Below are 57,671 nucleotides of genomic sequence, written 5' to 3' on the forward strand. Positions count from 1 at the left end.
CCACGTGTTGGTGAACGTGATGATGCCGAGGGCGGCGATGGACGGTCCGGACAGCGGCAGCACGATGCGCGAGTAGATGCCGAATTCGCTCAGGCCGTCGAGTCGGGCGGCTTCGGAAAGCTCTTCGGGGATCGTGTCGTAGAACTGCTTCATCATGAACACGCCGAACGCGCCGAACGCCTGCAGCAGGATGATCGACCAGCGGGTGTCGACCAGACCCCACGAGGAGAGCATCTTGAACTGCGGGATCATGTAGGACTGCCACGGCACGGCCATGGTGGCGATGTAGATGAGGAACAGCGTGTTGCGACCGGCGAACTTGATGCGCGAGAAGCCGTAGGCGGCGAACGAGCCGGTGAACACCTGCAGGAAGGTCACGCAGATCGCGAAGAACACGGTGTTGCCGACCCACAGCAGCATGTCGGACTTGGTCCAAATGTTGATGTAGTTCTCGAAGTGCCACACGCTCGGCAGCCACTTGAACGGCACCATGAACACTTCGTTGTTCGGCTTGACCGAAGCGAGGAGCATCCAGACGAACGGCAGCAGCGTGAACGCGGCGACGGCGATCATGGCCACGTAGCCGATGACGGTGCCGACGACCTTGAGCGGGCTGACGGGCTTCTTGTTGAACGGGATGTCCGCGGAAGGAGACTTGGCTCCCGCGACCGGGGTGATGCTTGCGGCAGTCATCTTACTTCTCCTTCTTGTTGTTGTACCAGAACTGGATGAGGGTCACGACCATGCACAGTGCGAACAGCACGAGCGAGACGGTGCCCGAGTAGCCGAAGTCGGAACGGTCGAAGGCCACGCGGTAGACGTACTGCGCGAGCATGAGGGTCGCGGTGCCCGGGCCGCCGTCGGTCATGACGAGGGTCAGGTCGAGGATCTTGAAGGACTGGATGGTCAGCGTGACCATGACGAAGAACAGGGTCGGTCGCATGCACGGCACGGTGATCTTCCAGAACTGCTGCCAGCCGTTCGCGCCGTCGATGGACGCGGCCTCGTACAGTTCGCCCGGAATGGTCTGCAGGCCCGCAAGGATGAGGATCATGAAGTAGCCGACCTCACGCCAGGTGGCCACGATGATGACCGCGACCATGGCCCACTTGGTATCGCCCATCCAGCCGGGGGCCCAGCCGCCGGTGAAGACCTTGATGACCTGGTTGATCACGCCGGACTTGGCGTCGAACAGCATGTTCCACACCTGGGCGGCGGCGACGATCGAGGTGATGTACGGGAAGAAGGCGACGGTGCGGAAGAACGCGCGGCCCTTCAGGTTGGTGTTGAGCAGCACGGCCAACGCGAAGGCGATGGCGAGGGTGAGCGGGATGTGGACGATCGAATAGACGATGGTGTTGACGAACGCCGCGTGGAAGTTCGAGTCACGCGACAGTCGCGACCAGTTGGTCAGACCGTTGAACACCGGATCGCCGAAGGCGCTCCACTTGGAGAAGCCGATGTAGAACAGCTGGATGACCGGGATGAGAATAAGAACGAGGAAGCCGATGAAGTTCGGCGCGATGAACCCGATGCCGTTGATGAGATTGCGCCGGCCGATGGCCTTGTTGGCCTTGCTGTGGTCGGGCGGTGCGACATGTGACTGTGCAGCCGAGGTAGCCTGTGTCATCGCTGCAACACTCCTTTGTATATAGTGCGGTGAAAATGCGGATGGATTGATGACGGGAATCGATGTGGGCATGATGAACGGGAGCCCGGACTGTTTCCTGATAGGTACAGCCCCGACCCCCGTTCATCGGCATCCGGTCAGTGGCGACCGGTGGAGCCGGATCGTTCCTTACTCGACGACGCCCTGATCCTTGACGTCCTGAGTGGCCTTGGCCAGTGCGTCATCAACGCTGGAGGTCTTGGTCATAATCGAGGAGTTGGCGGTCTTGAGCACGTCCTGGATGGTGTCGGTACCCTTGCCGACCGGGTTCTCCGGGTTGGTCTTGTGGGTGGTCCAGGCCTTCTTGGACAGATCGTCGTTGGCCATGCCGTCAGTGCCGAAGTAGGTGTCGGCGACGGAGTCGGAGAAGTAGGCCGGGGTGGTGCCGATCTTGGCGAGCGCCTCGGAGCCCTTCTCACCGGAGGCCCACTTGACGAATTCCTTGGCGGCGGCCAGCTGCTGGCCGGAGATGTTGGAGGAGACGGCGAGGCCGGTCGGATCGGCGAAGGTCACCGGGGTGTCAGAGGTGGAGGCGTCCGGGTTCTGCGGGATCGGAGCCATGCCCCACGTGAACTGGTCGGCGTCGCCGGACTTCTGCTGGCTGACGAGCGTGGCGGCGAACCAGGTGCCCATCGGCAGCATGGCGGCCTTCTGGGTGCCGAACTGCGCTTGGTACTGGACCTTGGTGGAGTTCGAGGTGTTCCAGTCGATGGTCAGGCCCTCGTCCTGCCACTTGAGCGCACGCTCATAGTAGGGCTTGAGGTAGCTGTAGTCGCCCTTGAAGAAGTCGTCGTAGGCGCCGTCGGTCTGTGCCACCGCGAAGCCCTGGACCACGGACTGCCAGTTGTGCTGGTACATCGGGTAGACGGAGTTGGCGTCGTAACCGGCCGCGGGCAGCTTCTTCTTGAGTTCCTCGGCGGCCTTGGTGTAGTCGTCCCACGTCCAGGTGCCGTCAGGGGTGTCCACGCCGGCCTTCTCGAACATGTCCTTGTTGTAGAAGAGTACCCAGGAATCCTGGCGGTACGGCATCGCGTAGTACTTGCCATCCTCGAGCTTGTACTGGGAGACGTCGATGTTCTTGTCGCCGTCGTAGCCAGCCGCGATGTCCGAGAGATCCGCGAGACCGCCGGATTCCGCGGCGTACGTGTAGTACTTCTGCAGGTTCTTGATCGGGAAGACGTCGGGCTGGCTCTTGCCGGAGATGTCGGAGGTCAGCTGCTTGTCGTAGTCATCGGCGGAGTACTGCTTGATCTTGACGGTGATGTTCGGGTGATCCTTCATGAAGCCGTCGGCCAGGGTCTGGAACTCCGGGGTGGTGTCGAGCGACCAGCCGGCGAACGTGATCGTGGTCTTGGCGTTCTCGTCCAACGCCTCGGTCTTGCCGCCGCTGGCGTTGTTGCTCGAGCCGCAGCCGGCGAGCAGCATCACCGCTGCACCTGCGAACGCGGCCGTTTTGAAGAGCGGAGAGACTTTCCTCATGGTGTTTTTCCTTTCCTTCCATTCCGACATCATTGCCGAAACCCGCTTGGTGAGCGTTCGTTGTGGTCACCTCGTAGTGATCACTGCTGCACCTTGCGCTTGACTTTGATTATTCACTGATTGATCGTTCCTGATAGTCGTTTGCCAAAATTTTCCATGTTTGCGATCACCGACGATTGACACGATCAAATTATCCGTTATCGTTCACAACGTAGCGACGACCGCCTATGTACCGCTACAAATCAACCGATCGGCATCACATGAGCCATGATCATTTCGCATGCGCGCACGTCTCACGAACCAGCAGACGCGTCGGCAAGACGACCGGCCGCGAGATACCGACGCTGCGATGCCGCACCTGATCGATGAGCAGTCTGGCCGCCTGCTGCCCCATCTCACGCCACGGCGTCGCCACCGAAGTCAACGCCGGCGAGATCAGCGAGCCGAGTTCGATGCCGTCGAACCCGATCACCGACACCGACCCCGGCACGTTCACGCCGCGGTCACGCAGCTCGTTGACGAAACCGATCGCCATGAGATCGTTGTAGGCGAACACGGCCGTGGTCGGGTTCGCGAGAAACGCGTCGACCGCAAGCGCACCGCCCTTACCGGTCGGCGCGTTCCCGTCGATGCGCCGTAGTCGGATACGCGCCGCCGCGCATTTGGCGTACAGCGCCTGCCATCGGGTGCTTTCGCTCCAAGACGCCTCCGGGCCGGCCAGATACGTGATCTCGCGATGGCCAAGACCGGCCAAGAGATCGACCGCCTCGCCAATGCCCTTGGTGCAGTCCGCGATCACCGACTGAATACCGCGCACCGTGCGGTTGACCATCAATACGGGCTTGGTCTGCGCCACTTTGCGGATCGTCGCGTCCGAAACGCGAGAGGAGAGGAACACGAATCCGTCCGCATGCGGCAGGGTGAGGCTGGCAAGCTTGCGCTCCAATACATTGCCCTCCTCGGTGTCCACGATCATCAGCCCGTAGCCGTTGCGCAGACATTCGTGCTGGATGCTGTGCGCGAGGTCAGAAAACAGCGGGTTCCTCAGATCGGCCACGAACGCGGCGATCAGACCGCTCGGCTGGTCGCGCGAGAACGGTTCGACCGTCTCGTTGCGATATCCCAGTTCGTCGGCGATCAGCCGGATGCGCTTGGCCGTCTCGGCGTTCACCCTGCCGGGACGCGACAACGCGCGCGACACGGTGGATACGGACACGCCGGCCGCGAGCGCAACGTCGTTGATCGTCACCCGTCCTTGTGCCATGACGAATTCTCCTTGCTCCATTGCGATCATGCATATGCTCGATGTGCAATCAAGTCTAATGCAAAAAAGTGCAACAACGATCATGATCGAACATGATCGTGATATGGTATGCCGTAATTCATGATCGCGCGCCGACGAAGGTGTGCGACATGCGCGTCGAAAAGCACGTGCGGCGAATGCACGGGCACGATGCGGCAGCAGGAAAGCGAAGAGGCAATGACCGTTCTCACCGAAACAGCCACAGGCACGTCGGCGGCCGGCGCAACCGGCACCGACGAGAAGAAGTATTTGCCGGCCGAGCGGCAGGACATCATCCTCGGCATGCTCTCGCGCGGCATCGTCGTGCGTGTCGACGAACTCGCCAAAACACTGGACACGACGCCGATCACCGTACGCCGCGACCTCAACACACTCGCCAACGCTGGCCTGATCCGTCGCGTGCGGGGCGGCGCAACCGCGCTCGGCGACGATACGCAGATCGCCGACTTCTCCGGCGACGCCGCATCGGCCCCGCCATCGCCCGTCCGCCAGTCCGCAGCCTCCCGCGCAAATCGACCGTCCGCGGCGGTCGCGTCACTGTCATCACTGCCGTTGCAACCGTCCGCCTCGGCCATCCCACCGTTGTCGTCCCCGCAAGCCTCCCGGTTCGCCGACGCCCAATCGCACGGCATGACCCCCACGCTGTCGGGCACGATCGGCGTGATGTTCCCCGAACCAAGCTTCAACTGGCCGGTCACGTCGCAGGCCATCGACAAGGAGGCCGCCGCTCACGACCTCGGCGTCGAGACGCGATCGACCACATACGACAACGGCGACGAGATCGCCATCGTGGAGGATCTGCTGTCCGATTCGTCGGTGATCGGGCTGATTCTCGCGCCAAGCGTGCGCATGCAGGGATCGGATATCTGGCAGTGGCTCAAGGACGCTCCAGTGCCGGTCGTGCTGGCCGAACGCGAGCCGCCGTTCGGTGTGGACGGACTGGACATCGTAATGACCGACTACCGCACCGGCGTACGGCAGGTGATCGACCGGTTCGTCGCGCTCGGGCACCGCCGACTGGGACTCGCGCTCACGCATACGCCGGTGTCGGACTACATCGAAGACTGCTGGCGGTCGGTGACCAAGCGACTGGACACGGTGGACAGCGCGTTCGTGCGCACCAACGTCGCGCCGTACGATTCGGTCGGCGTCGAATCCGTGGCCAAGCAGGCGATCGACGAAGGCACCACGGCGATGCTCGTCCATTCCGACTGGCTGGCGATGTCGCTTGCGCAGACGCTGGAACGGCACGGCGTGGCGATGCCGGCCGACCTGTCGATGATCTCGGTGGACGGCTACATCACGCCGAACTCACGCCCGCTGACGGCGATGCGTTCGGTGCACCGCGAGCTGGGACGGGTTAGTGTCGACCTGCTCATTTCGCGGTACCTGCATCCCGAGCGGCCGGCGCGGCGCGTGATGGTCGCGCCCGAATTCGTCGAACGAGGCTCGCTCGCCCCTGCCAGATAGCCGCCGGGCCGAACCTTGCGAACAGGCTGATGTAGCCGGCAATTGGTAAGCTGGATTGCTAGTGAAATCCCCTGTCTCCTATGGTTCGGAAGGAGCTTGGCTTGTCGGCTGAACTCGAAGATATCCACGAAGAATGCGGCATTTTCGGCGTGTGGGGCCACCCTGACGCCGCCCGTCTCACCTATTTCGGACTCCACGCACTCCAGCATCGCGGCCAGGAGGGCGCCGGCATCGTCTCGAACGACAACGGCCATCTCATCGGCCACCGCGGGCTGGGCCTGCTGACCCAGGTGTTCGGCGACGAGCGCGAGATCGCCCGTCTCAAGGGCGACAAGGCCATCGGCCATGTGCGTTACGCCACCGCCGGCTCCGGCACCACCGACAACATCCAGCCGTTCATCTTCCGCTTCCACGATGGCGACATGGCCCTGTGCCACAACGGCAATCTCACCAACTGCCCGTCGCTGCGCCGCGGCCTCGAGGACGAAGGCGCGATCTTCCACTCGAACTCCGATACCGAAGTGCTCATGCACCTCATCCGCCGCTCCACCAAGCCGACCTTCATGGACAAGCTCAAGGAGGCGCTCAACACCGTGCATGGCGGCTTCGCGTACCTGCTCATGACCGAAAACGCGATGATCGGCGCGCTCGACCCGAACGGCTTCCGTCCGCTCTCGCTCGGCCGCATGAAGAACGGCGCGTATGTGCTCGCGTCCGAGACCTGCGCGCTCGACGTGGTCGGCGCTGAGCTCGTGCGCAACATCCGCCCCGGCGAGATCATCGTCGTCTCCGATCACGGCTACAAGATCGTCCAGTACACCGACAAGACGCAGCTGGCGATCTGCTCGATGGAGTTTATCTACTTCGCCCGCCCCGACTCCGACATCTACGGCGTGAACGTGCACTCCGCCCGCAAGCGCATGGGCGCGCGCCTGGCCGCCGAATCTCCGGTCGAGGCCGACATGGTCATCGGCGTGCCGAACTCATCGCTGTCAGCCGCGTCCGGCTACGCGGAGGCCGCGCACCTGCCGAACGAGATGGGCCTGATCAAGAACCAGTACGTCGCCCGCACGTTCATCCAGCCGACGCAGGAGCTGCGCGAGCAGGGCGTGCGCATGAAGCTGTCCGCCGTGCGCGGCGTGGTCAAGGGCAAGCGTGTGATCGTCATCGACGATTCGATCGTGCGCGGCACCACCTCGAAACGCATCGTGCAGCTGCTGAAGGAGGCCGGCGCGGCCGAGGTACACATGCGCATCAGCTCGCCGCCGCTCAAGTACCCGTGCTTCTACGGCATCGACATCTCGACGACCAAGGAGCTGATCGCCGCGAAGAAGTCCGTCGAGGAGATCCGCGACTACATCGGCGCCGACTCGCTCGCGTTCCTTTCGCTCGACGGCTTGGTCGAGTCGATCGGACTGGGCGCGGACGCCCCGTACGGCGGTCTGTGCGTCGCGTACTTCAACGGCGACTATCCGACCGCACTGGACGACTACGAGGACGATTTCCTCAAGTCGCTCACCCCCGAGGATCGTGTGCGTCTGCCCGAGTTCGCGCTCTACAAGAGCAAGTACGAGGGCAACGAGTACGCGGTGAAACCCGCGGAATAGTGTTCCTCCCCGATCGATCAACGTCATTTCGAGCGAAGCGCAGCGCAGCCGAGAAATCTTTCAGATGCCCGGCACATACAGATTTCTCCGCTCGGCTATCGCCTCGGTCGAAATGACACGGTGAATCATCACTGCAATCCGTCTTACAGACAACTTTCCCCGCAACGAACACCACAACATAACCGCACATTCAAGAAAGGAATGTCATGCCCAAAGCCTATGAGAACGCCGGAGTGAGCGTCGAAGCCGGCTACGAGGTCGTCAAGCGCATCAAGTCGCACGTCGCCCGCACCAACCGTCCGGGTGTGGTGGGCGGCATCGGCGGCTTCGGCGGCCTGTTCGATCTCGCCTCCCTCGGCTATCAGGAGCCGGTGCTGATTTCCGGCACCGACGGCGTGGGCACCAAGCTCGTCGTCGCCAAGCTGGCGAACAAGCACGACACCATCGGCATCGATTGCGTGGCCATGTGCGTCAACGACATCGCCGCGCAGGGCGCCGAGCCGCTGTTCTTCCTCGACTACATCGCGTGCGGCAAGAACGATCCGGCGCTGCTCGAGCAGGTCGTCGCGGGAGTCGCGGACGGCTGCGTGCAGGCCGGCGCTGGTCTGATCGGCGGCGAAACCGCCGAGATGCCGGGCATGTACGACGAGGACGAGTACGATCTGGCCGGCTTCGCGGTCGGCGTGGCCGAGAAGTCCGCCATCGTCGACGGCTCGACCATCACCGACGGCGACGTGCTCATCGGCCTGCCGTCCACCGGCGTACACTCCAACGGCTTCTCCCTCGTGCGCAAGGCCCTGTTCGAACAGGCCGGCTACACCGTCGACACCGAGCTGGACGAACTCGACGGCGCGAAGCTCGGCGACGTGCTGCTCACCCCGACCAAGATCTACGTGAAGGCCCTTGCTCCCCTGTTCAAGGCGGGCGTGGTCAAGGGCGTCGCGCACATCACCGGCGGCGGCTTCATCGAGAACGTGCCTCGCATGATCCCCGACGGCCTCGCGGCTGAGATCAACCTCGGCTCGTGGCCGGTGCTGCCGATCTTCGACGTGCTCGAGAAGGCCGGCGAGATCGACCACATGGAGATGTACAACATCTTCAACATGGGCATCGGCATGGTGCTGGCCGTTCCGGCCGAGCGCGCCGACGAGACGCTCGAACTGCTCAAGGCCAACGGCGAAGCCGGCTATGTGATCGGCAAGATCACGCCGGACACCGACGGCACGCAGATCGCACTCAAGTAACTTCCCGTTTTTCGTGGCTCCCCTCCGTGAGGGGAGCCACTTACTTGTCAGATACGAAAGGACTCATCAACAATGGGACAGAAGGTTCTGGTCATCGGCTCCGGCGCCCGTGAGCACGCGATCGCGCACGCCCTGCTGCGCGGCGGCAGCGTCGACGAGGTCACCGTCGCCCCGGGCAACCCGGGCATGGCGCTCGACGGCATCCGCGTCGTCTCGCTCGGCTCCTCCAACCACGCCGCGCTCATCGACTTCGTGAAGGACAACGGCTACGACTGGGTGTTCATCGGCCCGGAGGTTCCGCTGATCGAAGGCATCGTGGACGCGTTCGCCGCCGCCGGTATCAAGGCGTTTGGCCCGTCCAAGGCCGCCGCACAGATCGAAGGCTCGAAGGACTTCGCCAAGCAGCTCATGGTGCGTCACGGCATCCCCACCGCCAAGTACGAGACGTTCCACGAGCTCGAGCCGGCCGTCGCCTACGTGCACGAGCACGGCGCACCGATCGTCATCAAGGCCGACGGTCTGGCCGCCGGCAAGGGCGTGACCGTCGCGATGGACGAGGACACCGCCGTCAAGGCGCTCGACGACATCTTCATCGACCATCGCTTCGGCAACGCGGGCGCCAAGGTCGTCATCGAGGACTTCCTCGAAGGCCAGGAGTTCTCGCTCATGAGCTTCGTGAACGGCACCGAGTTCTGGCCGATGCCGATCTCGCAGGATCACAAGCGCGCCTACGACAACGATGAAGGCCCGAACACGGGCGGCATGGGCGCGTACAGCCCGGTGCCGCAGATCGGCCAGGACGTGGTCGATACGGCCCTTGAGACGATCGTCAAGCCCACTGTCGAGGCGATGGCCGCCGAAGGCACGCCGTTCACCGGCATCCTGTACGCGGGCCTGATCGCCACCGCCGACGGCCCGAAGGTCATCGAGTTCAACGCCCGCTTCGGCGACCCGGAGACCGAGGTCGTGCTGCCGCGTCTGACCTCCGATCTCGGCGCTGGCATCAACGCGATCCTGAACGGCGAGACTCCGACGTTCGAGTGGAAGACCGACGGCGCGACGCTCGGCGTCGTACTCGCCTCCAAGGGCTACCCGACGAACGTCATCAAGGGCGCCCCGATCCCCGAGATCACCGTCGACGCCGATTCACACGTCTACTACGCGGGCGTCGCCTCCGACGACAAGCACGGCCTCGTCGCCGACTCCGGCCGCGTGCTTCTCGTCGAGACCTCCGCGGATTCCATCAAGGCCGCACAGGACAAGGTCTATCAGATCATCGACGTGCTCGACACGCACGGCATGTTCTATCGCCACGACATCGGCTCCAAGGCGCTGAACGCGTGATGATGGAGCGTTAGCTTCGTTACGGAGCACTCGACGTACTTTGTACGCCTTCGTGCTCCGCGCTTTGCTACCGCACGCATCATCACACGTTCAGTGTGTTAAGCATGCCTATATGAAAATGGGGTTTGTTCCTTTGCAATAAAGGAACAAACTCCATTTCGTATGTCATTCGCTGATGCCGGTACCGCGACCGAGGAGCAACGACGAGGACACTTCGTTATTCAGCGTTGCGTAGCATCAGCGAATGATGCGTGCGGAGACCGCCGTCCGAAACCGAAGGCGTGCTCAGACGTCGAGGTTGAGGAAAGGCGATATACGCTCCATCATTCGCTGATGCCGTACTCCTTGGCGAGGAGGGCCCACAGCTCCTCTGCCGCCTTGTCGACGTTGTCGTTGACGATGGTGACGTCGAATTCACCTTCGGCGGCGAGCTCGACTTTGGCGGTTTCCAGACGGCGATTGCGTTCCTCTTCGGTTTCGGTGCCACGACCGGTCAAACGACGAACGAGTTCGTCGAAACTGGGCGGAGCGATGAAGACGGAGAGAACCTCCATGCCGAGCTCCTTGGCGCGTTCCTTGACGCGACGGGCGCCTTGCAGGTCGATTTCGAGGATGGTGGGCGTACCGGCAGCCAGATGCTCCTCAACGGGCTTAAGCGGCGTGCCGTAGTGCGCGAGGCCATGCACGACGGCGGTTTCGAGGAACTCCCCCGCCGCTTCCTTGGCGATGAACTCGTCGTCGGTCATGAACCAGTAGTTCAGGCCGTTCACTTCGCCCGGGCGCGGCTTGCGCGTGGTGGCGGAAACGGACACCCATACTTCGGGGTGCTTCTTGCGCAATGCGGTTTCCACGGTGCCCTTGCCCACGCCGGCGGGGCCGGTGAGCACGAGCAGTCGGCCGCCGCGCAGCGCCTGTTCGTCGTTGTTGTTGTCCATAGCATCGTCCTTGGTCGTGCCGGTATCGGCGGCATCAGACTGAACCGAAGTTTCTGCCGGAGCCGCGCCGGCCGTCTGCTGCGGCGTATCCACTTCGGCGGAAGCGTTCGTATCGTGTGCCATCGTCGTGCGATCGTTCTTGCGCGTGTCTTCGGTCGCTTCCAGCAGCGCCTGACGCACGTCGATGGAGATCGCATCGGTCGCCTCGGCCAAAGCCTGGATATCCGGGCCGTGCGAGGCGATGAAACGCGACACTGTCACGAGCACGTTGCCGCTGGTGCCCTTGAACACCGAGCGCAGGTCCTTGGCTTCCGCGCCCTGCCAGCCGTAGCCGGGAGACAGGATCGGGCCGGTGAACTGCGCGGGGTCGATGCCGCTGTCGTCGATCCACTGGCCGATGGTCGCGCCGATGATCAGGCCGACCGAACCCATGCCGTTGATGCCGGCGTTGAATTTCTGCACGGTGCTGGCCACGCCGAACGCGACGGTCTTGCCCTTGTAGTCACCACGCTGGCGGATGGCGGTCTGCAGGCTCGCGCCCTCCTCGTTGGAGGTGAGCGAGGCGACGAACACGCCGCGGCCGTTGTTGAGCGCGTCGTTGATCACGCCGGACAGCGAACGTGCGCCGTAGTACGGCAGCAGGGTGATCGCGTCGGCGAGCAGCGGTGCGCCGGGCTTGAAGTAGGCGTCGGAGATGGCCGAGATCGTCGTGGCGAGGCCGCCGTGCAGACAGTCGACGATGGTGATGATGCCCATCTGGCGTGCCGCGTACAACACGCGTTCGAGCGCGGCGATGCCTTTGGAACCGTAGCGCTCGAACATCGACGACTGGAATTTGACGGCGGCGGCGCGGCCGGACGCGGCCTGCAGCATGCGCATGGCGTACAGTTCCGCGCCTTCAGCATCGACGTTGTAGCCCCAGTCAGTGAGGAGCTTGCGATGCGGGTCGATTCCTACGCACAACGGGCCGTACTTGGCCATCGAATTGCTCAGGCGCAGACCGAAATCCGAGCGCTGGGCTTGCTGCTCTTCACTGCTGAGGCTATTGGTCATTTGTTGTCCCGACCTTCCATTTCGAACAACTGCTGCGAATGTTCCTGGATGCTCATGATCTGGTAGTCGTTCTTCTTGACGGCTTCGATGGCCATGAGCACGGCTTGGAATTCGGTCATCGTCGTGAACTGCGGGATGTCGGCCGCGATGGCCGCGGCGCGGATGGAGTATCCGTCGGAGCGCGAGCCGCGCGAATTCGGCGTGTTGAGGATCAGGTCGATGTCGCCGTCCTCGATGAGTTCCACGACGTTCTTGCCGATGCTGCCCTCCGCATGGTTGACGACGATCGGCGCGTCCGGATCGGTGTCCATGCGCGTGTTGATCTTGTCGACGATCTTCGAGTCGATGCCGTAGCGGCGCAGCACGGATGCGGTGCCTTCGGTCGCCCAGATCGTGAATCCGAGCTCGACCAAGCGCACGGCGACCATCGGCAGCTGGCGCTTGTCGGTGTCGTTCACGGAGATGAACACGTTGCCGCCGGTCGGCAGGCCGCCTTCGTAGGCGGCGAGCTGGCTCTTGGCGAACGCGTGCGGGAAGTCGCGGTCGAAGCCCATGACCTCGCCGGTCGAACGCATCTCGGGTCCGAGCAGCACGTCGACGGTCTTGCCGACCGGCGTGCGGAAGCGCTTGAACGGCAGCACGGACTCCTTGACGGCGACCTGCTGGCCGCGGTGCATCACGCCGCCGTCGCCCTTGGGCAGCAGCAGGCCGTTGGCACGCTGGTCGGCCACGGTCTCGCCGGCCATGATGCGCGCGGCGGCCTTGGCCAGCGCCACGCCGGTCGCCTTGGACGCGAACGGCACGGTGCGCGAGGCGCGCGGGTTGGCTTCGATGACGTACAGTGTGTTCGCCATAAAGGCGTACTGCACGTTGATCAGGCCCTTGACGCCGCATCCCTTGGCGATGGCGTAGGTGCCCTCCCTGAGGCGACGGATCTGGTCATCGCTCAACGTCGACGGTGGCAGGGTGCAGGCCGCGTCGCCCGAGTGGACGCCGGCCTCCTCGATGTGCTCCATGATGCCGCCGATGTAGAGTTCCTCGCCGTCGAACAGCGCGTCGACGTCGATCTCGATGGCGTCCTGCAGGAACTTGTCGATGAGCAGCGGGGAAGGCAGACGGCCGGACACGACGGTATCAGCCTTCGCCTCGTCGAGCGCGCGGTTGACGTACTTGACGAGCTGAGCATCGTCGTACACGATCTCCATGCCGCGGCCGCCGAGCACGTAGCTCGGGCGCACCAGCACCGGGTAGCCGATGTTGTGCGCGGCCTCGCGGGCCTCGTCAAGGCTCAGCGCGGTGCCGTAGCGCGGCGCGTTCATGTGCGCCTTCTTGAGCACCTCGCCGAACAGCTCGCGGTTCTCGGCCAGATCGATGCTTTCCGGCGTGGTGCCGAGGATCGGCACGCCGGCGGCCTTGAGTCGCGCCGCGAGCGACAGCGGCGTCTGACCGCCGAGCTGCACGATCACGCCCTTGACCGGGCCCATCTTCTTCTCGGCCTCGTAGATCTCGAGCACATCCTCGAAGGTGAGCGGCTCGAAGTACAGGCGATCGGACATGTCGTAGTCGGTCGACACGGTCTCCGGGTTGCAGTTGACCATGATCGTGTCATAGTCCTTGCCGAGCTCCTGCACCGCGTGCACGCAGGTGTAGTCGAACTCGATGCCCTGGCCGATGCGGTTCGGGCCGGAGCCGAGGATGATCACGGCCTCGCGCTCGCGCGGGCGCAGTTCCGTCTCATCGGCGTAGCAGCTGTAGTAGTACGGCGTGACCGCGTCGAACTCGGCGGCGCAGGTGTCGACGGTCTTGTAGACCGGGCGCAGGCCGTAGTTCCAGCGCAGCTCGCGCACCGTGTTCTCGCCCTCGTCGCCGAGGCCGCGCAGGTGGGCGATCTGCAGATCGGACAGGCCGGCCTTCTTCGCCTTCTTGAGCAGCTTCGGGGTCAGGGTCTCGGCGGCGCGCACTTCAAGCGCCATGTCGTTGATGAGCACAAACTGGCGGATGAACCACGGGTCGATCTTGGTCGAGTCGAAGATCTGCTGCTCGGTCGCGCCGCCCCACAGGGCGCGCTGGATCTGCAGGTAGCGGTGCTCCGTCGGAATCTTGATCGCCTCAAGCAATTCGGCGACCTCAGCCGGCGACGGCTTCTCGCCGTCCCAGTTGAAGCCCATGTGACGCTTGTCGATCGAGCGCATGGCCTTGCCGAGCGACTCCTGGAAGTTGCCGCCGAGGGCCATCGCCTCGCCGACAGACTTCATGGAAGTGGTCAGGCGCGGGTCGGCGCCCGGGAACTTCTCGAACGCGAAGCGCGGCACCTTGGTCACGACGTAGTCGATGGTCGGCTCGAACGAGGCCGGCGTGGACTGCGTGATGTCGTTGCGGATCTCGTCGAGCGTGTAGCCGAGGGCCAGCTTGGTCGCGATCTTGGCGATCGGGAAGCCGGTGGCCTTGGACGCGAGGGCCGAAGAGCGCGAGACACGCGGGTTCATCTCGATGACGATGATGCGGCCGGTGTCGGGGTGCACTGCAAACTGGATGTTGCAGCCGCCGGTGTCGACGCCCACGCCACGGATGATCGCGATGCCGATGTCGCGCAGCTTCTGGTATTCGCGGTCGGTGAGGGTGAACACCGGGGCGACGGTGATCGAGTCACCGGTGTGCACACCGACCGGGTCGACGTTTTCGATCGGGCAGACGACCACGACGTTGTCGTTGCGGTCGCGCATGAGCTCGAGTTCGAATTCCTTCCAGCCCTCGATGCCCTCTTCGATCAGGACCTCATCGGTCGGCGAGTAGTGGATGCCGGCGCCGGCGATACGGTGCAGCTCCTCCTCGTTGTGCGCGATGCCGGAGCCGAGGCCGCCCATCGTGAAGCTCGGACGCACGACCAGCGGGTAGCCGAGTTCCTCGGCGATGCGGTCACATTCGCGCAGCGTGTGTGCGATACGCGAGCGGGCCGACTCGGCGCCGGCCTCCTCGACGACCTTCTTGAACAGTTCGCGGTCTTCGCCGCGGTCGATGGCCTCGAGCGAGGCGCCGATCAGCTCGACGTTGTACTTCTTGAGTACACCGGCCTCGCCGAGCGCCATCGCGGCGTTGAGTGCGGTCTGGCCGCCGAGAGTCGGCAGCAGCGCGTCGGGGCGTTCCTTGGCGATGATCTGCTCAAGGATCGGGGTCGCGATCGGCTCGATGTAGGTGGCGTCCGCCATCTCCGGGTCGGTCATGATGGTGGCCGGGTTGGAGTTGACCAGGATGACGCGAATGCCTTCCTCACGCAGCACGCGGCATGCCTGGGTGCCGGAATAGTCGAACTCGGCGGCCTGTCCGATCACGATCGGGCCGGAGCCGATGACCATCACCGACTTGATGTCCGTACGCTTAGGCATTGCGCTTTTCCTCCTTGGTCGTCTTCATCAGGTCAACGAAACGGTCGAACAGATATGCGGCGTCGTGCGGGCCGGCGGCCGCCTCGGGGTGGTACTGCACGGAGAACGCGGGGATGTCCACGCACTGCAGGCCCTCGACCACGTCGTCGTTGAGGTCGATGTGCGAGACGAGCACCTTGCCGTACTTGCCGTGCTCATACGGGGCGTCGACCGGGTCGCCGATCGGCGCGTCCACGGCGAAACCGTGGTTGTGCGCGGTGACCTCCACCTTGCCGGTGGTCAGGTCCTTGACCGGCTGGTTGATGCCGCGGTGGCCGAACTTGAGCTTGTAGGTGCCGAAGCCGAGCGCGCGGCCGAGCAGCTGGTTGCCGAAGCAGATGCCGAAGAACGGGTAGCCGGCGTCGAGCACCTTGCGCAGCAGCTCAACCTCCGGGTCGGCCTGCTCCGGGTCGCCCGGGCCGTTGGAGAAGAACACGCCGTCCGGGTTGAGGTTTTCGATCTCCTCGAAGGTGACGGTGGACGGCACGACGTGCACGCGGCAGCCGCGTTCGGCCATGCGGTGCGGGGTCATGGCCTTGATGCCGAGGTCGACAGCTGCAACGGTGAACAGCGGCTCCTTGCCTTCGAACTCGCCGCACGGCTCGATGGTGTAGGTCTCCTTGGTGCTGACCTCGTCGTACAGGCTCAGACCCTTCATCTGCGGGGTGGCCTTGACCTCGTCGAGCATGGATTCGACGGTGCGCGGTTTGCCGGTCGCCGCGTCGATGAGCGCGTCGCCGGAGAAGATCGCGGCGCGCATCACGCCCGCGGAACGCAGGTGACGCACCAGCTTGCGCGTGTCGATGCCGCTCAGGCCCACGATGCCCTCGCGCTTGAGATCATCGTCCAGCGAGCCGGTGGCGCGCCAGTTGCTCACGTTCGGGCTGGGATCGCGCACAACGTAGCCGGCAACCCAGATGCGCGAGGATTCGGGATCCTCCTGGTTGATTCCGGTGTCGCCGATGTGCGGGAACGTCTGCACGACGATCTGACGGTCGTAGCTTGGGTCGGTCAGCGTCTCCTGGTAACCGGTCATGCCGGTTGCGAACACGAGCTCGCCGTGGGTAGTCCCAAGCGCACCGTAAGGCTCCCCCACATACACTTGTCCGTCCTCAAGAACAAGAACGGCTTCATCAGGGGAAAAACTCACGGCTTCGGAATCAATCTGGTTCACCAAAACCCCCTCAATATCTCGGGTCAACTGTCTTTCACGATAGCGGCCGGCGGGGACTCGTGGAACCCGCGCAAAGCCGCAAGTTGCACTGTTTTATTCGGACTCGCCGTCTGACGGATCGCCCTGATCGGCGTCGTCTTCGTCGGCGACGATCTCGTTCGACGGGTCGTCGTCCTTGGACTGCTCGGACTGGGTGAGATTCGCGATCACCGTATCCTTGTCGGTGCAGATCGCGCTCAGCAGGCCGTGGATGAAGGCCGGCGAATCGTCGTCGCACAGAGTCTTCGCCAGACCCAGCGCCTCGTCGATGGCGACCTTGTCGGGAACCTCGTCGTTGAACAGGATCTCCCAGACGGCAATGCGCAGAATGTTACGGTCAACGACCGGCATACGCCAGACCTTCCAGCCGGTGGAATGGTCATTGAGCGTGCGGTCGATGCCGCGACGATGCTCAGCGACGCCGCGAACGACGTCGACGGCGTAATCGGGAAGCGGGGTCTGCGCGCCCGGCTCGGCGATGCGCTCAGCAAGAAGGGACAGGATGTCCTGTCCCTTCTCGTCCGCTTCGTACAACGTATTCAGAGCCCTCTTGCGGGCGGTGGAACGTGCCATGAAGCTCTCTATTCCTTTGATCTTATCGGGTCACTCGAAGATCGACGATCCGAATCAGCCGTTCTCGCGGCCCAGGTAGGAACCGTCGCGGGTGTCGACCTTGACCTTCTCGCCCTCGTTGATGAACAGCGGGACCTGGATCTCGGCACCGGTCTCGACGGTGGCCGGCTTGGTGCCGGCGTTGGAGCGGTTGCCCTGCAGGCCCGGCTCGGTGTGGGTGATCGTCAGGATGACGGAGGCCGGCAGTTCGACGGACAGCGGGGTGCCGTCGTGGAAGGACACGATGCAATCGGTGCCCTCGAGCAGGTACTTGGCCTGGTCGCCGACCAGCGACTTCGGGATGTAGATCTGATCGTAGGTGGTCATGTCCATGAAGACGAAGTTCTCGCCATCCTCGTAGGAGTACTGCAGGTTGCGGTTGTCGACGGTCTCGAACTCCATCTTCATGCCCGCGTTGAAGGTCTTGTCGACGATCTTGCCGGAGAGCACGTTCTTGATGGTGGTGCGCACGAAGGCGGGGCCCTTGCCCGGCTTGACGTGCTGGAACTTGGTGACGGTCCACAGCTGGCCGTCGAGGTTCAGAACGGAACCATTCTTGATGTCATTGGTAGTCTGTGCCACAGTTACTCACCTATTCGTTTGATTGAATGTGCGTGAAGCTGAAAATTAGCCTTGGCTATTATGCCATACCGCCTATACAGGCGTTTTCGCCTCGCTCCCAATATAAGGAAACCCCCTGAACCGGTTGAGGTTCAGGGGGTTTCCTAGAACGCTAGTTCAAGCGTGTCTCGATACTCTCTGATGGAAATCAGGCGAGGATCTTGGTGACACGGCCCGAGCCGACGGTGTGGCCACCCTCACGCACAGCGAAGGTCAGGCCCTCCTCCATAGCGATCGGCTGGATCAGCTCGACGGTGAAGGTCGCGTGATCGCCCGGCTGGACCATCTCGACGCCTTCCGGCAGCTCGATGACGCCGGTGACGTCGGTGGTGCGGAAGTAGAACTGCGGACGGTAGTTGGAGAAGAACGGCGAGTGACGGCCGCCCTCGTCCTTGGTCAGCACGTAGACTTCGCCCTCGAACTTGGTGTGCGGGGTGACGGAGCCCGGCTTGGCCACAACCTGGCCACGCTCAACATCGGTACGGTTGATGCCGCGGAGCAGCAGACCGGTGTTGTCGCCAGCCTCGCAGGCGTCCATGGTCTTGTGGAACGTCTCGATGGAGGTGACGGTGGTGGTCTGGGTCGGACGGATGCCGACGATCTCGACCGGGGTGTTGACGGCCAGCTGGCCACGCTCAACACGGCCGGTGACGACGGTACCACGGCCGGAGATGGTGAAGACGTCCTCGATCGGCATCAGGAACGGCTTGTCGAGGTCGTGGACCGGGGTCGGGATGTACTCGTCGACGGCGTCCATGAGCTTCTTGATCTGCTCAACCCACTTCTCGTGATCCGGAGCGTCATCGTGCAGAGCGCCGTAGGCGGACACGCGGATGACCGGGCAGTCACGATCGAAGCCGTTCTCGTCGAGGAGGTCACGAACCTCTTCCTCAACGAGCTCGATGAGCTCCTCGTCCTCGACCATATCGCACTTGTTCAGGGCGACCAGGATCTTCGGGACGCCGACCTGACGGGCGAGCAGCACGTGCTCGCGGGTCTGGGCCATCGGGCCGTCGGTGGCGGCCACAACGAGGATAGCGCCATCCATCTGGGCAGCGCCGGTGATCATGTTCTTCACGAAGTCGGCGTGGCCCGGGCAGTCCACGTGAGCGTAGTGACGCTTCGCGGTCTGGTACTCGATGTGGGCGATGTTGATGGTGATACCACGCTGCTGCTCTTCCGGAGCGGCGTCGATCTGGTTGAAGTCGTACTCCGGGTTGAGATCCGGGTACTCCTCGTGCAGGACCTTGGAGATGGCCGCGGTCAGGGTCGTCTTGCCGTGATCGACGTGGCCAATGGTACCAATGTTAACGTGCGGCTTAGTACGCTCGTACTTTTCCTTTGCCATTACTTTTGTCCTCCTGGACGTCTCGTGTAGGATTCCCCAGGCTCGTGGCCCGGGCCTCGCTACAGTTTACTGGGTTTCTGGGTTATGTGCCACTTTGGAGCCAGAACCCAGTCAGCGCTACACGATATTAGCGCTGACTGGAGACACTGTCACGCCAAAGCGCACAGCGCGTGTCACTCGCCGCGCTGGGCCTTGATGATCTCGTCCGAGACCGACTTCGGGACCTCGGCGTAGGAGTCCATCTGCATGGTGAACATGGCGCGGCCCTGGGTCTTGGAACGCAGATCGCCGATGTAGCCGAACATCTCGGACAGCGGGACCTTGGCGTCGATGACCTTGACGCCGGTGGCGTCGGTCATGGACTGGATGTTGCCACGACGCTGGTTCAGATCGCCGATGACATCGCCCATGTACTCTTCCGGCGTACGGACTTCCACAGCCATGATCGGCTCGAGGATGACCGGCTTGGCCTTCGGGGCGGCTTCCTTGAACGCCATGGAACCGGCGATCTTGAAGGCCATTTCCGAGGAATCGACCGGGTGCATCTGGCCGTCGTACACGGTGGCCTTGACACCCACGACCGGGAAGCCGGCGAGCACACCGGACTCCATGGCTTCCTTGACACCGGCCTCGATGGGTCCGATGAACTCGGCGGAGATGTGACCGCCGGTGACCTCGTTGACGAACTCGAACGTCTCGCCGGCCTCGGTGTCGAGCGGCTCGAAGTTCATGAACACCTTCGCGAACTGGCCGGAACCACCGGTCTGCTTCTTGTGGGTGTACACTTCGTTCATCACGGCCTTGCGGATGGTCTCGCGGTACGCGACCTGCGGCTTGCCGACGTTGCACTCGACCTTGAACTCGCGACGCATACGGTCGACGATGATGTCGAGCTGGAGCTCGCCCATACCCGCGATCAGGGTCTGGCCGGACTCTTCGTCGGTGGTGACCTGGAAGGTCGGATCCTCGTCGGAGAGCTTCGCGAGGGCGATGCCCATCTTCTCCTGGTCGGCCTTGGTCTTCGGCTCCACGGCCACCTGGATGACCGGGTCCGGGAAGGTCATGGACTCGAGGGAGATCGGGGCGGACTCGGCGCACAGGGTGTCACCGGTGGACACGTTCTTCAGACCGACGAACGTGTAGATGTTGCCGGCTTCGGCGGCGTCGACCGGGTTCTCCTTGTCGGCGTGCATCTGGAAGATCTTGCCGATGCGCTCCTTCTTGCCCTTCGTGGAGTCGAGCACGTTGTCGCCCGGCTTGACGGCGCCGGAGTAGACGCGCACGAACACGAGCTTGCCGTAGAACGGGTGCGTGGAGATCTTGAAGACGAGGGCCGCGAACGGATCGGAGGTCAGCGGCTTGCGGTCGATTTCGACGGATTCGTCGCCCGGCTTGAAGCCCTTGATGGACGGCACATCCTCCGGGGACGGCAGGTAGTCGATGACCGCGTCCAGCATCGGCTGAACGCCCTTGTCCTTGAACGCGGAACCGCACAGCACCGGGTAGGCGCGACGCTCGATGGTGAGCTGGCGGATGCCCGCACGCAGCTCCTCCTCGGTCAGCTCGCCGGCCTCGAGGTACTTCTCGGTCAGTTCGTCGCTGGCCTCGGCCACGTCGTCCATGAGCTGAGCACGGTACTCCTCGGCGCGATCCTGCAGATCGGCCGGGATGTCGACGGTGTCGTACTGGGCGCCCATGTTGTCCTTGACGTCGTTCCAGACGTAGGCCTTCATGCGGACCAGGTCGACAACGCCGGCGAAGTCGTTCTCAGCGCCGATCGGCAGCTGGACGACGAGCGGCTTGGCGCCGAGCTTCTCCTTAATGGTGTTCACCGAGTAGTAGAAGTCCGCACCCAGCTTGTCCATCTTGTTGATGAAGCAGATACGCGGGACGCCGTACTTGTCGGCCTGACGCCACACGGTCTCGGACTGCGGCTCCACGCCTTCCTTGCCGTCGAAGACGGCGACGGCACCATCGAGGACGCGCAGGGAGCGCTCCACCTCGGCCGTGAAGTCCACGTGGCCCGGGGTGTCGATGATGTTGATCTGGAACTTGTCCTTGGTGTCGTGCGTCTGGCGGTTCCAGAAGCAGGTGGTGGCGGCGGACTGGATGGTGATGCCGCGCTCCTGCTCCTGAGCCATGAAGTCCATCGTCGCAGCGCCATCGTGCACTTCGCCGATCTTGTAGCTCTTGCCGGTGTAGTACAGGATACGCTCGGTGGTGGTGGTCTTACCGGCATCGATGTGAGCCATGATGCCGATGTTGCGGATCATGTGCAGATCCGAAAGCACGTCAAGTGCCATTGCTTTTCCTTAGCTCTCGTTCGGAAGAAATTACCAGCGGTAGTGAGCGAAGGCCTTGTTGGCCTCTGCCATCTTATGAGTATCCTCGCGGCGCTTGACAGAAGCACCGAGGCCGTTGGAGGCGTCGAGGATCTCGTTGGCGAGACGCTCAGCCATGGTCTTCTCGCGGCGGGCGCGGGAGAAGTCGGTCAGCCAGCGCAGGGACAGCGTGTTGGCGCGGTTCGGCTTGACCTCGACCGGGACCTGGTAGGTGGCGCCACCGACGCGGCGGGAACGCACCTCGAGGGACGGGCGGATGTTGTCCAGCGCGCGCTTGAGAACGGCGACCGGCTCCTGGTCGGTCTTCTCCTTGATCATATCGAGCGCGGAGTAGACGATGTCCTCGGCGATCGACTTCTTGCCGTCGAGCAGGATCTTGTTGATGAGCTGGGCCACGACGGTCGAACCGTAGATCGGATCGGGCAGCAGCTGGTGCTTCTTAGCAGGTCCTTTACGTGACATATCTCTTACTTCGCCTTCTTTGCTCCGTACAGGGAACGACCCTGCTTGCGGTCCTTGACACCCTGGGTATCGAGCGCGCCACGCACGATGTGGTAACGCACACCCGGCAGATCCTTCACACGGCCGCCGCGCACGAGCACGATGGAGTGCTCCTGCAGGTTGTGGCCCTCGCCCGGGATGTAGGCGGTGACTTCGATGCCCGAGGACAGGCGCACACGAGCGACCTTACGCAGAGCCGAGTTCGGCTTCTTCGGGGTGGTGGTGTAGACACGGGTGCACACGCCGCGACGCAGCGGGCTGCCCTTGAGCGCCAAAGTCTTCGACTTCTTCGGCTTCGGCGAACGTCCCTTGCGGACGAGCTGTTCAATAGTAGGCAACTTGAATTCTCCGATTCAGTGGTTTCTTTGTCTTCGTGCAGCCGCCGCACTGCGTCCACACTTTGCCCACTGATCGCAAGATCGGTCAAAGATAGCCACAGTCCACCGGCCCGATGGCCCGATCCTCTTTCACAGTCCGCATTACTGCGCGCGATCCATTCGATTCACGGGATATCCCAACCCGCATACCTGTTACATAAGGCATGCCGTTGGCACACACGAATTACTATGATACGCCACCGCCGGACAAACGACACACCTTCCGCGATCCACCTCCCGCCGCACTTTTTTCTCACATCCTTCCGGTCATCCTCTCTCACCCCTTCCGGTCACTCCTCTCTCACTCTCTCCCGGCCGCCCATCCCGGGCTTACGGCCGGTTAAAGGATCACTCCCGACCGTAAGCCCGGGAACCAAGCCCCTGTCATCCCTGCCCTTCCGGCCATGCCCCTGTACCCTCTCCCGGGCATACGGCCGGTTATGCGCGCCAAACCGACCGTAAGCCCGGGAACCAAGCCACCCCTCCCCGGGCATACGGCCGTTACACGCCCTTAAACCGGCCGTATGCCCGGAACCAACACACTGCTCCCGGGCTTACGGCCGTTTCCGGATGCCAAACCGGCATTATGCCCGGGAACAACCGTCGGAACGGGCATTCACCCCGGGCATACGGCCGGCCATGCGCCTCAAAACGGCCGTATGCCCGGGAGCAGCGCCGATCATCGGGACTGCCCCGGGGCCGCGCGTTTTGGAAAGTCGGATGCGGCATGCGCACGACGCAGGTTGAGCACCGACAACACGCACGGATAAGACCCACGTTTTGTCTATTAACCCAGCACGCCGGAAAAACGGCGGCCCGTACGGATCATCCGTACGGGCCGCCGCCGAAAGGAGGTGTTCGGTTATGTCTCTCCGCGCCGCCTTGCGCGGAACCATCGTTGTTGGACTGCAATGTTCTCAAACTGACAATGGGGTTCTGCGGCCCGGCTCTCACCGTACTTCCTTGCCGCTTTCTTTATGTTCTGTTTTCTGAAGGCGTTGCGCATGGTTCTCACAACCGCGGCGCTTCGTTGCAACCTGCAGGATTCCCGGCTGGCTCGCAACTCCGGCCTTCGCTTGTCAGTATACTCTTCCCATCGCACATGACACACGGTTTTTCGTCATCAGAAAGCCAATGTTTCCAAGTGTTTGAAGCACTCCGAAAAACATCACAACATCGAACATGCCGTCCGGATTCCACGAACGGAACCGAACATTCGATCAGCCTCGCAAAACCGCGACACGCCGAATTGGCGTACGGCGGGAATCCGTGTATAGTATCCATCTGTTGTCTGAATCCAGTCCGCTGGAGACAGCCACATGGTGGATATAGCTCAGTTGGTAGAGCATCTGATTGTGGTTCAGAAGGTCGCGCGTTCGAGCCGCGTTATCCACCCCATCACAACCCGGAACCTAGGTTCCGGGTTTTTGCGTTTTCGGCTGCGCCGCCCGGACGGCGCAGCCGGATCAGGCCATCGCGATCCATCACAGACTGCCGTGCGCCGGCGGTAAACTCGAGTCCGTCATCACGTACCCGACCATGCGGACCGCATCGCATACGGCCCGCATTACAAGGAGCCGACATGCTGTCCTTCGAAAACGACTATTCCTGCGGGGCAACCCCCGAAATCCTCGACCGCCTTGCGGTCATCAACGCCACGCAGTTCCCCGGCTACGGCACCGATCAGCTATGCGAATCCGCCAAGAACAAGATCCGCGAGGCCTGCGCCGCACCCGACGCCGACGTGTGGTTCCTCGTCGGCGGCACGCAGACCAACCAAACCGTCATCGATTCGATCACCCCGCAGTACGCGGGTGTCGTCGCCGCGGCCAGTGGCCACGTGAACGTCCACGAAGCCGGCGCGATCGAGGCGACCGGTCACAAGGTGCTCACGCTCCCCCACCATAACGGCAAGATCGACGCCGACGAACTCGACCGGTACTGCGCCACGTTCTACGCCGACGGCAACTACGAGCACATGGTATTCCCGGGCTCCGTCTATATTTCACAGGCCACCGAATACGGCACGCTGTACACCAAGGCCGAACTCGAACGCATCGCCGAAGTCACGCACCGGTACGACATGCCGCTGTTCGTGGACGGCGCGCGTCTCGGCTACGCGCTGACCGCCACCGGCAATGACGTGACGCTTGAGGACCTCGCCCGCATCGCCGACGTGTTCTATATCGGCGGCACCAAGGTGGGCGCGCTGTTCGGTGAAGCGGTCGTGTTCACCCATCACGGCAAGTTCAGCGATACGCCGAAGCATTTCTTGACGCTCGTCAAGCAGCACGGTGCGCTGCTGGCCAAGGGATGGCTGCTGGGAGTTCAGTTCGACACGCTGTTCACCGACAATCTGTACTGCCGCATCGCCCGCCGCGCGAATGAGGCGGCCGACCGCATCCGCGCCGTGCTGCGTGACAAGGGCTATACGCTCACTTTCGACGCGCCGACGAACCAGATCTTCATCACCCTCGACGAGCCGACCCGCGTCCGGCTGGAGGCCGGCGTGCGTCTTGGCTTCATGGAACAGGCCGACGAGTCGCATACGGTGATGCGTATCTGCACCGGTTGGGCCACCACCGACAACCAAGTCGAAGAACTGATCGCGCTGTTGTAACGGCGCGATGGCGAGGTCTTTCTGCAAACCTTGAGGCAGATTCCAATCGCCGCACAGGTCTTTCCGCAAACCTTGAGGCAGATGTGCCGGCTCACACGACCCCAAACCGTCCCGGATGGGCCGAATCCGGAGTCTTGCATGACGGGCATCTGCCTCAAAGTCTGCGGAAAGACCTCGTCAATCGTTGGAATCTGCCTCAGTGTTTACAGAAAGGTCCAAACGAACGGATAAAAGCATGCATATCGGTCCGGAATACGGATCCGATGTGCATGCTCACCGCCGTAAGCTAACCGTCAGGCGGCGTCCGCGATCGCCTCGCGTTCCATGTCCACGAACTTCGCCACGGACGCCTCCACCGAATAATGCTCCTTCATGTGTTCGGCGTAGCGTGCGCCCCATTCGGCGAGTTCCGTTGGATGGTCGATCCACCAGTCGATGCGTTGCGCGAGTGCGGCCACGTCGCGCACCGGGAACAGGGATTCGTTTAGCAATGCGAATTGGCCGGCCGCGCTCAGTTCGGACGAGGCGATCACCGGCACGAGCCCCGAGGCCATGCCTTCGATCACGCTCAACGATTCGATGTCCACGATCGAGGGATGCACGAACAGATCGCATGAACGCAGCAGCGCCGGCATCTCGTCGTTCTTGTGGAATCCGATTGAGGCCGGTCTTCCCAGCAGCATCTTCGCGCGGAACCGCAGGTAGCGCTGCAACGGTCCGGTGCCGCAGATCGTCAGCTCGATGTCCCTGGCATGACGGCATCGCGCGATCGCTTTGATGAGCGTGATGTGGTCCTTCTCGTGCGTGAGTCGGCCGGATGCGACGATACGGAACGGCACGGGCACGGATCCGCCGGCGGAGCGTTGCCGTTTCGGCGTGAACCGGGCGGTGTAGCCATTCGAGATCACATGCAGTTTGGCCTTGTATCCATGCGCACGCAGCTGGCCCGCGATCATTTCGGTCGGCGCATGGATATGGCCGATGCCGCCGTACAGCCACGCCTTGAACAGCCAGTACAGGAAATTCGAGATGCCCGGCACGTATTTGAGCGGTCCGGCGGAATAGGTGACGTTCTCCGGCTGCAGGTGGAATCCTGCGGTGACCGGGATGCCCATCGCCCGCGCGGCACGGGCGGCGTGGCGGCCGAAGCGGAACGGCAGGTAGATGTGCACGACGTCGGCGCCTCGGAAGGCGGTGCGGAACAGGGTCTCGCTCGGCTCGGCGAACTGCATCTGCTGCTTCGCGGCGACCCACGAGACGAGCGGCACGCGGCTCACCCGCGCCGGATACTCGGGGGCGCCGATACCGACGAGCCGTACATGATGGCCCTGACGTTCAAGTTCGTGCGCGTATTGCAGGGCCGAGTTGGACGTGCCGTTGCCCTTGTTGCCGATCGTGTCCATGACGAGCACGATGGTCAGCGGACGGTCGATCCGCGGCTGTTCCGTTTCGACGGCCTTGTCGTCGTTATCCCGGTCATCAAGCATTGCTCCATACTATCGCCGCCGCAGACCGCATCCGGCATGGACGGCAGTGCATGGCACAATGAGTGGCATGAGTGATATGAACGTTTCCCCGGTTTCCGCAGTCATCTCCCCCGCCCCGACCGCCGCGCTGGCCGCCCGCACACTCGGCACGCCGCTGGGCGCGCACCCGACGCGCGTGCTGTTCCTCGGCGCGGGCGAGCTGGGCAAGGAGGTCACGATCGAGCTGATGCGCCTCGGCGCATGGGTGTGCGCGGCGGATTCGTACGCCGGAGCGCCCGCACAGCAGGTGGCGCACGAGTACCGAGTGCTCGATATGGCGAACGCGGAGCAGCTGCGCGCGCTGTTCGACGAGGTCAGGCCGGACATCATCGTGCCCGAGGTCGAGGCGATCGCGACGGGCGAGTTGGCCGCTGCGGCCGCGCGCGGCATTCAAGTGGTGCCGAGCGCCGAGATCGCGGCGATCTGCATGGATCGCGAGCGCCTGCGCGTGATCGCGCATGAGGAGCTGGGTCTGCCGACCACGCCGTACCGGTTTGCGGGATCGCTCGAGGAGCTGCGCGCGGGTGCGGCCGAGGTGGGCTATCCGTGCGTGGTCAAGCCGATCATGAGCTCGTCCGGCCACGGCCAGTCCGTTGTGCGTTCGTCGGACGCGATCGACGCCGCGTGGACGGAGGCGCAGGAAGGCCGTCGCGCGTCCGGCGAGGGTGATGTGTCGCGCGTGATCGTGGAGGCACTTGCCCCGCTCGACTATGAGCTGACCGTACTGACAGTGAGTTCGTCGGCCGGCATCGTGACCTGCGCACCGATCGGTCAGCGTCAGGAATCCGGCGATTACCGCGAGTCGTGGCAGCCGGCAGCGACGGATGACGGTGTGTTGGAGACGGCTCAGTCGATCGCGCGCCGGGCGGTCGAGGGGCTGGTGGCGAAGGCCACGGCGACCGGCGAGCATGGCTGGGGCGTGTTCGGCGTGGAGCTGTTCGTGTTGACCGATGGCTCGGTACTGTTCAATGAGGTGTCGCCGCGCCCGCATGATACGGGCATGGTGACGATGGTTTCGCAGCGGCTGAGCGAGTTCGCGCTGCATGCGCGGGCGATTCTGGGACTGCCGGTGACGGCCGGCCATGTGGCATTGGCGATGCCGTCCGGCGCGGTGGCGGCGAGCCATGCGATCGTCGTGGCGGGCGACGGCGAGGCGGAGTTCACGAATGTGTCGGCCGCATTGGCCGAACCGGACACCGATCTGCGCATTTTCGCCAAGCCCGAGGTGCACGGCCATCGCCGCATGGCGGTCGCCTTGGCGATCGGTTCGTCCGCGGACGACGCCCGCGCCAAGGCCGCCCACGTGGCCGATACGCTCGACATCACCGTACGTTAACCGACACTGGTTGACACGAGAAAAGCCCGTGGGGCGCTCCTCCGGAATACACGAATCATTCGGAGGAACGCCCCACGGGCTTTTCACAACGCCAAAGGCGATCCCGCTCACGACAGCATGGCTTCGATGTTATTGCCGTCGGGGTCGTGGATGAATGCGGCGTAATACGTCGGACCGTAGTTCGGGCGCGGGCCGGGAGCGCCGTTGTCGGTGCCGCCGGCCTCCAAGCCTGCTTTGTGGAACGCCTTGATCTCATCTTCGTTGTGGGCGCGGAATGCGACGTGCACCGGCTGAATCGACTGGTGATCGCGCGGCACGATCAGGAAGACAAAGTCGCCGTCCTCGCCGTTGGTGAAGAACGTGCCCAACTCGGGGTCGTCCTTGCGTTCATATCCCACCGGCGCGAGCAGTTTCTCATAGAAAGCCGCACTTTTGGCAGCATCCGACACGAACAGCACAATATGATCAATCATCCTGGACCTCTCTTCCACAACACTGTGACATAGTCAGTAGTATCACAATCGCCACCGGTGTCAATGTTGATGTCCATATCGCGCACACGCCACCGCCACTGTCATATACGATGTGACAACGCGCGCGATCGCGCTTCTTCGTGCGCGACAATGAAGTCACCGGTGAAGGAGCGTGGTCATCATGATCGATTTGAGAAAAGCGTCGGCCGCCGCGCTCGGCGTCATATTGGCGGCAAGCATCGCGGCGTGCGGGCCGGCGCAACAGCAGTCCCAGACTGACGGCGATGTCGCGGCGAGCTGCGCGGTCAGCTATGCGAAAACGTATGATTCGCCGCAGGATTACATCGATGACATCGCCCCTGATCTCGTCGCCAAGGCGACGTTCGGCGATCCGACACTGTCGGGCAACGGCAGAACCATTTCGTTCACGGCGCATCTGCTGGACGTGAAGCGCGGCAACGCCCGGTCCGGCGACGACGTGAAGCTCCGGTTCACATGCGATTCGGTCACCTCGTTCATGCCGGACGGCTACCGCACCGGCGACGAGGTGATCGTGCTCGCCAGCGACGGCCTGCTGCGGCAGCCCGGAAGCGTATGGCCGTTCGACCGGCAGACGTACGACTCGCTGACCGTACGATAGTCTTCCGCCCGTCCGGCAACAACGTGGGGCGGGCAGTGCCATGCCACTCCGAAAGCCCTGTTTGTAGCCCTTTATTGGTACCCTTTTACCGTTAGTTCACCCAGAAATTCCGCTGATTTGAAAGGCGATCATGGAGAAACTGGAAAAGCTCTACGAGGGCAAAGCCAAGCAGCTGTACGCAACCGACGACCCGGACATCCTGTGGGTCGAGTACAAGAACACCGCGACGGCCGGCGACGGCGAGAAGAAGGAGGACTTCACCGGCAAGGGCCGTCTGAACAACCTCATCACCACCATCATCTTCGACCTGCTTAAGGCCCGCGGCATCGACAGCCACCTCGTCAAGCGCGTGAACGACACCGCCCAGCTGGTGCGCAAGATGGACATGTTCCCGCTCGAGATCGTGCTGCGCAACACCGCCGCCGGCCACTTCTGCTCGCGCCTCGGCGTCGAGGAGGGCCTGCCGCTCAAGGAGCCGGTGCTCGAGTACTTCCTGAAGAACGACGACCTGCACGACCCGTTCGTGAACGACGACGATCTCGTGGCGCTCGGCGTGTGCACGCGTGAGGATCTCGCCGAGATCGCCCCGCTGGCCCGCCGCATCAACGAGGCGCTCATCGATATCTTCGCGAAGATCGACGTCAAGCTCGTCGATTTCAAGATCGAAATGGGCCGCGCCTCCGACGGCACGCTGCTGCTGGCCGACGAGATCACCCCGGATTCCTGCCGTCTGTGGGACCAGCGCGACCACTCCGGTAAGGTCGAGCACCTCGACAAGGACCTGTTCCGCCGTGGTCTCGGCTCGATCATCCCGGCTTACGAGGAGATCGAGGGCCGTCTGGCCGAGCTGGCCAAGTCCGAGGGCATCGAAGTCGCCTGATCTTCGCTTCTAGGCTCCCCCTGATATCAGAGGGAGCCGATTTTCGTTTTATTTGCAATCCTCAAGAGTTTTCAGGAAAGGATTTCCATGGTTTTTCGCGTGTACGTGGAAAAGAAGCCCGGTTTTGATGTCGAGGCGCAGCAGCTCGCCGGCGAACTGCGCACGATCCTCGGCATGACCGGTCTCAAGTCCGTGCGCATCGTGAACCGCTACGACGTGGAGGGCATCAGCGCCGAGCTGTTCGCCCAGGCTACGCCGACCGTGTTCAGCGAACCGCAGGTCGACAACGTCTCCAACGACCTGCCCGACTTCGGCGGCGCGAAGGTGTTCGCCACCGAGTTCCTGCCCGGCCAGTTCGATCAGCGCGCCGATTCGGCGAGCGAGTGCATCCAGCTGATCTCGCAGGGCGAGCGTCCGACCGTCCGTTCCGCCAAGGTATACGCCCTCGACGGCGACCTGAGCGACGCGGACGTGGATGCGATCAAGCGTTACGTGATCAACCCGGTCGAGGCCCGCGAGGCAAGCCTTGCCGTCAAGGAAACCCTGAAGACCGCCGTGCCGACCCCGGGCAAGGTCGAGGTCATCGCCGGCTTCAACGAGATGGACGCGGCCGCCGGCCAGCGGTTCATCGACGAGCGAGGTCTCGCGATGGATCTCGCGGATCTCGAGTTCTGCCAGCGGTACTTCGCGGCCGAAAAGCGTGAGCCGACGATCACCGAAATCAAGGTCATCGACACGTACTGGTCCGACCACTGCCGTCACACGACATTCGGTACCGAGCTGGACGACGTGGTCATCGACGACGCGACCGTCAAGGCCGCGTTCGAGCGTTATCTCGAGCTGCGTCACGAGCTGGGCCGCGACGAAAAGCCGGTGTGCCTGATGGACATGGGCACGATCGGCGCGAAGTGGCTCAAGAAGAACGGCATCCTGACGGGTCTCGACGAGTCCGAGGAGATCAACGCCTGCACCGTCAAGGTCAAGGTCGACGTCAACGGCGAGGACCAGGACTGGCTGTTCCTGTTCAAGAACGAGACGCACAACCATCCGACCGAGATCGAGCCGTTCGGCGGCGCGGCCACCTGCATCGGCGGCTGCATCCGAGACCCCCTGTCGGGCCGTTCCTACGTGTATCAGGCGATGCGCGTCACCGGCGCCGCCGATCCGACCGTACCGGTCGCCGACACGCTGGAGGGCAAGCTCCCGCAGCGCAAGCTCGTGACCACCGCGGCCGCCGGCTACAGCTCGTACGGCAACCAGATCGGCCTCGCCACCGGTCAGGTCGACGAGATCTACCATCCGGGCTATGTGGCCAAGCGCATGGAAGTGGGCGCGGTCGTGGCCACCACCCCGGCCGATCATGTGCGCCGCGAGACCCCGGCTCCGGGCGACAAGATCATCCTGCTCGGCGGCCGCACCGGCCGTGACGGCATCGGCGGCGCGACGGGCGCGTCCAAGGCGCACAACGTGGAGTCCTTGGAGCTGGACGGCGCCGAAGTGCAGAAGGGCAACGCGCCGGTCGAGCGCAAGCTGCAGCGCCTGTTCCGCCGCGGCGACGCGTGCCGTCTGATCAAGCGCTGCAACGACTTCGGCGCGGGCGGCGTGTCCGTGGCGGTCGGCGAGCTCGCGGACGGCCTGTACGTCGATCTCAACACCGTGCCGAAGAAGTACGAGGGCCTTGACGGCACCGAGCTGGCGATCTCCGAATCGCAGGAGCGCATGGCCGTGGACGTTGCCGCCGAAGATGTGGACGAGTTCCTCAGCTACGCCCGCGAGGAGAACCTCGAGGCGACGGTCATCGCGACCGTGACCGAGGACCCGCGCATGGTGATGACGTGGAACGGCGACGAGATCGTGAACCTCTCCCGCGAATTCCTCGCCTCCAACGGCGCGTCCAAGCATCAGGTCGTGCACGTCGAGGCGCAGCAGGCGTACGAGACGCCGGCCGCATGGCGCGAGGGTTCGTTCGCGGACCGTCTGCATGCGGTCGTGACCGATCTGAACGTGGCGTCCAACAAGGGCCTGTCCGAGCGCTTCGACTCGACGATCGGCGCGGGCACAGTGCTCATGCCGTTCGGCGGCCGCCGTCAGCTCACCCCGAACGAGGCGATGGTCGCCAAGTTCCCGGTGTTCGGCGAGACCACCACCGCATCTGCTATGGCGTGGGGCTTCAACCCGTACATCATGTCCGCGAACCAGTTCACCGGCGCCTATCTGTCGGTGGTCGAGTCGCTCGCCAAGCTCGTGGCCGCCGGCTTCGAGCATGAGAAGGCGTATCTGAGCTTCCAGGAGTACTTCGAGAAGCTGCGCGACGAGCCGGAACGCTGGGGCAAGCCGACCGCCGCCGTGCTCGGCGCGCTCATGGCGCAGATCGACCTCGGCGCGGGCGCGATCGGCGGCAAGGATTCGATGTCCGGCACGTTCGAGCATCTCGACGTGCCGCCGACCCTGATCTCCTTCGCCGTGGCCGTGGGCAACATGAAGCGTGCCACGTCGCCGGAGTTCAAGGGCGCCGACCACCGCGTCGTGCGCATCGCGCCGCGCTATCTCGCGGACGGCATCACGCCGGACAAGGACGCGCTGCTCGAGGCGTTCTCGATCGTCGAGGAACTGACCGACTTCCACGACGCGCTGGCCGTGTCCACGCCGGGCTACGGCGCGACCGCCGAGGCGCTGTTCAAGATGACGCTCGGCAACCGCATCGGCGTTGCGCTGAACGATTCGATCGCCGCGGACGACCTGTTCACGCCGGCGTACGGCTCGTTCATCGTCGAGCTGGCGGACGACGCGAAGCTGCCGGCCGCGTCGAACCTCGTCGAGATCGGCGAGATCGGCACGACGACCGCCGCGTACGAGCTGCGCGCCGCGGGCGAGACGCTTGATCTGGACGCGATTCAGGAGGCGTGGGAGTCCGGCATCGAGTCCGTGTTCCCGTACCGTTCCAAGGGCGACGAGGCGGGCAAGACGACCGAGACGGTCACCTTCGAAACGCCGAAGAAGACCGTGTACGTGGGTGCTCCGGTCGCCAAGCCCCACGTCGTGATCCCGGTGTTCCCGGGCAACAACTGCGAGTACGATTCGGCCGCCGCGTTCGAGCGCGCCGGCGCGGACGTGTCGACGCTGATCGTGAACAACCTCACGCCGGCCGCCGTCGCCGAGTCGACCGCCGCGCTGGTCGAGGAGATCAACAAGAGCCAGATCGTGATGATTCCGGGCGGTTTCTCGGGCGGCGACGAGCCGGACGGTTCCGCGAAGTTCATCACCGCGTTCTTCCGCGCCCCGGCCGTCACCGAGGCCGTGCGCGACCTGCTCAAGAACCGCGATGGCCTGATGCTCGGCATCTGCAACGGTTTCCAGGCGCTCATCAAGCTGGGTCTGGTGCCGTACGGCGACATCGTGCCGATGACCGAGGAATGCCCGACCCTGACGTTCAACACGATCGGCCGTCACCAGAGCCGGCTCGTGCGCACGCGCGTCGCGTCGAACCTGTCCCCGTGGCTGGCGAAGACCTCCGTCGGCGACATCCACACGGTCGCGATCTCCCACGGCGAAGGCCGTTTCGTCGCGTCCGAGCCGGTGCTTGACCTGCTTAAGACCAACGGTCAGATCGCCACGCAGTACGTGGACGAGTCCGGCGTGCCCGGCATGGATCTCGATGTGAACCCGAACGGCTCGCTGCTCGCGATCGAAGGCATCACCAGCCCGGACGGCCGCGTGTTCGGCAAGATGGGTCACTCGGAGCGCTCCGGCAACGGCCTGTACGTGAACGTGCCTGGCAACAAGTACCAGCCGCTGTTCGAGGCCGGCGTCGAGTACTTCGCCGCGTAAGGCAGGTTGTCTCTCTTGCCATGTCATTTCGAGCGAGGCGAAGCCGAGTCGAGAAATCTCTTCTGTCTAATGGCTCTGGAAGATTTCTCCACTCGCTTCGCTCGGTCGAAATGACATCATGACACACCCAACGGGCGTGCAGATAACGACGAATGGGCGGGGTATGTCAAGATCAAACTTGGCATACCCCGCCCATTCGTATCTATACGTGATATACGCGCCGTTTATGCCTTGTCGAACTGGTCGACGAGTGCGGTCATCCAGTCGAGCAGGTCGTCGTATTCGGCCGGCATCTGTTCGGTCAGTTCGACCGTCGGCACGTTGACCGACTTGGCCGCATCGGTGATCTGATCGGTGGTCGAGTTGGCTTCCTGCGTGTTGACGACGAGCATCCTGATCGAACCATCCTTGAGCGCGTCTTGGAAGTCCTTGATGTCGGCCGGGGTCGGCTCGCTTTCGTTGGCCGACGCCTGCGCGTAGCCGGTCGGCGTCTTGTCGCTCATGCCCAGATCGTCGGCGAGATACCATGCGACGGATTCGGTCGCGCCGTACGGCAGCCCCTTCGTGGCCGCGGAGGCGTCCTTGATCTTGGATTCGAGCGCATCCTCCCGCTCATGCCATGCCTTGTTGAGCTTCGTGTACTCGTCCTTGTTCGCGGGATCGGTCTGCCGGTAGGCGGCGGTGATCGCGTCGGCCGCCGCGTTGCGCACGGCTGCGGAGAACCACACGTGCGGGTTGTCGCCTTCCGCGATGCCGGCGGCGTCGGCCGCGTCGACCAGCGTCGCCTTGGTGGATTCGACGGCCTTGGACGCCCAGTGGTCGTAGTCGGCGCCGTTGACGACCGCGACGTCGGCCCTGTTGAACGCGGCGACGTCCTTACTGGTCGGTTCGTAGTCGTGCGCTTCGACGTTGGTTTTGGTCATGATGTTGGTCACGGTGACGTATTCGCCGCCGAGATCCGTCGCCATCGATCCCCACTGGTTGATCGACGCGACGACCGAGATCTTTCCTTCATTGCCGGCCGTGGTTCCGCTTCCCGATCCGCAGGCAGCGAGTCCCGTCGTCATCATCGCAGCCGTCGCCAGCGCGGCGATCTTCTTCCATGCAGTCATACCGTTGTTGTCCTCTTCTACAGTCGTGTATTCCGGTTGACGTGCCCACCATACCATCTAATTGAGAATAATTCTCATTTTCATGCCCCGCGGCGTGTCGGATTACCGTCCGACCCCAACCGCCGCGCATCCTTTCAATAGTTCCAAGCCAGCAAACGTCCGCTTGCTTCTAGGAACCCGGCATCCTCGCGGAAAGCGGACTCCAATCAGCCATTCGCCGTCCGTTTTCCACCAATAGACAAACATCGTGGCGGGAAACGGATCCAAAGCAGGCCTCTGGCGTCCGTTTTCCGCCAACAACCCATTCCAAGTCGTCTCATCCCGTGCGGGGAATCCCCACGGAGGCGAGTTTGTCGATCAACGGCTGCCGCCGGACGACGTCATCGTACGTGAAACGGACTATATGGCTCACGCCCCACGCATACAGATCCCGCTCGCGTTCGGCCTGCTCGCTCACCACGGCCTGGATGGACCGACGATCCGTCATCGCCGGGTCGACGTATTTGCCCACGCCGTCATATTCGCCGACAACCGTGTATCCGCCCGGGAAACACCATGTGAAGTCAACGCGATACCAGTGCAGTGAATTCCTCGGGTCCACAAACACACGCTGCAGTTGCGGGGTCTGGAATCTCGCCTCGATCATCACGGCACGGGCCAGCGATTCGCCGCCGTTCTCGCTGCGAGGATCAACATGCGACAGCAGACGGCTTACCGCGGAGGTGTCACGACGCAGTCCCGCGCAGACATCACGAACATCCCGTTCCGACGCGCCGTTGCCGAACGCCGAATCGAACACGGGAAGCGCCTTGGAAAACGGCAGCAACAGCGCGCAATCGACCAGGGTCCTGGCCACCGACGTCACGCGCAGCCCCTGCGCCTCGGCAATGGGTATCTCGGTCATGAAGATGCGGCGCACGCCGCCCGCTGTGCCACCGGATGAGATTGACGATGCGACATACAGCCCAGACCGGTGAATCGACCATTGATGGTCGAGATTGCAGATGGCCGCCGCCGTGGGACCGGCGAACACCCATGACGGATAGCGAGTCGCGAGGCATCGCGCGATATGCCGCACCCTTTCGGTTTCGTTCAGGGCATTCCAGTATCGGGCATCGACGAACATGCCGTGATACGGGCTGCTCAGTTCGCCGGCATGCACCCTGCGTCTGAGAGCCTTTCCCTCAGTGTCGTTCGCGGCGAATATGCAGCTTTGCCGCCGCTGGGCCTGCATAAGCTTGTCTGCGATGATGCGATGCGTCTTCATGCCACGACACTACGGGGACGAACACGGAAATGTCCATCCGAACAGACCTATGTGGTCGAAAGGTATCCGGCCGGCGTGTCGCGGGCGTTTGTCGATAGGAGAGGCCTTTATCTAACGGCAAACGGACGCCGAACGCCCTATTCGAGTCCGATTTCCGCCAGCAATCATGAACCCTAGTGGCAAACGGACTCCAAACGGCGTTCCAGAGTCCGTTTGCCGCCAGAACCGAGATTTCCGCTCAGGAAACGGACCGCGTCGCTCCCGCAATCAGTCCTTCTGGCAGTCGGGGCACAGGCCGAAGACTTCGAGGGTGTGGGATTCGACGGTGAACCCGTGGCCGTCCGCGACCTTGCGTAGCCACGCCTCGCTCGGCGGGTCGATTTCGACGGTTTTGCCGCATTTGCGGCATACGAGATGATGGTGATGGCCGTCGTCGCCGCACAGGCGATACAGCTGTTGGCCGTCGAGGCGGATCGTGTCGGCCGCGCCGGAATCGGCGAGCGCGTTCAGCTGGCGGTAGACGGTGGCCAGTCCGATCTTCGTGCCCTCGTCGTCGAGTTTGCGATGCAGTTCCTGCGCGGAGACGAAATCGTCGCAGGTGCGCAATTGCCGCAGCACGGCGTCCTTCTGTTTGGTATGCCGTTCCGGCCCGTTCGCCGTCATATGCACTTCCCCATCCGGGCCGGCGATACGTGCGTCAAACCGTGCGCACACCGACGTTATTATCATTAGCAGTCAACTAATGATAATAACGTCGGCGACAATGCGCAACGCGGGTTCGACGGATGCGCGATTCGGCAGTCGACTGACTACAGCAGCGAGGCGGGGTCGAGCTTGGCGAGATCGTCGGCCGGCAGCACGTCGGCCGCGTTGAGATACAGGCGCGGGATGCGGTTGCGTAGGCAGGTGAAGATCTCGTAGCTGATGGTGTCGGCGGCGCGCGCCCAGTCGTCGGCGGTCGGCTCGGCGTACTGCTCGCCGCGGCCCGGCCCGAACAGTTCGACCGTGTCGCCTTCGTGCACACCGAGCGCGTCGCACGAGCCGTGCAGGTCGATCATGAACTGGTCCATGCACACGCGGCCGGAGACGCGGTACAGCTTCGGACCGTCGGCGGTCATGACGCGCACCGGACCGCCGAGCTTCTCGACATGCTTGGCGCCCTGCATGTCGAAGCCGGAGGCGGAGCGGTGGATGCCGTCCGCGTAGCCGAGCGGCACAATCGCGGTGGACGTGTCGTCGGGGGTGAGGTAGGTGCGGCCGTAGGAGATGCCGTGGCCCTTGTCAATGTGCTTGACGGTGCCGAGCTGCGCCTGCAGGGTCATGGCGGGCTTCAGGTGCCAGTCGCGCGGCGTGCCCATCGCCGGATCGGGCTCGTAGCCGTACAGGCCGATGCCCGGGCGGGTGAGCTCGAAGTGGATCTCCGGGCGGTCGAGCGTGGCGGCGGTGTTGGCCAAGTGACGGATTTCCGGGGCGATGCCGGCCTTCTCCATGCGCGCGGTGAACGCCTTGAAGTTCTCGATCTGATGGTCGGTGGCGGCCACGAATTCGGGCACGTCCGGCGAATCGGCCACGGCGAGATGGCTCCACTGGCCGACGACGTGGATCACGCCTTCCTTGGCGAGCGGCACAAGCTTGGCCAGCGCCGCGTCGAACGATTCTTCGGTGAAACCATTGCGGCCGAAACCGGAATCGACCTTCACGTGCACGCGGGCAGTCTTGCCGAGCTTGCGGGCGGCCGCGGCCACCGCGTCGATGCCCGGCAGGGACCCGACCGACACGTCGATGTCGTTGTCGATCAGCTCGTCGAACGGCACTTCCATACCGTTGTAGACCCAGGTAAGAATGTGGCAGCGGTCGGGGCCGATGCCGAGCTTGCGCAGCAGCAGCGCCTCATGGGACTGCGCGGTGCCGAGCCAGGTCGCGCCTCCGGCCAGCGCCGCCAGCGCGGTCGGCAGCAGGCCATGGCCGTAGGCGTCGGCCTTGACCACGCCCATCACCGCGGTGCCGGAGTCCGGCCCGCCGACCACGTCGACCAGATGCCGCATGTTGTCGCGCAATGCGGCGAGGTCGACGATCGCCTGCGCCGGATACCGCCGGCGCGCGGCCTCGTAATTCGCTTCGCCGGCCGGGGATGAGAACTGCCAATTCGTTACTGCGCTCAAAGTCATACGCCCTATTGTGTCTCGGCACAATGACGAATGCGCAACGAATCGCCGCACGGGTTCACCGTGCCGTCATCATTGTGCAATCATCTCGTCATCGCAGGCCTCGTCATACCGACTTCATCGCGCCATCGCGATCACCACCGCGCCATCGCCGTCCCATCCCTCGAGACAAAGCCCACGGAAACGCGAGCGTTGTCCATGCCGCGGCCATACACTGTCTACCACTCGTTCGCAGTGCCGTCATCTTATCCATCAGGCACCCCGCGAGCATTCTGATTCCCGGCGTTGAGGCGTGCCGGGGTCCCGGAAAACCGTCCGGTCCAGCCCATATCCATTCCGTATTGAGAGAAGACTCATCATGGATCTTTTTCGCAAGAAATCGGTGGATCAGCTGGTCGCTGAATCCACTCCGCTAAAGCGTACGATGCACACGTTCGATCTGACGATGCTCGGCATCGGCGCGATCATCGGCACCGGCATCTTCGTACTGACCGGCAAGGGCGCGCTGACCGCCGGCCCGGCACTGTCCGTATCGTTCCTGCTGGCCGCGGTCTGCTGCGGTTTCGCCGGTCTGTGCTACGCGGAATTCGCGTCGATGGCCCCGGTTTCCGGTTCCGCTTACTCCTACTCGTACCTAGCGTTCGGCGAATTGATCGCGTTCGTGATCGGCTGGGATCTGATTCTTGAGTACGCGTTGCAGGCGGCCACGGTGTCCGCCGGATGGTCGGGATATTTCAACAAGTTCCTTGAAGGTTTCGGCCTGCATCTGCCGGTCGAGCTGACCGCCGCGTACGGCACCACGCCGGGCGTCACCACGTACTTCAACCTGCCCGGTTTCGTGATCGTGCTGCTGATCACGTGGGTGCTGTCGATCGGCATCAACCAGACGAAGAAGACCAACGACATCATGGTGATGATCAAGCTCGCGATCATCGTGCTGTTCATCGTGTGCACCGTCTGGTACGTGAACCCGGAGAACTGGAAGCCGTTCTCCCCGTACGGCGTGTACACGTTCCAACCCGGCTCGACCCAGCCGTACGGCATCGTGCCGGCCGCGTCGATCGTGTTCTTCAGCTTCATCGGCTTCGATGCGGTGTCGTCATCGGCCGAGGAGACCGTCGAGCCGAACAAGACGCTGCCGCGCGGCATCCTGCTGTCGCTGGCCGTGTCGACCGTGCTGTACATCGTCATGACGTTCATCATGACCGGCATCGTGCCGTACCAGGAGTTCGCGAACTTCATCGACGCTCCGGTGGCCGGCGTGATCCTCGCGACCGGCATGAACTGGCTCGCGTTCATCGTGAACCTCGGTGCGCTGATCGGCATGACCACCGTGATGCTCGTGCAGCTGTACGGCCAGTCCCGCATCTGCTATGCGATGAGCCGCGACGGCCTGTTCCCGAAGTTCTTCGGCGAGGTGCACCCGAAGTACCGCACGCCGTTCAAGGGCACGTGGTTCTTCGGCATCCTGACCGCGGTGGCGGGCGGTTTCATCAACATCAACGTGCTGTTCGAGCTGGTGAACATCGGCACGCTGTCCGCGTTCATCATCGTGTCAGCCGGTATTCTGTGGATGCGCAAGACGCAGCCGGACGCGCACCGTGGCTTCCGCGCACCGCTCGTGCCGTTCACGCCGATCTGCGCGATCGTGTTCTGCCTGATCCTGATCGCAGGTCTCAACTGGGAGACGTGGCTGCGGTTCGCGGTCTGGTTCGGACTCGGCCTGGTGGTGTACTTCGCGTACAGCCGCAAGCGTTCCAAGCTGAACGTCGCCGAGTAAGCGACTGATATCAGCCGCGCAGATCGTGCGGATAACGAAAAAGCTCCCCGAGGGGAGCTTTTTTCATGCGCACATACATGATCATCACCGTCATTTCGAGCGAGGCGAAGCCGAGTCGAGAAATCTTTCGAAGCCATCGTCGGCGAGAGATTTCTCCGCTCGCCTACGCTCGGTCGAAATGACAGGAGAGATTGCTACTTGAGATCATCCCAGCAGCCGGTGGCCTCGAGATCGGCCACGGTGGCCGCGGTGTCGTCGGTGAGCACGGTGATGTGGCCCATCTTGCGGTTGTGCCGCAGCTGCGCCTTGCCGTAGTCGTGCACGTTCCATTCGGGGTGCGAGGCGATGAGCGCGCGGGTCGGCAGCACATGCTGGCCGAGCACGTTGACCATCACCGCCGGGCTCAGGAGCTTCGGCTGGATGAGCGGCCAGCCGGCGATGCCACGGATGTGCGCGTCGAACTGGTCGATCGAGCACGCCTCGATCGTGTAGTGGCCGGAGTTGTGCGGACGCGGCGCGAGCTCGTTGACGATCACGCGGTCGTCCTTGGTGACGAACAGCTCGATGGCGAGCGTGCCGGCCAGTTCGAAGCCCTTCGCCAGTCGCAGCGCGAGTTCGTGCGCGGCCTGCGCGATTTCGGGGCTGACTTCGGCCGGGGCGATCGTCATGTGCAGGATGTTGTTGCGGTGATCGTTGCGCACGATCGGGAACGTGACGTACTGCTCGCCGTTGCCGGACACGAGGATGGACGCCTCGAACGCGAAGTCCACGAATCCTTCGAGGATGCTCGGCGGGAAGCCGCCGCCGCGGTCGCCGCGCGCGCGGATCTTCTCAAGGTCGGAGTCGTTGCGCAGCACATGCTGGCCGTGACCATCATAGCCGCCGGAACGGGTCTTGAGCACGCACGGGTAGTGCAGCTCGTCGATCGCCGCATCGAGCTCCTCGAAGTTGTTCACCTCGCGCCACGGCGCGGTTTCGGTGCCGTGCTCGTTGATGAACGTCTTCTCGTGCACGCGGTCCTGCGTCACGCGCAGCAGATCGGTGCCCTGTGGCGCGGCGACGAGATGACGCACTTCGTCGATCGCCTCGGCGTCCACGTTCTCGAACTCGTAGGTGAGCACGTCGGACTTTTCGGCCAGGTCGTGGATGGCGGTCTTGTCGTCGTACTCGCCGACGATCTGGAAGTCAGCCACCTGCGCGGTCGGACAGTCCGGGGTCGGGTCGAGCACGCCGATGCGAAAGCCCATGTACTTGGCGGACAGGGCCATCATGCGGCCGAGCTGGCCGCCGCCGATGATGCCGATCGTCGCACCCGGCTGCAGCATCTTGACCGCGCCGTGCGTTTCCTCAGACAAGCTGGGCATTGGATTCAGCCACCTTTTCCTTCAGAGAGTCGCGGTATTCCTGCAGCGCGTTCGCGAGCCGCTCGTCGTTGGTGGACAGGATCTGCACCGCGAGCAGACCGGCGTTGGTCGCGCCCGAGTTGCCGACGGCCGTGGTGGCGACCGGGATGCCGCCGGGCATCTGCACGATCGACAGCAGCGAATCCCAGCCGGAGAGGGCATGCGAGCGCACAGGCACGCCGATGACCGGCAGCGTGGTCTGCGCGGCGACCATGCCCGGCAGGTGGGCGGCGCCGCCCGCACCGGCGATGATGACCTTGAAGCCGTTGCCGCGGGCGTTATGCGCGAATTCGCCCATGAGTTCGGGCGTGCGATGGGCGGAGATGACCTGCTTGTGATAGGGCACGGCGAACTGGTCGAGGATGTCGCACGCGTGCTTCATCGTCTCCCAGTCGCTGGCCGATCCCATGATGACTGCCACTTCGGGCTTGCTGTCTGCCATAAGAACCTCCGAAACGGGTGGGCTTGAATACCGTTCCACTCTACGCAAAGAGGCCGTCAACGAGCCCGACCGCGAAACGCGCCGCCCGCAATCGTCACTATGTTCGAGCGATCCGCATGCCTTCGCGTACATAGTGACGATATGGCCGGCTCAATCGTCACTATGCTCGAGTCCCCATCCCGATCACGCGAACATAGTGACGATTGCCGCCCACACACGACTCACTGGTCGCTTTTGATGGCGTCGAGCGCGGGGATTCTCACGGCCTTGTTGGCCGGCTGGAATCCGGAGACCAGGCCGATCAGCGTGGAGAACAGGATCGCGAACACGAACAGCCACCACGGGATCACCGAGATGCGTGTCACCCCGTCGCCGCCCATGATCGCATGCACGAGATTCTCTCCGCTCGGCCCGCCCAGCGACACCAGGTTGATCACGAGCGATATGACCGCGCTAAACAGGCAGCCGATCACCCCGCCGAACAGGCCGATGAAGCCCGCCTCGCCGAGGAACATGATGCGGATGTCGCGCACATAGCAGCCGAGCGCTTTCATGATGCCGATCTCGCGCGTGCGTTCGCTCACCGACATGACCATCGTGTTGGTGATGCCGATGGCCGCAACCAAGAGCGAGACCGCGCCGATGCCGCCGAGCACGAGCTGGATGCCGCGCGACTGCTCCTCCATCTGCTTGCGAATCTCCTCGTACGACGACGTGGAGAAGCCCATGTCCTTGATCTGCTGTTCGACGTCGGCCACCTGCTTGATGTCAGCGACCTTGACGAGCGCCTGCTCGTAAGTGACGGTCTTGGCGGCGGACTTGTCGGCTTTGGCGATCATGGCCTTGAGCTGCGCGATGTCCATGAGGATGCCGCTCGAGGTCGAGCTGCCTTTGTTCCAGTCCTCCTTGAGCAGTCCGGTGGCCTTGAGCTTGAACGTGTTGCTGGAGCCGTTCGCGCCGGCCGAACCACTGCCCGTACCCGAACTTGCGTCTGATCCGCCGACCGATCCGACGGAACCTGACACGCCGCCCATCATGCCCATCGTCATGCCGCCCGAACCGTCGCCCGACGAGTCGCCGGTCTGGATGGTGAGCGTGATCTCGGTGGCCATCGGGTCGAAGAACGGCTTGGCATCGTCGCCGAGCTGGTCGGCGGGCACCTGCTCGCAGTCGTTGACGCCGCACACCATGTACGTGCCGTCGCCCATGTCCTGCGGCTGGGAGCGCATGTTGGATCCTTCGGGGCGGAACTTGTCGGCGAACTGGTAGGCGAGATACTGCCCGGCGAGCACTTCGCCGTCGCGGGTCGGTGCCGTGCCGTCGGCGAGCTTGTAGCCCATGTTCTCGAGCTGGGTCATGTCGATGGCCTGGATGTCGCCGTAGGAGGCGACGTACCGGCCGTTGTCGGCGGTCATGGTGATCGAATAGTTGAGCGACATCTGCGCGCTGGCTCCGGTCACGCCGGCGATCTGTTTGAACGATTCGATCGCCTTGTCGTCGAGCTTGGTTTCGTTCTGTCCGCTGCTGGACGAACCCGACTGGCCGCCGACTCCGCCCTCGTAGTTACCGCCCTGGTACACGCTAATGATGGTCAGGTCGCCCATCTGCTTGAGCGATTGCTCGTTGATCTCGTTGATGCCTTCGCCGAGCGAGACCATCGTCACGATCGAGCAGCAGCCGACGACCACGCCGAGCACGGTCAGTATCGTGCGCGACTTGCGCCGCCACAGGTTCTGGCTGCACAGGTGCAGGATGTCGGACAGTCTCATGCGCGGCCCTCGCCGGAAGTCGCGATGTTGCCGGCCGCACCGACGACCGGCACGTCGATCGTATCGGTCGACGGCTCACCGCCGCCCTTGCCGGCAGCGTCAGTCGTGCCGCCCGCGCCGGTCCAGTCGTCCCATTCCTCGTCGATGTCCGCCTGCTTGGCCTTCTTCCTATGCCGGCGAACCAGCACAACCGTCACGATCACGGCGGCGAGCACCACCACGGCAACCACGGCCCACACCCAGCCGGGAATCCCCTGCTGGTCGACGGTGTTGTCGTCGGGCATGACTGTACCGTCGTCCGGCATCGCAGGTTCGGCGTCGGCGGCCGTGATCGTGACCGGGAACTCCTTGGTCTGCGTCTTGCCGTCCGAATCCTCGTAGGTGACGCGCAGCTTGGCGCTGATGTCGCCGGCCTGCGTGGGCGTGAACGCGAAGCCAATCGACCCGGTCGAGCCGGACGTCACGTTGCCCACGTACTGCTTAGCGTTCGTGACCTGCAGGCCCTCGCCTTCGATGCTGGCCTCGACATTGGCAATGTCGCCCTTGCCCTTGTTCACGTAGTTCATGGTGATGGTCGTCTCGGAGCCGACCGTCGCGCCCTCAGGCAGGACTGGATCGTTCAATTCGAAGCGGTCGGGCTGCGAGATCGGCACGGAGATTTTGATGTCCGACGAGTTGGAGCTGCGCGCGCCGCCGTCCACGTACTCGTATTTGAAGCTGACGGTGATGCCCTGCGCACCCGACTGTGCGTTGGCGACGGCCTGCATCGGCAGGCTCTGCGTCATCGCGTAGCCCGCGCCGAGACGGTCGAAGTAGAACGTGTTCGTGCCACCGGCGATCGCGAAGCTTTCGCCGCCATCCACGGTGACGACCATGTTGTCGACCGCGACCTTGCCCATGTTCTGGAACGTGAACGTGAGGTTGAAGTCGCCGCCGGCCGAGACGGTGCCGTCGCCGTAGTTGAAGTTGGTGATGATGATGTTCGGGACCGGCCCGGCGACGGTCTGGGTCGCGGAGCCGCCGTTGTCGTTCGTGCCGGAGTCGGTGCCGGAACCGTTCGCGCCGGAACCGTCCACGGCCTGATTGACGCTGCCGGAACCGTTCGCGCTGCCGCCGTTGGCTGAATTGTCGGTCAACACGTCACCGGTGCCGCCGTTGCCGTCTACAGTCGTGCCGTTCGTGCCGTCGGCCGTTTCGGACGTGCCGCCGACGGTAGTCGGATCGGCCGTCGACGTGGCGAACGCGGCCGGCGTCACGCAGGCTAGCAGCATCGCGGGTGCGGCCAACATCGCGATCGCGGCGGCGATCAGTCCACGCTTTTGCTCTCGTGTGGTCATGGGTTCCCTTTCCTTCTGTTCTCGAAGTATGTCTGTGCCGATCAATCCGCCGGCGTTCGTTCAGTGCGTCAGCCGATCGCTGATGATCCGGCCGTCCAACAGCGTGACGATGCGATCCGCGTACTGCGCCATGTTGTCGTCGTGCGTGACGAGCACGATCGTCTGGTTGAAGTCGCGCGCGAACGAGACGATCATCTCCATCACGTCGACCTTTGTTTTCGAATCGAGGTTGCCGGTCGGCTCGTCGGCGAACACGACTTCGGGCCGGGCAACGAACGCGCGCGCGATGCCGACGCGCTGCTGCTGGCCGCCGGACATCTGCGTCGGATAGTGGGTCATGCGCTTGCCCAAGCCGACCCGTTTGAGGATGCCGCGCGCGATCTTCTCACGCCGGGCTTTCGGCATGCCGCGGAACATGAGCGGCATCGCCACGTTTTCGATCGCATTGAGATTCGGCAGCAGGTTGTACGACTGGAAAACGAAGCCAAGGTGCTTCTGCCGGAAGGCGGCCAGTTCGCGTTCGTCGAGCTGGGAGACGACCACGCCGCCGATGCGCACGCCGCCGCGCGTCGGCTTCTCCATGCCGGCGAGCTGGTTGAGCAGCGTGGATTTGCCGGAGCCGGACTCGCCGTAGATGCAGCAGATCTGGCCGCGCGGGATGGAAAGATTGATGCGTTCGAGGGCGACGACCGTCTCGTCGACGACCGGATATTCCTTGCGCAGGTTCTTGACTTCGATCATCGGCCGGGCCTGTGCGGACGATACAGCCCCTCCCCCGACCGGTTTCGGGTGCGGTTCGCCTTCGAATATCGCCATCGACACATCCCTTCTTGATCGCACCGGCTCAAGTACGGTTCCCTATCCTCTCACAGAAGTCTGTACCACAGCAATACCGCCGGCAATCCATCTCAAGGATGATTGGCCGGGTTGAAACCGTCCGGCTATAGGGGGTAAAGTCATGGGTACATCTGTGCCGACGACGAACGCCGATGAATGACCACCGACGTTGGCACGAGGATTGAGGAAGAAAGGCAACAATGATGTCCGCCAAAAACAGCATGATGATCGCCGCGACCGTGGCGGCAGCGACGTTGGCCGCACCGCAGGCCGCACTGGCCAACGATACGGCCGTGATGCCGGATCAGGTCACGGGGACGGTACGCAACGATGCGCAAGCCCCGGCCGAGACCAAGCCGGCTCCCGAATCGGCCGCCAAGCCGACGGGCGTGACCGAAGCGCAAGCCAAAGCCGATGCGGCGGAGGCGGCGCTGGCTGCGGCTCAGGGCAAGCTTGACGATGCGACGGCCGCGCAGAAGACGGCTGCGGATGCGGCCGCCGCGGCACAGACGGCGGTCGATCAGGCCGAGGCGGCGGTGAAGACCGCCGAACAGCACGTGGCCGATGCGGATGCCGCGATCGCCGCGGCGAAGGATGCGGCCGCAGCCGCGCAAACCAAGATCGACGCGGCCGACAAGACGATCGCGGACGCCACAGACGCGAAGACCGCCGCGCAGACGGACAAGGCCGCAGCCAAGGAGTCGCTCAAGAACGCGCAGGAAGACAAGGACGATGCCGATCAGGCCGTTGCGGATGCGCAGGCGAAGATCGACGCGGCGGATGCGGCCATTGCCAAGGCGCAGGCCGCGGCGAAGGATGCGGCCGCGAGCAAGTCGGCGGCGCAGACCGCTAAGGCGAACGCGGAACAGGCCGCGACGCAGGCCGCTACGGATAAGGCGGCCGCGGAAGCGGACAAAGTCGCCGCACAGGCCGCGCTCAAGACCGCACAGGCCGCGAAGGTATCCGCCGACAAGGCCGCGACCGATGCCGCTGCGAAGCTGGCCGAAGCGAAGAAGGCCGAAGCGAGCGCCAAGAATGCGAAGGACAAGGCCGATCAGCTCGTCAAGGATCTGGAACACGACACGCTCGACCTGACCAAGCTGGAACAGGCGTTGAACGATGCGAAGGCCGCGCAGGCCAAGGCCGACGCGGCTCTCAAGACCGCGAAGGACGCGCAAACGGCGGCCGATCAGAAGGTCACCGCCGATGAGGCCGATCTGACCGCCAAGCAGCAGGCCGCGAAGGACGCACAGGCCAAGGCCGATGCGGCGAAGACCGCCGCGACGAGGCCACGACGAAGCTGAGCCAGGGCGCGATCGCGTACTTCAAGGACAAAGGCCAGGATGATGCGTACAGGGTGCTGACCGATTCGAGCGTGACCAAGTATCTCGACTATGTGCATAACGGCTCGGATGGCGATGCGACCACACTGGATAACATGATCGCGGCGGTCAAGTGGATTCAGCGGACGAACGAGCTTCGCGCCGGAGAAGGCAAGAAGGCTTTGCAGGTATCAGATACGTTGATGGCGATCGGCATGGCCGACACGGATTATGCAAACGGCAACATCGGACACCCCATGCAATTCAACACCGGAGAGAACCTGGCATGGGGCTGGAGCCAGACCGATCCCTTTAACGGCTGGTACACACAGGAGAAAGCAAATTACGAGGCACTTCAACGCGGAGAATGGTCGAAAGACGATCCGAATGCCACAGGTTGCCCCTATCCCAGCCATTATTCAGACGGCACCGTAGCATGCCAGACCGGACACTATCTCAACATCGTCGATGATGGCTGGACTATAACCGGATTCGGAGTAAGCCAAACCGGCACGATATATCCCAACGTCTGGGGACAGGAATTCCTATGGAATAACGGTACGGTGAAGACTTCCAAAGGTACTCGTCTTTCCATCGGACGAGTGATGAGTGCAGAGGATTACCTTGCCGATCTCACCGCGTACAAGTCTTCGCTGGAGAACGCCGATCAGACGTACAAGGATGCGCAGGCGGCGGCCGATGCCGCAGCCGCAGTCGTGAAGACCGCGTCCGATCAGCTTGCCGCCGACAAGACGGCCGCGCAGCAGGCCGCAGACGCGGTGACCACCGCACAGAAGACAGCCGACGAGAAGGCCGCCGCGGTTGCGGCCGCACAGAAGGCGTACGACGATGCGGTTGCCGCGCAGGGCGATAAGGCTGAAGCCTTGAAGAAGGCTAAGGCCGATCAGGCCGAGAAGACGGCTGCCTATGTTGCCGCGCAGAAGGCCACTGCTGCCGCGCAGACGACGCTGGATGAGGCGACTGCCACCGCTGCCGACGCGCAAGCTGCCGTGGATGCGGCAAACGGCAAGGTCAAGACCGCCGATCAGGCGATCGCGAAGGCCGAGCAGGACGCCAAGGATGCAGCCGCCGCGAAGACTACTGCGGAATCGCAGATCGCCAAGGCCGATGCGGACGCGGCTGCCGCGGCCAAGGATATCGAGACCGCACAGGCCACCAAGACCGCAGCCGAAGCGGATAAGGCGAAGGCCGTGGCCTCCGGCGCCTTCGTGCAGACGGTGATCGATACGTTGAACGGAAAGGTCGCCGACACGGATGCCGCCATCGCCGCCGCCCAACAGACCATCGATCAGGCCGCTGCCACCAAGCAGGCCGCACAGTCCGACCTGGATGCCGCGAACGCGACGATCGCTAGGTATCAGAACGCTCCGGCCGAGCTCGAAGCCGCGAACAAGGCGCTTGACGAAGCCAAGACCGTGCTGTCCGCCGCCACCAAGGCCAAGACGGAGGCGGATGCCGCGTATGCGGCCGCCAAGCGCGACTACGACGCGAAGCTGACCGACAAGCAGACCGCCGATGCCGAGCTCGAGGCCGCCAAGAAGGCGGAAGCCGAAGCACAAAAGAAGGCCGAGGAGGAAGCCAAGAAGAAGGCCGAAGCCGAAGAGGCGGCCAAGAAGGCGGAAGCCGCGAAGAAAGCCGCGGAAGAGGCCAAGAAGAAGGCGGAGGCCGAAGCCCAAAAGAAGGCAGCGGAGGAAGTCGCAAAGCAGCAAGCCGCCGAGGAGGCAGCAAAGAAGGCGGCAGCCGAAGCAGCCGCCAAGAAACAGGCCGCCGAAGCAGCCAAGAAGGCAGAGGCCGAAAAGCAGGCCGCCGAAGCAGCCAAGCAGAAGGCCGCAAACGCCAAGAAGCAGGCCGAAGCAGCCGCCAGGAAACAGCAGGCTGCAGCCCAGTCCAAGACCAGGCAGCAGACCGGCAAGACGCTGTCGAACACCGGCGTGGAATCCGCCACCGTAACCACGCTGGCCGCGATCCTCGCCGTATCCGGCACCGGCTGCGTGCTCATGCGCAGACGCTACGCCCGCCACGCCGCCGGCTGGGTGTCCACCGAGGAATAATCCCACCCGTGGTGGTGGCGTTCCCCGCCCGAAGAACGCCACCACCACCTATTCACATATCGATTCCGACTTCAGCCAGCAAGACACGTTCGTTCATGTCCGTACAATTGTTGTGGTGGCTGAAGCCGTTTCACCCGCGTGGCAAACAATTGATGGAGCCAGCATAGGCCTTCGCCGAGCGGTCGCAGACGCCACTTGGGCGCTGACTGCCCCGTTGTTATGGATGTTGGGGGCTGGTATCGCAGGATGCCAGCCCCCTTCTCGTTCAAGAACAAGACACGATGGCCAATCAAAGCGCGGAATATAGGCCAATGGCGGTTAATGTGTCTGATTCCCGGGCTTACACCCGGGCTTACGGCCGGATCAGGGCACGAAAGCGGCAGTATGCCCGGGAAGAGTCGGGACCAATACGGCATTTTCCGGGGCTTACGGCGCCCCGTCTCACGTCGTCGTCTCACGTCGCCGTCTGCCGGACTGAGCGTACCGTCATCGCCCAGTTCTCCCGGGCTTACGGCCGGTTCCATAGTCCAAGACGGCCGTAAGCCCGGGAGAAGAGAGAACCATCAATACGACATAACACGACAGCCATCCCCGGGCTTACGGCCGGTACGAGATGCAACAGAGGCCGTAAGCCCGGGAGGTTGACTGATGGGTCCCCTAGGGAAGTTGCAGATCCCTTTGCGATACGCGCCCCACCCTTAGCCAGAACGCGATGGGGCACAAGGACGCCACGGTGACGCTGAACACCTACGCGAGATTCTGGCCGGACAGGATGGACGACGTGGCCGACGCTCTCGCAAGGAGTTGGGGCGATTTATTCCATCAGGGATAATCAGGGACGAAACGCGATCGGGTTGAAACTGCGAAGCCCTTGGAATCGTTGAAATTCCAAGGGTTAACGTCGTGACCCCGGCCGGGCTCGAACCGGCGACCCTGAGATTAGAAGTCACATGCTCTATCCAGCTGAGCTACGGGGCCAAACGAAGAGATAGTATACCAGCATGCCGGTACGTGGCCCGCTGCGATCCGTCGGCCAGTAATGACGTCAGTCATACTGAGACAATGGTTTATAAACAACGTTATCAAAAGAATCTAATCTATTATTGGCAGAATCATAAATATCCAGATACATGGAATTCAGCCGTATATGATCTTTTCTCCACTCTAATAAGTAATAATGATAGTCATATCTATGATACGGATCACTAATATACGTCACCGATATATAATAGCCATCTTGGATATAGTCCTTGAAAACTTTCTTCTGTTGTATATCAGAAGAAGACACTCCTTGCTCCATGGAATAATCAGAGAATTTCATTATGGCCAAGGCGCGTTGAATCGGAAAGTAGTACAAAAAAACCATCAGCAATACTGAAAGGCAAATGATAAGTATTTTTCTCTTAGTCATATTGTTGCACCAAACCAATTCCAGAGATGTCTACATCGAGCCCAATTAGCAGCAGCTGAGGCGACACTCGCACTTTTATGTCTATATATCTTCGTCCACCCTCCTGGATACAAACTTCCCATCCAAGCGAGTTGCGATACAGTTTCCGGATTTTTCCCAGGACCAGCAATATGCACAATCCGCAAATCACTATAGGCAATCCCAGAATGTCCCGTAAACCAAAAGAACTTGTAGCAATTGTTGATGCTTTCCTCATTCCCTAGGGCATATGCCGTTGGAAAATGGCAACATCAACAACATAACAATGGAAACAAACGAGGCAAGAATTCTTTTTCCTCATAATAAGAACCTCCATCAAGCCGATACAGCACCATTGTTGAATGACATTGACAACATAATCGTCATTGGAAGTTTATCAAAACATAAAACGATCGTCCATAGCCAGTTTCTCAACATCGTCTCTCATCCAGCCTCACTCATTTTTGGATGATTATTGAGCCTGACAACTAGTGATATGCTCATAAAACTACTGACTGGCACATGCGTAAAGAGTTCTGCGCCATTGCCGCATTCTCCAGTATTGCATTCCGCTCCCCTAGCGGCTTCTTGCTACTTGATTCTCAGTGGAAGCACCACACCTGTCCACGGTTGACGCGTCCGGTTTCGCACTGAAGAAGACGCTGCAGGCAATCACGCACATGCGCCGCATGGTCTTTCGGATGTCGAACCGGCGGCATCCGAAAGACCATGCCGACCGCAACATCACTTGGCGTCGTTCTGGTGATGGTACTGGAACGCAAGCTCCGCAAGGTGCACGCCATGAGTGAGGAACTCGTGCGTGCGGCACACGTAGTCGTGCTCGCGGCCAATCTTGGCGATGTAGCCGTTGATGTAGTCGACCTCGGTCTTGCGGCCGCGGCTCATGTCCTGGTACATCGACGGGTAGTGCAGCGGGTTGCCGGTGCGGCTGACGTAATCGACCGACTCGAGCTCCTCGGCACGCGTGTTGATGAGCTTGATGCCGGCGCGCTCGCACGCGTCGTACGCCTCGTTGATCAGCTGCATGGCCATGTCGCGGGCGCCCGGATAGCTGATGAACTGGCCCATCGTGATCTGGTACATGGTGCACAGCGTGTTCACCACGGAGTTGAACACGATCTTGGCCATGCACATGCCCTTGAAGTCGTCGGAGATCTCCGGGTTGAGGTTGGCCTTCTGGAAGTCCGCGAAGATCGCCTTCTCGATGTCGGTGACCTCGTTGGTCATGGCGCACATGTGCATGGTGCCGGCGCCGGACTTGCCGATGAAGTCCACGTCGCCCGGGCCGTTGAGCACGGTGGCGACGAGCGCGGTGCCGCCGTAGATGCGGTCCTCGGAGAAGTACTGGGCGATCTTCTCGAAGTGGCCCCAGCCGTTCATCGCGCTGAACGCGACCTGGTGGTCCTTGAACAGGTGGGCGCAGCGCTTGAGCATCTCCTCAAGCTGCATCTGCTTCATGAAGATGATCCACACGTCCGGGTCGCCGTCGTATTCCTCCGGCGTGTACAGGTTGATCGGGATGAGACGGCGGTTCTCGTGGTCACGGCTGACGTACACGCCGCCCTGTTCGCGGATCTTGTCGATGTGCGGCGCCCACGCGTCGATGAAGTCGACGTGCGCGTCCGTGTGTTCCTGCAGCAGGATGCCGTAACGCAGGCCCATCGCGCCCGCGCCGATTACCGTATAACGCATAGTTGTTCCTTGCGATTGATTCGTTGCGTTCGATTTGGCCACCGGCATGCTCGCAAGGACGTTGTGTTGCATCGTCTCGCCGAACCCGGTGTTACCATGTTCCGTTCGTCGCCCATTGATGATGGTTCGGCGAGCGCCGCCGCAGCCCACGTGTTACGGTCTTGTGGACCGTGACGCGACGCATTCCGCGGCTTTTTCCGCGGATTATCCTAGCATTGCGCGTCAACAAAATCGCAGGGCCTGCCGCTATGCCGCGATCGACGGTTTAACGAGATGATGGACGGAAGCGGACGCGGATGACCCGGCTGGCGGTCGTTTTCGTCCAGAAGAAGCTTGTCCTGGACGAAAACGACCGCAACATCGGTCATCGGCGTCCGCTTTCATCCAGGAGTAGCCTGCTTCTAGCGGGAAACGCCCGCAATACCGGTCATCAGCGTCCGCTTTCATCCAGGAGCTGAGTCGCAGGCCGGCTCCGGCCAACCACCGCGCAACGACGGCTGGTATAACGGGAGCATGAGCGCGAATCACCATGACCGCAACCGCAACGCGGAGGCGATGTTTCACCGGCTTAATGCGACGTTTCGCAGTGGAGTCACGCGGCCGTTGCGGTGGCGACGGACGCAGTTGGATGCGATGGAACGGATGCTGCGCGAGCAGGGTGCGCGGTTGGCGCGTGCGGTGCATGACGATTTCGGCAAGCCGACAGCCGAGACGATGCTCATGGAGATCAATCTGGTATTGGAGGAGATTCGGTTCGTGCGTCCCCGGCTGGCCCGCTGGGCCGCCCGCAGACCCAAGCCGCTGCACTGGCTGTTGCAGCCGGCGGCCGGTTGGACCATTGCGGAGCCGAAGGGCGTGGCGCTGGTGATTTCGCCGTGGAATTATCCGATTCTGCTGTCGTTGGAGCCGATGGTCGATGCGATCGCTGCCGGCAATTGCGTATGTCTGAAACCGTCGGAATTGTCACCGGAGACGAGCCACACGCTGGCAACGCTGATTGACCGGTATCTTGACCACCGCGCATTCGCCGTGATGCAAGGCGGCGCGCGCGAGACCGGAGAGCTGCTCAAGCAGCCGTTCGACCATATTTTCTATACGGGCGGCGGCAAGGTTGGCCGGATTGTGATGGAGGCCGCGGCGAAGCAGCTGACACCGGTCACGTTGGAACTGGGCGGCAAGTCGCCGGTGTTCGTCGACGGCACGGCTGACTTGGATACGGCCGCGCGGCGCATCGCGTGGGGCCGGTTCGTCAACGCCGGGCAGACGTGCGTCGCACCCGATTACGTGTTGGCGACGCCGGATGTCGTCGATGACCTTGCGCAGCGCATCGCAAAGGCGGCGTATCGGATGTTCGGCATGACCGGCGGACGGCGCGATGTCGTCATGTCCGGCAGCGGTCCAAGCACAGGCATCGATCGGAACGACCGAAGGCAAACAGCCATCACATCAGACAGCATCGCGACAGAAAACAGTCGTCAACCGGATGATCGCAACGGCCATGACGGCGTGCACAAGACGCACGAATGGTCGTCGAGTTATGCGCAGATCATCAACGAGCGGCATTACGACCGGCTGATGTCGCTCATGCCGAACCCGGCCGCCCCGTCTTCCGCCGCGCATATCGTCTGCGGCGGGTACGGCGACCGGGCGAGCCGTCATATCGCACCGACCGTGCTCACGCACGTCTCACCGGACGCGCCGGTGATGCGCGAGGAGATTTTCGGTCCGATTCTGCCGATTCTGGAGATCGCAGACGCGACCGCAGCGATCGCGTTCATCAACGACCGCCCGCACCCGTTGGCCTGTTACGTCTTCTCCCGCAACACCACCGTTCGCCGTCGCTTCGAGCGCGAGACGAGTTCAGGCGCGCTCGGCTTCAACCTGCCGCTCGGCCATCTCATGTCCAGCCGGCTGCCGTTCGGAGGCGTCGGCACGTCGGGCATGGGCGCATACCACGGCCATGCCGGTTTCCTCGAGTTCAGCCACGTCAAAACCGTCGTCGCCAAGCCGACGTTCCCAGACACGATTTCCCTCATCTACCCGCCCTACACCAAGCGCAAACGCGCCTTTGCTTCCGCACTTACCAGCTTCGGCAAGTAGCACTCAACGGACTGCCCCTCAAAACAAATCATGTACATAATCCAAAAATCTTGTACATCCACCCACCAACAAAAAGATACAAAAAGTACTTTCACTCTCAAAAATTTGATATCATGTATATTATTGTAGGTTTCCATCACAAAGGTACCGTTCATGGCCGCAGATCTTCAACAACTCATTCGGGACGTCATTGCCAACAAATGCGAGACACAGACGATCGAAGTGAAAGCCGCAGCAGAGGGAACTCCTCGGGTATACGATTCCCTGTCGTCGTTCTCCAATCAGAACGAAGGCGGCATTATTCTTTTCGGCATTGACGAACAAGCCGGATTCTCCATCTGCGGAGTGTACGACGCGCAGGACCTGCACAAGAAAGTACATGGACAATGCGAAGGCATGACACCTGAAGTACGCCCGACATTTGAGACCACGACGATAAACGGCAAAACCGTTGTCGCCGCGTACATCAGCGGACGCCCTATGGGAGATCGTCCAGTGTATCGAACCATCAAAGGCATCACCGAAGGATCTTACACGCGCATCGGAGACGCCGACGTCCGTATGACGGCTGTCGAATTATACGAGATCGAATCATTCAAAGAAGGCAGACGTGATGATATCGCAACCAATCCCACCGCTTCCTCGGCAATGCTCGATAAACGAAAAACCAGTCGATTCATCAACGACGCAGCCGCTGATCGACCATTGCTCTCTCGACGCTCCGATGACGAAATACTTGCCTTGACAGGTGCCATCAGAGATGGGCGGCCGACACTCGCCGGCATGATGACACTCGGCGACTATCCTCAACAGATATACCCCAATCTGTGCATCACCGCCATCGCCGTCAATGGTACGACACTGCAACCGGATGAAAACGGCACGCGTTTTCTTGACAACAAACGGTATGAAGGTTCCATCAGCGACATGCTCGAAGGAGCAATGAGTTTCGTATCACGCAACGAAAAGACCAAAGTGGTTGTTCGTAATGGGGCACGTGTCGATGTACCCCAATATCCGGAAACCGCAGTGCGAGAAATTCTGCTCAACGCGCTGATGCACCGCGATTACGGACCGTATAGCAATGGCACTCCCATACGTCTCGTGTTATATACCGACCGTCTGGAATGTTGGAATCCAGGGGGCATCTATGGCGGACAAAGCATCAATGACCTCGGCTACGCCAATCTTCCGACGCGAAACCCCACACTGGTATCCATGCTGGAGATACAACGCATTGCAGAAAACCGACATTCCGGCATCCCCATCATACGAGAGGAAGCCCAGTCGCATGGTGTACGACCACCGGAATTTATCGACCGGAACGGATCATTTTTGGCAAGATTCTTCAATACTGAACAGCATGACGATGATTCACGGCCTCATGAACCAACAGCAGGCAAAGGCTCAAAACACACTCGCGACATACGTTCGCAAATCGCCGAATACTGTCAAACTCCACGTTTCGCAAGCGAGATAGCAAGCCACTTCGATTACAACCTGCAGTATCTCAAAAGGAGCCATTTACAGCCGATGGTGGAAGCGCGGCAACTCACCTTAACTCTCCCCGGGAAACCACACAGTAAGTATCAGCAGTACCTGACGACGGGGACACTCGAACAGACCACAATCACGGCGCATTAGTCTGCCCCCTCTTCCTTAAGAGGAGACAGACTAATGCAATACAGGGTCACCGGTTGATCCAGCCGTCCACGTCGAAGACTTTGCCGAGTTCGGTCTTGATCTTCTCGGCGGACTGTTCGTCGGGGGCTGGCGCGATGTAGATACCTTGGTCCTGGTCGCTGTTGACTTCGATCAGCATTGAGGTCCGGTCGGCCGACAGCAGACCGCTCACCTGCGTCATGTCGGGACCGGAGTCGGCGTAGTCAACCCAGAATCCACTGAAATACGAGACCGTGTCCTTGGTGCCGGGCTGGGTCACGTCCGTGATATACCACAACGAACGGTCGAGATCATGGTCGGCCACCGCATCCCCGCCTCCGGCCGGACGGATGGTGACGTGTCCGGTCAGCCGATCCTCCCGAAACAGGTAGTGCAGTCGGGTCGCGTCCAGCGATATCGTGTACGAGGTGTCGGAGCCGGCGTCCTTGTCGACCCGGTACGCATCGCCGTCGATGCGGATGCGTTGCGGCCACGGCACGTAATACAGCAGCAGTACGACGACGATCAGCGCGGCGACCACGCCGGCGACGATGCGTGCGATGCGTTCGCGGTGCTTCTTCTGGGGTGTCTTTTCCATGGCGACATACTCCTTCGCCTCGCCGGAAACGTCCATGTTCCCGGAGTGGTTTTATTCTACCCCCCCCCGCAATCGCCACACACCGCGCTCTGCTACCGATTATGCGTACCGTGCGCTAGCGTGAGAACCGCTCGCGAAGCCGCTCTTCCGAGGAGACCGGACTGCCGAGCCGTACGCTCGTTATGGCTCGATGATCCAGCTCAACCCGACGAGCACGATGAGGAACAGCACGTTAACGGCCGAGTAGACGGCCAGGTAGCGGCCCTTCTGGTGCAGATACTTGCGCACGACGTTCTTGTAACCGATGAGCGAGGCCATGGACGCGATGAGCGTGCCCATGCCGCCGAGATTCGTGCCAATGATGAGCGGACGCCACTGTTCGGTGAAGCCCGACAGCAGCAGCGTGGTCGGCACGTTGCTGATGAGCTGGCTGGAGCCGACCGCAACCTCGAGTGGGCGGATGTTGACCAGGGATGCGGCCAGTTCGTAGAATTCCGGCACGCGTTTCATGTTGCCGATGAAGATGAAGAACATGGTGAACGTGAGCGGCAGACCCCAGTCGACGTTCTTGAACACCTTGCGGTCGCATACGAGAAACGCGGCGAACACGATCACGCACATGGCCCACAGCGGGATGAAGTCGCTCACCGCGAGTAGACAGACGACGAACAGCAGCGTGTAGACGACGGTGCGCCAGCCGCCGTAGCCCGCACCGTAGCCGGTGATGCGGATCTCGTCGGGTCGGTGGCCTTCGCTGGACGGAGCGAGCACGCCCTGTTCGATGCCGGCGCCGTCAAGCGAGCGGAATTCGGAGACCGGC

General features: G+C 62.6%; 42 protein-coding genes, 2 tRNA genes and 1 pseudogene (2 of these 45 only partly in view). 15 read left to right on the forward strand and 30 right to left on the reverse strand.

What is annotated here, in order from left to right:
- The 4 genes from KIH76_RS01685 to KIH76_RS01700 all read right to left on the reverse strand — a co-directional run.
- Positions 1-693, reverse strand: partial view of a carbohydrate ABC transporter permease gene (locus KIH76_RS01685; RefSeq protein WP_214374851.1) — the 5' portion only. The gene continues 210 nt to the left of window position 1, outside the view; the window shows 693 of its 903 coding nt (coding positions 1-693); its start codon is at positions 691-693; its stop codon lies off the left edge, out of view.
- Between the two features lies 1 nt (position 694).
- Positions 695-1,630, reverse strand: a complete 936-nt coding sequence (locus KIH76_RS01690) for a carbohydrate ABC transporter permease (RefSeq protein ID WP_219068947.1) — start codon at positions 1,628-1,630, stop codon at positions 695-697.
- Positions 1,631-1,798: 168 nt separating this feature from the next.
- On the reverse strand, positions 1,799-3,148 hold the full coding sequence (locus KIH76_RS01695) for an ABC transporter substrate-binding protein (RefSeq protein ID WP_219068949.1): 1,350 nt from the start codon (positions 3,146-3,148) through the stop codon (positions 1,799-1,801).
- Between the two features lie 271 nt (positions 3,149-3,419).
- Positions 3,420-4,412 (reverse strand): LacI family DNA-binding transcriptional regulator, encoded by a 993-nt coding sequence (locus tag KIH76_RS01700; protein ID WP_214374854.1) that lies wholly within the window; start codon positions 4,410-4,412, stop codon positions 3,420-3,422.
- A gap of 216 nt (positions 4,413-4,628) precedes the next feature.
- On the opposite strand from KIH76_RS01700, the gene KIH76_RS01705 reads away from it, so the two are divergent.
- The 4 genes from KIH76_RS01705 (at position 4,629) to purD (ending at position 10,116) form a co-directional block, all read left to right on the forward strand.
- Positions 4,629-5,921, forward strand: coding sequence for a substrate-binding domain-containing protein (locus tag KIH76_RS01705; protein ID WP_219068951.1), 1,293 nt, complete (start codon positions 4,629-4,631; stop codon positions 5,919-5,921).
- A gap of 101 nt (positions 5,922-6,022) precedes the next feature.
- On the forward strand, positions 6,023-7,528 hold the full coding sequence (purF, locus tag KIH76_RS01710; protein ID WP_219068953.1) for an amidophosphoribosyltransferase: 1,506 nt from the start codon (positions 6,023-6,025) through the stop codon (positions 7,526-7,528).
- Positions 7,529-7,734: 206 nt separating this feature from the next.
- Positions 7,735-8,772 (forward strand): phosphoribosylformylglycinamidine cyclo-ligase, encoded by a 1,038-nt coding sequence (gene purM, locus KIH76_RS01715; protein ID WP_219068955.1) that lies wholly within the window; start codon positions 7,735-7,737, stop codon positions 8,770-8,772.
- A gap of 72 nt (positions 8,773-8,844) precedes the next feature.
- Positions 8,845-10,116 carry a phosphoribosylamine--glycine ligase gene (gene purD / locus KIH76_RS01720; protein ID WP_219068957.1) on the forward strand — a complete coding sequence of 424 codons (1,272 nt, stop codon included), beginning with the start codon at positions 8,845-8,847 and terminating at the stop codon, positions 10,114-10,116.
- A 323-nt stretch (positions 10,117-10,439) separates the two neighbouring features.
- On the opposite strand, the gene gmk is transcribed toward purD, so the two are convergent.
- The 10 genes and pseudogenes from gmk to rpsL form a co-directional block, all read right to left on the reverse strand.
- Positions 10,440-11,051, reverse strand: a complete 612-nt coding sequence (gmk, locus tag KIH76_RS11500) for a guanylate kinase (protein WP_236036773.1) — start codon at positions 11,049-11,051, stop codon at positions 10,440-10,442.
- A gap of 135 nt (positions 11,052-11,186) precedes the next feature.
- Positions 11,187-12,104, reverse strand: a pseudogene (gene pyrF / locus KIH76_RS11505) (orotidine-5'-phosphate decarboxylase); the annotation flags it as partial.
- Complete coding sequence (gene carB, locus KIH76_RS01730) at positions 12,101-15,487, reverse strand: carbamoyl-phosphate synthase large subunit (protein WP_219068961.1); 3,387 nt, start codon at positions 15,485-15,487, stop codon at positions 12,101-12,103. The gene carB and the pseudogene pyrF, both read right to left, overlap by 4 nt.
- Positions 15,480-16,700 carry a glutamine-hydrolyzing carbamoyl-phosphate synthase small subunit gene (carA, locus tag KIH76_RS01735; RefSeq protein WP_219068963.1) on the reverse strand — a complete coding sequence of 407 codons (1,221 nt, stop codon included), beginning with the start codon at positions 16,698-16,700 and terminating at the stop codon, positions 15,480-15,482. The genes carB and carA overlap by 8 nt, the downstream gene beginning before the upstream one ends.
- A 93-nt stretch (positions 16,701-16,793) precedes the next feature.
- Entirely contained in the window at positions 16,794-17,312 is a 519-nt protein-coding gene (gene nusB, locus KIH76_RS01740) for a transcription antitermination factor NusB (protein ID WP_219068965.1), read from the reverse strand.
- Positions 17,313-17,366: 54 nt separating this feature from the next.
- On the reverse strand, positions 17,367-17,933 hold the full coding sequence (gene efp, locus KIH76_RS01745) for an elongation factor P (RefSeq protein WP_214375137.1): 567 nt from the start codon (positions 17,931-17,933) through the stop codon (positions 17,367-17,369).
- Between the two features lie 187 nt (positions 17,934-18,120).
- Entirely contained in the window at positions 18,121-19,320 is a 1,200-nt protein-coding gene (gene tuf / locus KIH76_RS01750; protein ID WP_214375136.1) for an elongation factor Tu, read from the reverse strand.
- Between the two features lie 173 nt (positions 19,321-19,493).
- Positions 19,494-21,623, reverse strand: coding sequence for an elongation factor G (gene fusA / locus KIH76_RS01755; RefSeq protein WP_219068967.1), 2,130 nt, complete (start codon positions 21,621-21,623; stop codon positions 19,494-19,496).
- Positions 21,624-21,653: 30 nt separating this feature from the next.
- Positions 21,654-22,124 (reverse strand): 30S ribosomal protein S7, encoded by a 471-nt coding sequence (gene rpsG, locus KIH76_RS01760; RefSeq protein WP_163228936.1) that lies wholly within the window; start codon positions 22,122-22,124, stop codon positions 21,654-21,656.
- A 5-nt stretch (positions 22,125-22,129) separates the two neighbouring features.
- Complete coding sequence (gene rpsL / locus KIH76_RS01765; protein WP_003825774.1) at positions 22,130-22,501, reverse strand: 30S ribosomal protein S12; 372 nt, start codon at positions 22,499-22,501, stop codon at positions 22,130-22,132.
- Positions 22,502-23,862: 1,361 nt separating this feature from the next.
- On the opposite strand from rpsL, the gene KIH76_RS01770 reads away from it, so the two are divergent.
- Both KIH76_RS01770 and KIH76_RS01775 read left to right on the forward strand, forming a co-directional pair.
- Positions 23,863-23,938, forward strand: a tRNA-His gene (locus KIH76_RS01770).
- Between the two features lie 184 nt (positions 23,939-24,122).
- Complete coding sequence (locus KIH76_RS01775) at positions 24,123-25,160, forward strand: threonine aldolase family protein (RefSeq protein WP_219068969.1); 1,038 nt, start codon at positions 24,123-24,125, stop codon at positions 25,158-25,160.
- 293 nt (positions 25,161-25,453) lie between these two features.
- Here KIH76_RS01775 and KIH76_RS01780 read toward each other — a convergent pair whose 3' ends face one another.
- A complete protein-coding gene (locus KIH76_RS01780) occupies positions 25,454-26,647 on the reverse strand; it encodes a glycosyltransferase (RefSeq protein ID WP_219068971.1) in 1,194 nt (397 codons plus the stop codon).
- Between the two features lie 76 nt (positions 26,648-26,723).
- Between KIH76_RS01780 and purT the strand changes: the two genes are divergently transcribed.
- A complete protein-coding gene (gene purT / locus KIH76_RS01785) occupies positions 26,724-28,022 on the forward strand; it encodes a formate-dependent phosphoribosylglycinamide formyltransferase (RefSeq protein WP_420829245.1) in 1,299 nt (432 codons plus the stop codon).
- A gap of 107 nt (positions 28,023-28,129) precedes the next feature.
- Here the strand turns inward: purT and KIH76_RS01790 are convergent, their stop codons facing one another.
- Positions 28,130-28,495 carry a VOC family protein gene (locus tag KIH76_RS01790; RefSeq protein WP_219068975.1) on the reverse strand — a complete coding sequence of 122 codons (366 nt, stop codon included), beginning with the start codon at positions 28,493-28,495 and terminating at the stop codon, positions 28,130-28,132.
- A 181-nt stretch (positions 28,496-28,676) separates the two neighbouring features.
- On the opposite strand from KIH76_RS01790, the gene KIH76_RS01795 reads away from it, so the two are divergent.
- The 3 genes from KIH76_RS01795 (at position 28,677) to KIH76_RS01805 (ending at position 33,843) form a co-directional block, all read left to right on the forward strand.
- Complete coding sequence (locus tag KIH76_RS01795; protein ID WP_219069195.1) at positions 28,677-29,135, forward strand: hypothetical protein; 459 nt, start codon at positions 28,677-28,679, stop codon at positions 29,133-29,135.
- Between the two features lie 130 nt (positions 29,136-29,265).
- A complete protein-coding gene (purC, locus tag KIH76_RS01800; protein WP_219068977.1) occupies positions 29,266-30,015 on the forward strand; it encodes a phosphoribosylaminoimidazolesuccinocarboxamide synthase in 750 nt (249 codons plus the stop codon).
- An 87-nt stretch (positions 30,016-30,102) separates the two neighbouring features.
- Positions 30,103-33,843: a phosphoribosylformylglycinamidine synthase gene (locus KIH76_RS01805; protein ID WP_219068979.1), complete on the forward strand. Its 3,741-nt coding sequence runs from the start codon at positions 30,103-30,105 to the stop codon at positions 33,841-33,843.
- Positions 33,844-34,067: 224 nt separating this feature from the next.
- Here KIH76_RS01805 and KIH76_RS01810 read toward each other — a convergent pair whose 3' ends face one another.
- The 4 genes from KIH76_RS01810 to alr all read right to left on the reverse strand — a co-directional run bounded on the left by KIH76_RS01810 (position 34,068) and on the right by alr (position 38,390).
- A complete protein-coding gene (locus KIH76_RS01810; RefSeq protein ID WP_214375042.1) occupies positions 34,068-34,955 on the reverse strand; it encodes a metal ABC transporter solute-binding protein, Zn/Mn family in 888 nt (295 codons plus the stop codon).
- 316 nt (positions 34,956-35,271) lie between these two features.
- Positions 35,272-36,222, reverse strand: coding sequence for a CTP synthase (locus tag KIH76_RS01815; protein WP_219068981.1), 951 nt, complete (start codon positions 36,220-36,222; stop codon positions 35,272-35,274).
- A 267-nt stretch (positions 36,223-36,489) separates the two neighbouring features.
- Positions 36,490-36,885, reverse strand: coding sequence for a Fur family transcriptional regulator (locus KIH76_RS01820; protein WP_214375044.1), 396 nt, complete (start codon positions 36,883-36,885; stop codon positions 36,490-36,492).
- Positions 36,886-37,031: 146 nt separating this feature from the next.
- Positions 37,032-38,390, reverse strand: a complete 1,359-nt coding sequence (alr, locus tag KIH76_RS01825; protein WP_219068983.1) for an alanine racemase — start codon at positions 38,388-38,390, stop codon at positions 37,032-37,034.
- A 355-nt stretch (positions 38,391-38,745) separates the two neighbouring features.
- On the opposite strand from alr, the gene KIH76_RS01830 reads away from it, so the two are divergent.
- Positions 38,746-40,167 (forward strand): amino acid permease, encoded by a 1,422-nt coding sequence (locus KIH76_RS01830; protein ID WP_214375046.1) that lies wholly within the window; start codon positions 38,746-38,748, stop codon positions 40,165-40,167.
- Between the two features lie 194 nt (positions 40,168-40,361).
- Here the strand turns inward: KIH76_RS01830 and purK are convergent, their stop codons facing one another.
- The 5 genes from purK to KIH76_RS01855 form a co-directional block, all read right to left on the reverse strand.
- Complete coding sequence (gene purK, locus KIH76_RS01835) at positions 40,362-41,531, reverse strand: 5-(carboxyamino)imidazole ribonucleotide synthase (protein ID WP_214375047.1); 1,170 nt, start codon at positions 41,529-41,531, stop codon at positions 40,362-40,364.
- A complete protein-coding gene (gene purE / locus KIH76_RS01840) occupies positions 41,515-42,012 on the reverse strand; it encodes a 5-(carboxyamino)imidazole ribonucleotide mutase (protein WP_214375048.1) in 498 nt (165 codons plus the stop codon). Before purE ends, purK begins: the two co-directional genes overlap by 17 nt.
- A 221-nt stretch (positions 42,013-42,233) precedes the next feature.
- Positions 42,234-43,781: an ABC transporter permease gene (locus tag KIH76_RS01845; protein WP_214375049.1), complete on the reverse strand. Its 1,548-nt coding sequence runs from the start codon at positions 43,779-43,781 to the stop codon at positions 42,234-42,236.
- On the reverse strand, positions 43,778-45,118 hold the full coding sequence (locus tag KIH76_RS01850) for a COG1361 family protein (RefSeq protein WP_214375050.1): 1,341 nt from the start codon (positions 45,116-45,118) through the stop codon (positions 43,778-43,780). The genes KIH76_RS01845 and KIH76_RS01850 overlap by 4 nt, the downstream gene beginning before the upstream one ends.
- 60 nt (positions 45,119-45,178) lie before the next feature.
- The gene (locus tag KIH76_RS01855; protein WP_236036774.1) at positions 45,179-45,859 is read right to left on the reverse strand and encodes an ABC transporter ATP-binding protein; all 681 of its coding nucleotides are present in this window, start codon (positions 45,857-45,859) and stop codon (positions 45,179-45,181) included.
- Between the two features lie 296 nt (positions 45,860-46,155).
- On the opposite strand from KIH76_RS01855, the gene KIH76_RS01860 reads away from it, so the two are divergent.
- Positions 46,156-47,259 carry a hypothetical protein gene (locus KIH76_RS01860; protein ID WP_219068988.1) on the forward strand — a complete coding sequence of 368 codons (1,104 nt, stop codon included), beginning with the start codon at positions 46,156-46,158 and terminating at the stop codon, positions 47,257-47,259.
- Positions 47,260-47,312: 53 nt separating this feature from the next.
- Positions 47,313-49,349 carry a CAP domain-containing protein gene (locus tag KIH76_RS01865; RefSeq protein WP_219068989.1) on the forward strand — a complete coding sequence of 679 codons (2,037 nt, stop codon included), beginning with the start codon at positions 47,313-47,315 and terminating at the stop codon, positions 49,347-49,349.
- Positions 49,350-50,253: 904 nt separating this feature from the next.
- Here KIH76_RS01865 and KIH76_RS01870 read toward each other — a convergent pair.
- The 3 genes from KIH76_RS01870 to KIH76_RS01880 all read right to left on the reverse strand — a co-directional run bounded on the left by KIH76_RS01870 (position 50,254) and on the right by KIH76_RS01880 (position 52,491).
- Positions 50,254-50,327 (reverse strand) — tRNA-Arg (locus tag KIH76_RS01870).
- 67 nt (positions 50,328-50,394) lie between these two features.
- Complete coding sequence (locus KIH76_RS11735; RefSeq protein ID WP_214375053.1) at positions 50,395-50,760, reverse strand: DUF3139 domain-containing protein; 366 nt, start codon at positions 50,758-50,760, stop codon at positions 50,395-50,397.
- Positions 50,761-51,522: 762 nt separating this feature from the next.
- A complete protein-coding gene (locus tag KIH76_RS01880; protein ID WP_214375054.1) occupies positions 51,523-52,491 on the reverse strand; it encodes a ketopantoate reductase family protein in 969 nt (322 codons plus the stop codon).
- Positions 52,492-53,046: 555 nt separating this feature from the next.
- Between KIH76_RS01880 and KIH76_RS01885 the strand changes: the two genes are divergently transcribed.
- Together KIH76_RS01885 and KIH76_RS01890 are read left to right on the forward strand one after the other, a co-directional pair.
- The gene (locus KIH76_RS01885; protein WP_236036775.1) at positions 53,047-54,591 is read left to right on the forward strand and encodes an aldehyde dehydrogenase family protein; all 1,545 of its coding nucleotides are present in this window, start codon (positions 53,047-53,049) and stop codon (positions 54,589-54,591) included.
- Positions 54,592-54,744: 153 nt separating this feature from the next.
- On the forward strand, positions 54,745-56,235 hold the full coding sequence (locus KIH76_RS01890) for an ATP-binding protein (RefSeq protein ID WP_219068993.1): 1,491 nt from the start codon (positions 54,745-54,747) through the stop codon (positions 56,233-56,235).
- A 46-nt stretch (positions 56,236-56,281) separates the two neighbouring features.
- Here the strand turns inward: KIH76_RS01890 and KIH76_RS01895 are convergent, their stop codons facing one another.
- Together KIH76_RS01895 and KIH76_RS01900 are read right to left on the reverse strand one after the other, a co-directional pair.
- Positions 56,282-56,851, reverse strand: coding sequence for a hypothetical protein (locus KIH76_RS01895; protein ID WP_219068995.1), 570 nt, complete (start codon positions 56,849-56,851; stop codon positions 56,282-56,284).
- 180 nt (positions 56,852-57,031) lie between these two features.
- On the reverse strand, positions 57,032-57,671 hold the 3' portion of the coding sequence (locus KIH76_RS01900; RefSeq protein WP_219068997.1) for an SLC13 family permease. The gene runs 557 nt beyond the window's last position; 640 of the gene's 1,197 nt are visible here — the last part of the coding sequence; its start codon lies beyond the right edge, outside the window; the stop codon is at positions 57,032-57,034.

It is taken from the genome of Bifidobacterium simiiventris (assembly GCF_019331715.1).
Classification (GTDB): domain Bacteria; phylum Actinomycetota; class Actinomycetes; order Actinomycetales; family Bifidobacteriaceae; genus Bifidobacterium; species Bifidobacterium simiiventris.

Bases quoted from the DNA above. Each gene is read 5' to 3' on its own strand.
- KIH76_RS01690 (WP_219068947.1), bottom strand. From the start codon at position 1,630: ATGACACAGGCTACCTCGGCTGCACAGTCACATGTCGCACCGCCCGAC.
- KIH76_RS01695 (WP_219068949.1), bottom strand. From the start codon at position 3,148: ATGAGGAAAGTCTCTCCGCTCTTCAAAACGGCCGCGTTCGCAGGTGCA.
- KIH76_RS01700 (WP_214374854.1), bottom strand. From the start codon at position 4,412: ATGGCACAAGGACGGGTGACGATCAACGACGTTGCGCTCGCGGCCGGC.
- KIH76_RS01705 (WP_219068951.1), top strand. From the start codon at position 4,629: ATGACCGTTCTCACCGAAACAGCCACAGGCACGTCGGCGGCCGGCGCA.
- purM (WP_219068955.1), top strand. From the start codon at position 7,735: ATGCCCAAAGCCTATGAGAACGCCGGAGTGAGCGTCGAAGCCGGCTAC.
- purD (WP_219068957.1), top strand. From the start codon at position 8,845: ATGGGACAGAAGGTTCTGGTCATCGGCTCCGGCGCCCGTGAGCACGCG.
- gmk (WP_236036773.1), bottom strand. From the start codon at position 11,051: ATGGACAACAACAACGACGAACAGGCGCTGCGCGGCGGCCGACTGCTC.
- carB (WP_219068961.1), bottom strand. From the start codon at position 15,487: ATGCCTAAGCGTACGGACATCAAGTCGGTGATGGTCATCGGCTCCGGC.
- nusB (WP_219068965.1), bottom strand. From the start codon at position 17,312: ATGGCACGTTCCACCGCCCGCAAGAGGGCTCTGAATACGTTGTACGAA.
- tuf (WP_214375136.1), bottom strand. From the start codon at position 19,320: ATGGCAAAGGAAAAGTACGAGCGTACTAAGCCGCACGTTAACATTGGT.
- fusA (WP_219068967.1), bottom strand. From the start codon at position 21,623: ATGGCACTTGACGTGCTTTCGGATCTGCACATGATCCGCAACATCGGC.
- rpsG (WP_163228936.1), bottom strand. From the start codon at position 22,124: ATGTCACGTAAAGGACCTGCTAAGAAGCACCAGCTGCTGCCCGATCCG.
- KIH76_RS01775 (WP_219068969.1), top strand. From the start codon at position 24,123: ATGCTGTCCTTCGAAAACGACTATTCCTGCGGGGCAACCCCCGAAATC.
- KIH76_RS01780 (WP_219068971.1), bottom strand. From the start codon at position 26,647: ATGCTTGATGACCGGGATAACGACGACAAGGCCGTCGAAACGGAACAG.
- purT (WP_420829245.1), top strand. From the start codon at position 26,724: ATGAACGTTTCCCCGGTTTCCGCAGTCATCTCCCCCGCCCCGACCGCC.
- KIH76_RS01790 (WP_219068975.1), bottom strand. From the start codon at position 28,495: ATGATTGATCATATTGTGCTGTTCGTGTCGGATGCTGCCAAAAGTGCG.
- KIH76_RS01795 (WP_219069195.1), top strand. From the start codon at position 28,677: ATGATCGATTTGAGAAAAGCGTCGGCCGCCGCGCTCGGCGTCATATTG.
- purC (WP_219068977.1), top strand. From the start codon at position 29,266: ATGGAGAAACTGGAAAAGCTCTACGAGGGCAAAGCCAAGCAGCTGTAC.
- KIH76_RS01805 (WP_219068979.1), top strand. From the start codon at position 30,103: ATGGTTTTTCGCGTGTACGTGGAAAAGAAGCCCGGTTTTGATGTCGAG.
- KIH76_RS01810 (WP_214375042.1), bottom strand. From the start codon at position 34,955: ATGACTGCATGGAAGAAGATCGCCGCGCTGGCGACGGCTGCGATGATG.
- KIH76_RS01815 (WP_219068981.1), bottom strand. From the start codon at position 36,222: ATGAAGACGCATCGCATCATCGCAGACAAGCTTATGCAGGCCCAGCGG.
- KIH76_RS01820 (WP_214375044.1), bottom strand. From the start codon at position 36,885: ATGACGGCGAACGGGCCGGAACGGCATACCAAACAGAAGGACGCCGTG.
- alr (WP_219068983.1), bottom strand. From the start codon at position 38,390: ATGACTTTGAGCGCAGTAACGAATTGGCAGTTCTCATCCCCGGCCGGC.
- KIH76_RS01830 (WP_214375046.1), top strand. From the start codon at position 38,746: ATGGATCTTTTTCGCAAGAAATCGGTGGATCAGCTGGTCGCTGAATCC.
- purK (WP_214375047.1), bottom strand. From the start codon at position 41,531: ATGCCCAGCTTGTCTGAGGAAACGCACGGCGCGGTCAAGATGCTGCAG.
- purE (WP_214375048.1), bottom strand. From the start codon at position 42,012: ATGGCAGACAGCAAGCCCGAAGTGGCAGTCATCATGGGATCGGCCAGC.
- KIH76_RS01845 (WP_214375049.1), bottom strand. From the start codon at position 43,781: ATGAGACTGTCCGACATCCTGCACCTGTGCAGCCAGAACCTGTGGCGG.
- KIH76_RS01850 (WP_214375050.1), bottom strand. From the start codon at position 45,118: ATGACCACACGAGAGCAAAAGCGTGGACTGATCGCCGCCGCGATCGCG.
- KIH76_RS01855 (WP_236036774.1), bottom strand. From the start codon at position 45,859: ATGATCGAAGTCAAGAACCTGCGCAAGGAATATCCGGTCGTCGACGAG.
- KIH76_RS01860 (WP_219068988.1), top strand. From the start codon at position 46,156: ATGATGTCCGCCAAAAACAGCATGATGATCGCCGCGACCGTGGCGGCA.
- KIH76_RS11735 (WP_214375053.1), bottom strand. From the start codon at position 50,760: ATGACTAAGAGAAAAATACTTATCATTTGCCTTTCAGTATTGCTGATG.
- KIH76_RS01880 (WP_214375054.1), bottom strand. From the start codon at position 52,491: ATGCGTTATACGGTAATCGGCGCGGGCGCGATGGGCCTGCGTTACGGC.
- KIH76_RS01885 (WP_236036775.1), top strand. From the start codon at position 53,047: ATGTTTCACCGGCTTAATGCGACGTTTCGCAGTGGAGTCACGCGGCCG.
- KIH76_RS01890 (WP_219068993.1), top strand. From the start codon at position 54,745: ATGGCCGCAGATCTTCAACAACTCATTCGGGACGTCATTGCCAACAAA.
- KIH76_RS01895 (WP_219068995.1), bottom strand. From the start codon at position 56,851: ATGGAAAAGACACCCCAGAAGAAGCACCGCGAACGCATCGCACGCATC.